Source organism: Streptococcus sp. LPB0220, assembly GCF_008727815.1.
Lineage (GTDB): Bacteria > Bacillota > Bacilli > Lactobacillales > Streptococcaceae > Streptococcus.
This window is the reverse complement of record NZ_CP044230.1, coordinates 1897641-1955311: the sequence shown is the minus strand read 5'-3', so window position 1 is coordinate 1955311 and position 57671 is coordinate 1897641. Positions and strand designations below refer to the sequence as shown.

General features: G+C 43.4%; 37 protein-coding genes and 2 pseudogenes (2 of these 39 cut by a window edge). 34 read left to right on the top strand and 5 right to left on the bottom strand.

Going from position 1 to position 57671, the window contains the following annotated elements:
• Window positions 1-419, top strand: partial view of a C69 family dipeptidase gene (locus tag LPB220_RS10955; protein ID WP_021154023.1) — the final stretch only. Its footprint begins 2128 nt before the window's first position; 419 of the gene's 2547 nt are visible here — the last part of the coding sequence; the start codon falls outside the window, past its left edge; the stop codon is at window positions 417-419.
• Window positions 420-482: 63 nt separating this feature from the next.
• Here LPB220_RS10955 and galU read toward each other — a convergent pair whose 3' ends face one another.
• The gene (galU, locus tag LPB220_RS09905; RefSeq protein ID WP_003008975.1) at window positions 483-1391 is read right to left on the bottom strand and encodes a UTP--glucose-1-phosphate uridylyltransferase GalU; all 909 of its coding nucleotides are present in this window, start codon (window positions 1389-1391) and stop codon (window positions 483-485) included.
• Window positions 1392-1436: 45 nt separating this feature from the next.
• Window positions 1437-2453 carry an NAD(P)H-dependent glycerol-3-phosphate dehydrogenase gene (locus LPB220_RS09900; protein ID WP_037608137.1) on the bottom strand — a complete coding sequence of 339 codons (1017 nt, stop codon included), beginning with the start codon at window positions 2451-2453 and terminating at the stop codon, window positions 1437-1439.
• Between the two features lie 273 nt (window positions 2454-2726).
• On the opposite strand from LPB220_RS09900, the gene LPB220_RS09895 reads away from it, so the two are divergent.
• Window positions 2727-3416, top strand: coding sequence for a gamma-glutamyl-gamma-aminobutyrate hydrolase family protein (locus tag LPB220_RS09895; protein ID WP_003002057.1), 690 nt, complete (start codon window positions 2727-2729; stop codon window positions 3414-3416).
• Window positions 3417-3561: 145 nt separating this feature from the next.
• Here the strand turns inward: LPB220_RS09895 and LPB220_RS10950 are convergent, their stop codons facing one another.
• The gene (locus LPB220_RS10950; RefSeq protein ID WP_150906646.1) at window positions 3562-6867 is read right to left on the bottom strand and encodes a SpaA isopeptide-forming pilin-related protein; all 3306 of its coding nucleotides are present in this window, start codon (window positions 6865-6867) and stop codon (window positions 3562-3564) included.
• Between the two features lie 437 nt (window positions 6868-7304).
• On the opposite strand from LPB220_RS10950, the gene LPB220_RS09885 reads away from it, so the two are divergent.
• The 7 genes and pseudogenes from LPB220_RS09885 (at window position 7305) to LPB220_RS09855 (ending at window position 11349) form a co-directional block, all read left to right on the top strand.
• Window positions 7305-7751: a dUTP diphosphatase gene (locus LPB220_RS09885; RefSeq protein WP_191904636.1), complete on the top strand. Its 447-nt coding sequence runs from the start codon at window positions 7305-7307 to the stop codon at window positions 7749-7751.
• A 1-nt stretch (window position 7752) separates the two neighbouring features.
• A complete protein-coding gene (locus LPB220_RS09880; protein ID WP_049475022.1) occupies window positions 7753-8292 on the top strand; it encodes a histidine phosphatase family protein in 540 nt (179 codons plus the stop codon).
• A 37-nt stretch (window positions 8293-8329) separates the two neighbouring features.
• Window positions 8330-8481, top strand: a pseudogene (locus tag LPB220_RS10945) (hypothetical protein); the annotation flags it as partial.
• A pseudogene (locus tag LPB220_RS09870) lies at window positions 8459-8659 on the top strand (isochorismatase family protein); the annotation flags it as partial. The pseudogenes LPB220_RS10945 and LPB220_RS09870, both read left to right, overlap by 23 nt.
• Before the next feature lie 24 nt (window positions 8660-8683).
• Window positions 8684-9199, top strand: a complete 516-nt coding sequence (locus tag LPB220_RS09865) for a histidine phosphatase family protein (protein WP_150906644.1) — start codon at window positions 8684-8686, stop codon at window positions 9197-9199.
• Window positions 9200-9209: 10 nt separating this feature from the next.
• Window positions 9210-10571, top strand: coding sequence for a DNA repair protein RadA (gene radA, locus LPB220_RS09860; protein WP_150906643.1), 1362 nt, complete (start codon window positions 9210-9212; stop codon window positions 10569-10571).
• A 283-nt stretch (window positions 10572-10854) separates the two neighbouring features.
• Window positions 10855-11349, top strand: a complete 495-nt coding sequence (locus LPB220_RS09855) for a beta-class carbonic anhydrase (RefSeq protein WP_003008959.1) — start codon at window positions 10855-10857, stop codon at window positions 11347-11349.
• Window positions 11350-11721: 372 nt separating this feature from the next.
• Here LPB220_RS09855 and LPB220_RS10880 read toward each other — a convergent pair whose 3' ends face one another.
• Window positions 11722-13518 (bottom strand): mucin-binding protein, encoded by a 1797-nt coding sequence (locus LPB220_RS10880; RefSeq protein WP_225305916.1) that lies wholly within the window; start codon window positions 13516-13518, stop codon window positions 11722-11724.
• The gene (locus LPB220_RS10875; protein WP_225305915.1) at window positions 13478-15580 is read right to left on the bottom strand and encodes a glycoside hydrolase family 66 protein; all 2103 of its coding nucleotides are present in this window, start codon (window positions 15578-15580) and stop codon (window positions 13478-13480) included. Before LPB220_RS10875 ends, LPB220_RS10880 begins: the two co-directional genes overlap by 41 nt.
• A gap of 363 nt (window positions 15581-15943) precedes the next feature.
• Here LPB220_RS10875 and LPB220_RS09845 point away from each other — a divergent pair, with 363 nt between their 5' ends.
• The 25 genes from LPB220_RS09845 to jag form a co-directional block, all read left to right on the top strand.
• Window positions 15944-16810: an ABC transporter permease gene (locus tag LPB220_RS09845; RefSeq protein ID WP_070674459.1), complete on the top strand. Its 867-nt coding sequence runs from the start codon at window positions 15944-15946 to the stop codon at window positions 16808-16810.
• On the top strand, window positions 16807-17571 hold the full coding sequence (locus LPB220_RS09840; RefSeq protein ID WP_150906641.1) for an ABC transporter ATP-binding protein: 765 nt from the start codon (window positions 16807-16809) through the stop codon (window positions 17569-17571). The genes LPB220_RS09845 and LPB220_RS09840 overlap by 4 nt, the downstream gene beginning before the upstream one ends.
• A gap of 798 nt (window positions 17572-18369) precedes the next feature.
• Complete coding sequence (locus tag LPB220_RS09830; RefSeq protein ID WP_049473337.1) at window positions 18370-18912, top strand: hypothetical protein; 543 nt, start codon at window positions 18370-18372, stop codon at window positions 18910-18912.
• A 203-nt stretch (window positions 18913-19115) separates the two neighbouring features.
• Entirely contained in the window at window positions 19116-20777 is a 1662-nt protein-coding gene (locus LPB220_RS09825) for a ribonuclease J (RefSeq protein WP_150906639.1), read from the top strand.
• A 70-nt stretch (window positions 20778-20847) separates the two neighbouring features.
• Entirely contained in the window at window positions 20848-21630 is a 783-nt protein-coding gene (locus tag LPB220_RS09820; protein WP_150906637.1) for an alpha/beta hydrolase, read from the top strand.
• Between the two features lie 321 nt (window positions 21631-21951).
• Window positions 21952-23409, top strand: coding sequence for a glutamate--tRNA ligase (gene gltX, locus LPB220_RS09810; RefSeq protein ID WP_150906635.1), 1458 nt, complete (start codon window positions 21952-21954; stop codon window positions 23407-23409).
• 678 nt (window positions 23410-24087) lie between these two features.
• Window positions 24088-28902, top strand: a complete 4815-nt coding sequence (locus tag LPB220_RS10975; RefSeq protein WP_412180393.1) for an accessory Sec-dependent serine-rich glycoprotein adhesin — start codon at window positions 24088-24090, stop codon at window positions 28900-28902.
• Window positions 28903-29082: 180 nt separating this feature from the next.
• Window positions 29083-36780 carry an accessory Sec-dependent serine-rich glycoprotein adhesin gene (locus tag LPB220_RS09780; protein WP_150906628.1) on the top strand — a complete coding sequence of 2566 codons (7698 nt, stop codon included), beginning with the start codon at window positions 29083-29085 and terminating at the stop codon, window positions 36778-36780.
• Between the two features lie 196 nt (window positions 36781-36976).
• Window positions 36977-41518 carry an accessory Sec-dependent serine-rich glycoprotein adhesin gene (locus LPB220_RS09775; protein ID WP_150906626.1) on the top strand — a complete coding sequence of 1514 codons (4542 nt, stop codon included), beginning with the start codon at window positions 36977-36979 and terminating at the stop codon, window positions 41516-41518.
• Window positions 41519-41590: 72 nt separating this feature from the next.
• Window positions 41591-41794, top strand: coding sequence for a hypothetical protein (locus tag LPB220_RS10815; RefSeq protein WP_186822865.1), 204 nt, complete (start codon window positions 41591-41593; stop codon window positions 41792-41794).
• Window positions 41706-42710 carry a sugar transferase gene (locus LPB220_RS09770; protein WP_150906624.1) on the top strand — a complete coding sequence of 335 codons (1005 nt, stop codon included), beginning with the start codon at window positions 41706-41708 and terminating at the stop codon, window positions 42708-42710. Before LPB220_RS10815 ends, LPB220_RS09770 begins: the two co-directional genes overlap by 89 nt.
• Before the next feature lie 224 nt (window positions 42711-42934).
• A complete protein-coding gene (secY2, locus tag LPB220_RS09765; protein ID WP_042760209.1) occupies window positions 42935-44152 on the top strand; it encodes an accessory Sec system protein translocase subunit SecY2 in 1218 nt (405 codons plus the stop codon).
• A gap of 8 nt (window positions 44153-44160) precedes the next feature.
• Entirely contained in the window at window positions 44161-45750 is a 1590-nt protein-coding gene (gene asp1, locus LPB220_RS09760) for an accessory Sec system protein Asp1 (RefSeq protein ID WP_150906622.1), read from the top strand.
• Entirely contained in the window at window positions 45743-47287 is a 1545-nt protein-coding gene (gene asp2 / locus LPB220_RS09755) for an accessory Sec system protein Asp2 (RefSeq protein ID WP_150906620.1), read from the top strand. The genes asp1 and asp2 overlap by 8 nt, the downstream gene beginning before the upstream one ends.
• Complete coding sequence (asp3, locus tag LPB220_RS09750) at window positions 47284-47754, top strand: accessory Sec system protein Asp3 (protein WP_150906618.1); 471 nt, start codon at window positions 47284-47286, stop codon at window positions 47752-47754. Before asp2 ends, asp3 begins: the two co-directional genes overlap by 4 nt.
• Window positions 47755-47778: 24 nt before the next feature.
• On the top strand, window positions 47779-50163 hold the full coding sequence (gene secA2, locus LPB220_RS09745; RefSeq protein WP_191904635.1) for an accessory Sec system translocase SecA2: 2385 nt from the start codon (window positions 47779-47781) through the stop codon (window positions 50161-50163).
• Window positions 50164-50174: 11 nt separating this feature from the next.
• Window positions 50175-51689 carry an accessory Sec system glycosyltransferase GtfA gene (gene gtfA, locus LPB220_RS09740; RefSeq protein WP_150906614.1) on the top strand — a complete coding sequence of 505 codons (1515 nt, stop codon included), beginning with the start codon at window positions 50175-50177 and terminating at the stop codon, window positions 51687-51689.
• Window positions 51673-53028 carry an accessory Sec system glycosylation chaperone GtfB gene (gene gtfB / locus LPB220_RS09735; protein WP_150906612.1) on the top strand — a complete coding sequence of 452 codons (1356 nt, stop codon included), beginning with the start codon at window positions 51673-51675 and terminating at the stop codon, window positions 53026-53028. Before gtfA ends, gtfB begins: the two co-directional genes overlap by 17 nt.
• Window positions 53012-53212, top strand: a complete 201-nt coding sequence (asp4, locus tag LPB220_RS09730) for an accessory Sec system protein Asp4 (protein ID WP_412180392.1) — start codon at window positions 53012-53014, stop codon at window positions 53210-53212. Before gtfB ends, asp4 begins: the two co-directional genes overlap by 17 nt.
• 1 nt (window position 53213) lies before the next feature.
• Window positions 53214-53438: an accessory Sec system protein Asp5 gene (gene asp5, locus LPB220_RS09725; protein WP_150906611.1), complete on the top strand. Its 225-nt coding sequence runs from the start codon at window positions 53214-53216 to the stop codon at window positions 53436-53438.
• Window positions 53439-53831: 393 nt separating this feature from the next.
• Window positions 53832-54725 carry a TDT family transporter gene (locus tag LPB220_RS09720; protein WP_150906609.1) on the top strand — a complete coding sequence of 298 codons (894 nt, stop codon included), beginning with the start codon at window positions 53832-53834 and terminating at the stop codon, window positions 54723-54725.
• Window positions 54726-54810: 85 nt separating this feature from the next.
• Window positions 54811-55488 carry a CPBP family intramembrane glutamic endopeptidase gene (locus LPB220_RS09715; RefSeq protein ID WP_150906607.1) on the top strand — a complete coding sequence of 226 codons (678 nt, stop codon included), beginning with the start codon at window positions 54811-54813 and terminating at the stop codon, window positions 55486-55488.
• Window positions 55489-55566: 78 nt separating this feature from the next.
• A complete protein-coding gene (rnpA, locus tag LPB220_RS09710) occupies window positions 55567-55908 on the top strand; it encodes a ribonuclease P protein component (RefSeq protein ID WP_003002960.1) in 342 nt (113 codons plus the stop codon).
• 1 nt (window position 55909) lies between these two features.
• Window positions 55910-56725, top strand: a complete 816-nt coding sequence (locus tag LPB220_RS09705; protein ID WP_003015944.1) for a YidC/Oxa1 family membrane protein insertase — start codon at window positions 55910-55912, stop codon at window positions 56723-56725.
• Between the two features lie 15 nt (window positions 56726-56740).
• On the top strand, window positions 56741-57671 hold the 5' portion of the coding sequence (gene jag, locus LPB220_RS09700) for an RNA-binding cell elongation regulator Jag/EloR (RefSeq protein WP_049483648.1). The gene runs 17 nt beyond the window's last position; only the first 931 of its 948 coding nucleotides appear in the window; the start codon lies at window positions 56741-56743; its stop codon lies beyond the right edge, outside the window.

The window sequence follows — 57671 nt, the reverse complement described above, 5'->3', positions numbered from 1 at the left end:
ATAGTCTTCTTGTTGAAGTTTTGAAAGATGTCAAAGAACTAGCTGGTAAAGATTACAAGGCATATAATATTCAATTATCGAACCAAAATAATCCTATACATCAAATTAGTCCAACGGTTGTGACCATTCCAGTCAATGGGCAAAAAGAAGTAGAAGCAGTTTATGGTATCGGTGAAAATGGTCAATTGGAATCCTTCCAATTCCAACTAAATGAAGAAAAGTCAGCCGTAACATTTACAACCTCTCATTTCTCAACTTATGGTGTAGTTTATAAATCTGCAGCAAAAATTGAAGAGAAGAAAGGTGAGAAAAAATTACCATCAACCGGACAAAGTATCTCAATCGCGACGATGGTAGGCGGAGTTCTTTTGACAGTTTTTGGATTTGGCTACTACATCGAAAAACGTAGAACCCATTAAACGATACAGTTTATAAGATACAACAAAAAAGGAAGTGAGAATGAAATCTCTCTTCCTTCTTTTTTAGTCTGCAGTTTGTTCAGATGCTTCTAATTTTTTTCCAAGGTCGATAATATATTGTTTGAGATCATCTTTGACTTGAGGGTGTTTCAAGGCATAGTCAATCGAAGTTTTCATGAAGCCGAATTTATCACCCACATCGTAGCGCTGGCCTTTAAATTCACGGGCAAAGACTCGTTGGGTCTTATTGAGGGTGTCGATCGCATCCGTCAATTGAATTTCATTGCCGGCACCTGGTTCTTGATTTGCAAGAATATCAAAGATTTCAGGAGTCAAGAGGTAGCGTCCGATAATAGCGAGATCACTTGGAGCGTCCTCTGGGTTTGGTTTTTCGACAAACGTTTCAACGCTATAAAGACCGTTAATACCTTCGCCTTGAGGTGCAATCACACCGTAAGAAGAAACCTCTTCGTGAGGGACTTCCATCACAGCGATAGTGGATGCATGGGTTTCATCGTAGTCGTTCATCAATTGTTTGGTCAATGGCAAGGCATCATCATTGGTGATGTCCATCAGGTCATCTCCCAACATGACAACAAAAGGCTCATTCCCAACAAAAGCTTTCGCCTGCAGGACAGCGTCTCCTAAACCTCGAGGGTGACTTTGACGGATGAAATGAAGATTGATCGCTGTTGTATCATTGACCAACTTGAGTAAGTCAGTCTTACCTTTTTGCTCGAGGTTGTATTCCAATTCAAAGTTAGAATCGAAATGGTCTTCGATCGAACGTTTGGCCTTCCCTGTTACGACAAGAATTTCCTCAATTCCAGATTTCAGAGCCTCTTCTACGATGAATTGGATCGTAGGTTTGTCAACGATTGGCAACATTTCCTTTGCCAAAGCTTTGGTAGCTGGGAGGAAGCGCGTCCCCAAACCAGCCGCAGGAATGACGGCTTTTCTAACTTTAGTCATATAGTTTCCTTTCTAAAAGGTAGGATTGATGTTAGGGTGGTTGACTTATTTCCACTCGTTTTCTTCTTTAAATTCATTGCTCATCATGTGGTGGATAGCTTCGCGGATATCTTTTCCTTCGTAGATGACTTGGTAAATGGCCTGTGTAATCGGCATGTAGACATCCAATTCTTGCGCCAGCTCATGGGCGACTTTGGTCGTAGAGATCCCTTCAATGATCATGCCCATGTTGGCTTCGATATCTTCCAATTTTTCGCCACGTCCAAGAGCATCCCCAGCTCGCCAGTTGCGGGAATGAACAGAAGTACCGGTAACGATCAAGTCACCAACCCCAGACAAACCGCTATAGGTCAAGGGGCTAGCTCCTAGCTTAACGCCAAGGCGCGTGATTTCAGCGAGACCGCGCGTGATGATGGCTGCTTTGGCATTGTCCCCATAACCAAGACCGTGCAGGGCTCCAGCTCCGACCGCGATGATATTTTTCAAGGCTCCAGCAGTTTCCACTCCGATAACATCTGTATTGGTATAGAGGCGGAAGTAGTGATTGCTAAAGAGTTCTTGAACATAGCGTGCAGCTTCTAAATCTTTTGAGGCTGCTGTAATGAGGGTGATGTCCCGTACGATGGTTTCTTCCGCGTGACTCGGTCCAGAAACGACCACTACCTCACTGCGAAGAGAGGCAGGGATTTCTTCTTCGAGGATTTGAGAAATCCGATCGTGTGTACCAGGTTCTAATCCTTTAGAAGCGTGCATGACTGTGACAGGGTGATCCAGTGTTTCAGCAACTTGTTTAGCGACCAAGCGGGTCACCTTTGTAGGAACGACAAAAAGGATAGCATCCACGCCGTCCAAAGCTGCTTTCAGATCGGTCGTAGCGGTAATTTGATCGCTAATAACGATGTCTTTGAAATAGCGTTGATTGGTATGAGCGGTATTGATTTCATCGATTTGTTCTTGGATATTTCCCCAGAGACGGACTTCATGGCCGTTATCATTGAGGACTTGTGAAAGGGCTGTTCCCCATGAACCAGGACCCAATACTGCAACGGTTTGTTTTTCCATTGTATCTTCCATTTCTATGTCTATTTTTTCAACAAGGCTAGGAATCTAGCGCTTGCACCTTCGAAACGGCCTAATGTGTGCCTTGAAGGACGATTCTATTTTCCTCTCTATTTTAACATAATATAGGTAAAAAAACTTGTATGATCATCAATTGTTTTGTGAGGAAGATGAGGGTGATAAATAAAATCTATCACGGTTTTAAAAAATACATATTAGACACTATCACTAATGGGTGGTAAGATAAGTAGTAGTTAAAATGAAGGAGGAATGAATATGTGCAGAACAATTGTTGGAGTATCCGCTAATCTCTGTCCGGTGGACCCGGAAGGGAAAAACCTTCATTCCTCCGTGTCTAGTCAGTTTGCGGAAGGGATCCGTCAAGCAGGTGGACTTCCAATGGTCATCCCGATGGGAGACCCTTCCTTGGTTAAGGACTATGTTGAAACGATTGACAAGTTGATCTTAAGTGGAGGTCAAAATGTCGATCCTAGTCTCTATGGCGAAGAAAAAACCATCGAAAGCGATGATTACAATATCGAACGGGATCAATTTGAGCTTGCCCTGCTGAAGGAAGCGGTTCGCCAAAACAAACCGGTTCTAGGAATCTGCCGTGGGGTTCAGTTGATCAATGTGGCTTTTGGAGGAACACTCAACCAAGAGATTGAAGGGCATTGGCAAGGTCTTCCATTTGGGACTTCCCATTCTATCGAGACTAAAAAAGGTAGTGTGGTAGAGCAACTCTTTGGTCAGGCCAGTCGAATCAATTCCGTGCACCGTCAAAGTATCAAGGATCTTGCACCAAATTTCCGTGCGACCGCCTTTGATCCGCGCGATCACACCATCGAAGCGATTGAAGCAGTAGACGGTCATCGCATTATGGGCTTGCAATGGCATCCAGAATACTTGGTCAATGAAGAAAAAGGGAATTTAGAACTCTTCCGTTATTTATTACAGGAATTATAATGAAGTTAGAGATTGGACTTGAGCCGATCTCTTTTTTGTGTCTTAGAAAGGGCGCAAAAACACCGGAAATAAGATCAGAAAACAGGACTGTCATCAATAAAAAACAGGTCCATCTAGCAATGCTAGATGGAAACCTGTTTTAGAATTATTCGTGGCGTTTTTTAGCAACGAGCATGCTTCCAGCACCTGCAAGGGCAAGCCCTGCTGCAACAAGTCCAGTACTTACTGTTTCGCCAGTAGAAGGAAGACCTTGTTTCTTACCTTCTTTTGATTGTTTACCAGAAGGCTGATTTCCTTTAGGTTTATCAGTTGAAGGCGTTGGAGGTGTTGAAGGAGTAGTTGGTGGAGTTGGAGGAGTTGGAGGAGTTGGTGGAGTATATGGCGGAATTTTATTATTCACCACATTCCCTTTATCCACGACCAAATCTTTAGCTTGGGTAAAATCATTAGCTGAAACTATGATAGGATTCGTTAACAATTGGTATCCAGTTGGAGCTGTCAATTCCTTGATGACATAATCTTTCGCTTCAAATCCAATGAAGGTTACAAGACCTTTCTCATCAGAGGTAGCAGTCGCTTGACCTTCGCCATATGGGTTAGCGACTGGGGTCGTACCATCTGCTTCATAGAGTCCAAATACCGCACCTAGAAGCCCTTGACCTTCTTCACTCACCTTATGCAATTGAATGTTGTAAAGCTTCAACTCAGGCTTATCAACAGTCGGAGGAGTTGGTGGGATAGAAGTAAATGGTTTGTTAACGACATTTCCTTTATCTACTACACTGTTTGAAGCAACCAAATCACTAGCTGCGATCTTGATGACTTCATCTGATAATTGGTAACCGTCTGGAGCTGTAAGCTCTCTCACTACATAATCTTTTGCTTCTAATCCTGTAAAGGTTACAAGACCATTCGCATCAGAAGTTGCAGTTGCTTGACCTTCTCCATAAGGATTTGCTACAGGAGTCGTACCGTCGGCTTCGAAGAGACCGAATACGGCACCAACAAGTGGTTTACCTTCATTGTTGACTTTATGTAACTGAATGCTATAAAGCTTCAATTCAGGTTTGTCAACAGTTGGAGGAGTTGGAGGAATTGAAGTGAATGGTTTGTTGACCACTGTTCCTTTGTCTACGACGAGGTTAGTCGCAGCTTTCAACTCGCTAGCAGAAACTTTAATCACATCTGTTGATAGTTGGTAACCGTCTGGAGCTGTAAGCTCTCTCACTACATAATCTTTTGCTTCCAATCCCGTAAAGGTTACAAGCCCCTTCTTACCTTCTTCATCTGATGAAGTAGCAGTTGCTTGCCCTTCTCCATAAGGATTCGCTACAGGAGTAGTACCATCGGCTTCAAAGAGACCAAATACAGCACCTGCAAGAGCATTTCCATCTGCGTTAGCTTTGTGCAATTGAATGTTGTAGAGTTTCAATTCAGGTTTGTCAACAGTCGGAGGAGTTGGTGGAATTGAAGTGGTTACCAATTTGTTAGTGAAGGATGTCTTATCACCATATGTCACAGAAGCTTTGAGTGTATTGCTTGCATCATCTTTTGTGACAGTTACAGTCACATCAATATTTCCTTCATCGTAGGTCATTCCTTTTGCTTTGCTTTCAGGAATGACTTCTTTAATCGTGTAGTGGAATGTTTTTCCTGCGTCCTCTAATGAATATGAAATGTCATCAAAGGCTACCGTACCATCTGCAGCATTTTGTTTTGTTTGAAGAACTTTTCCAGTTTCATCTAACAATTGGAAATTGAATTCGCCATTCTTCAATTCAGCACCTTCTAAAATCTTGCTCGCTGAAATTTTAGCTTTTGCTGGTTGAGGAGCCGTATAAGTATTTGAGAAGGTTTTATTTTCTGGATAAGCAACATCTGCTTTAAGGTTGTCGCCATCTTTTTTCACCTTAACAGTTACTTGTTTATCAGTCTTGTCATAGGTAATACCTGGGGTATTTCCAGCTACTTCCTTAACAGTGTAAGTATGTTCACCTTCTTCGGTGTACTCAATTGGTGCAAATGTTACTTTTCCGTTTTTGTTTGTAACAGTTTGAAGCTTAGTTGCACCCTCGTACAATTCAAAGCTGAATTCGCCATCTGTTAGATCACGACCGGTAAGAGTTTTATCAAGTTCGATGGTAGCTTTTGTTTCTTTTGGCTTATCTTTCGGATTTACAATTGTTTTCGTTACTGAATGATCAGCACCAAAATCTTCAACATTAACTACAGTATCAGCTTCTTTAATGATATGACCTGATGGGGCTTCAATTTCAGTTAAGATATATTTATCTTTTAAGAGTTTTCCAACAGCAATATTACCATTTTCGTCTGATTCAAACTCACCGATAACTTGATTATTCGCTTGACGAACAACTCTAAACTTAGCACCTTTAAGTGGTTGATTCGCATCATCTACTTTATGGATATTGATTGAGTAAACATAACCAAGACCAGCACCACCAGCAATTTGAACAGCAGCAGCATTAGTTACATTTTTGCTTTCAATACCTAGACCTTTAAGAGTTGCTTCATTTTTCAAGACTTCTCCGTCGGCAGGATCATAATTTAAACGAACTTTATAATTAATACGATACTGATCTTGATCTGTAATGTCACCTAAATCAATAACAAATGATTGACCATCTTCGCTAATTGTAATCTTATGCTGGTCTGTTACATCAACTCTATCAGAGAATACCCATTCACCAGTATCATATGAGAATTTACCTTTAATAATCTTAATGCTATCTTTTACGTAGGAAGCATTTGTAAATTGCAAGTGGTCCTCAATCGTTACACCTTTGATGTTTTGTTTTGTACGATTGACTGAAATAGTGTATTGGACCTCTCTTTTATCACCTTCATTAACCCAACTAGTCTTTGTTAAAAGATAAGGATTACCATCACCGACACCAGTAAATGTAACTTTACCGCCAAATTTTGTTTCTTTGTTAATGGTGATTTCTACTGGTATTTCACCTTTTTCTGGGTGTTTTTTGAAATCTATACGAGCGTAAAAGAAGAATGATCCACTTGTATCAGAGTGTTTTTCGACATAATCTGTATAAGTTAAAGAAATGGACTTGTTATCTACATTCACTTTGGCATGTGCGATAATCTCATTTGTATTGATATCTTTAACATCGAATGATTGTGAAGTAATCATCAAAGCGTCCGGTACAGATATAACAGTAGTATCCCCCGCTTTGACATTTTTTCCAGCTAAATCAAAATCTGCATTGATTCGGAAAGTTGCCCACTGTTTCAAGTCCCAGTCGAGAACTCCACCTTCATTATTTGATACTTTAACATTTTGGATTGTATCCACAAATTTCCCTGATACTGAAACCTCAGGAGTTTCTGCTGAAATCCGATTCCATCCTAAAGCGAAAAGCGTCGCTACTAAACAAAGGATAAATGAGAAAATTTTAATATTTCTATTCTTCATCTTATCTTCCCTTTTCATAAAAAATTAGTGCCTAGTTATCAATGCCTGATTACTCTTAAAGATAGGAATGTTCCAATCCAATCTGTTGGTAATAAGAATTGAGTGCTGAGACACGACCTCCATAAAATAATTTTATAGGGTAAAATATTTTACTTTTAAAATTATTCCCTACACAGGGAATTATAGCAAAAATAATGAGTAGCTTCAAGCTAAAATTGATGAAATGAGACAGGAATTACGAACTTTTAAGAGATTTCATCAACTTTTGTTCTCTTTTCGAAAATAACCATGAAAATACCAACCGATTTACAAAAAAGAAGGACGGAAAAGTAAGTTTTTATTGAAAGAATACGAATAGTAGAATTGAGAAGACGCTAGGGCAAAGTGATGGTATAATAGAAGAGATAGAAACATTTTAGAACGAAAGAGGAATGATGATGACAAAAATTCGTGGATTTGAACTTGTATCAAGCTATACCAATCAGGACTTGCTGCCAAAACGGGAGACGGCTCATGCGGCTGGCTATGATTTGAAGGTAGCCGAGCGCACAGTGATTGCACCAGGAGCAATCGTCCTCGTCCCAACTGGGGTCAAGGCTTATATGCAAGCGGGTGAGGTGCTCTATCTCTATGACCGTTCCTCTAACCCTCGCAAAAAAGGCCTGGTCTTGATCAACTCTGTGGGTGTTATTGATGGCGACTATTATGGCAACCCAGGAAATGAAGGCCATATCTTTGCACAGATGAAGAATATCACAGATCAAGAAGTTGTTCTTGAAGTTGGGGAACGTGTGGTTCAGGCTGTCTTTGCTCCTTTCTTAATTGCAGATGGAGATGAGGCGGATGGAGTACGGACCGGTGGATTTGGGTCAACAGGGCACTAAGATGAAGATTATCTTTGTCCGTCATGGGGAGCCAGATTATAGTATGCTTGATAAACTTGAAAATCCGCGACTCTATAGTGGTTTTGGTCGTGATTTAGCACCATTGACAGAAAAAGGTCGTAGTCTGGCAAAAGAAGTTGCTAAAACTGCATGTTTTGGAAAGGCAGAGATTATTATTTCATCGTCTGTGACGAGGGCTTTAGAAACAGCACATTATATAGCAGTTGAAACAGGATTGGACTTATTTGTGGAGCCGTTTTTTCATGAGTGGCGTCCAGACTTAGATGGTACTAACTCTGATTTAACTAGTGTATTGGTAGCTCATGAATATTATCTAAAACATCAAGGAGTTTTATCTGAAGATTCTCCTTATCGCTATGAAACTGATCTAGAGATGCGTCATCGTTTTTTAAGAGCTTTGGAAAAATATAAAGATTATAAAACTATTATCATTGTAACTCACGGAATGCTCATGCGCCAATTTGTACCAGACGAGAAGATTGATTTTTGCCAAGTGATTGAATGTGAGATAGAGATGTAGAAAGAGCTTTATTATCGCAAAGAAAAAGGCGACATTTGTGTGTCAAAATTGTGAATATAATTCCCCAAGTATATAGGGCGCTGTCCAAACTGTGGGTCTTGGTCTTCTTTTGTTGAGGAGGTTGAGGTTGCAGAGGTCAAGAATGCGCGTGTGTCCTTGACGGGGGAGAAAAGACAGAAAGAAGAAATTTGCGACCGGCTTGCTGCTTGTATCTTCTCGTATCTTTGAGAAGCGTCGGGCTTCTTGCTTTACTAATCCAGATTTAAAAGATTTTTTAGAGGAAAACGGTGCTAAAAGCATAGAGTTTATAGGGGTAGATGGCAAAGGCTGTGTTAAGGCTTCCGTTTTGTCAGCTACCAAGGAGAATTAATAGTTTTATGGGGAGCTTAATATGAAAATTATTTTTATCCGTCATGGAGAGCCAGATTACCGTGAGTTAGAGGAGCGTTCTTATACGGGATTTGGGATAGATTTGGCGCCCTTATCTGAGAAGGGAAGGAAACAGGCTCAGGACCTTTGCCAAAACCCCTTGTTCCAATCAGCTGATCTGCTAGTAGCTTCAGCAGTGACGCGAGCTTTAGAAACAGCTTCTTATCTGGCTTGTGCTACGGGCCTTCCTTTGAGGGTAGAGCCTTTATTGCACGAATGGCAGGTTTATGAAACAGGTATAGAGAACTTTGAAACAGCTAGATGTCTGTTTTTAGAAAACAAGGGGGAGTTGCTCCCAAATTCTCCTGTTCAATATGAGACAGCTATAGAGATGAAGTCTCGTTTTCTAGAATGCATGGCTAAGTATCGGGAACATCAAACTGTGGTAGTTGTAGCCCATCGCATGCTCATGCGTCAATTTGTACCGAATGAAACCATTGATTTTTGCCAAGTGATTGAGTGTGAGATAGAGATTTAGAAAGAGGTTTATCATCGCAAAGAAAAAAACGACATTTATTTGTCAAAATTGTGCCTATAATTCACCCAAATACCTAGGGCGCTGTCCTAACTGTGGATCTTGGTCTTCCTTTGTGGAGGAAGTCGAAGTTGCAGAGGTCAAGAATGCCCGGGTATCCTTGACAGGTGAAAAGACCAAACCCATGAAATTGGCGGATGTGACCTCCATCAATGTCCATCGTACCAAGACCGAGATGGAAGAATTCAACCGCGTCCTTGGTGGAGGAGTGGTCCCAGGGAGTCTCGTTCTCATCGGTGGTGATCCTGGGATTGGGAAATCAACCCTGCTCCTTCAAGTATCGACCCAACTGTCTCAAGTGGGAACGGTTCTCTATATCAGTGGAGAGGAGTCGGCCCAGCAGATCAAACTCCGTGCAGAGCGATTGGGAGATATCGATAGCGAGTTTTACCTCTATGCCGAGACCAATATGCAGAGCGTGCGAGCAGAGGTAGAGCGGATCCAACCTGACTTTCTTATCATCGACTCCATTCAGACCATTATGTCTCCTGAGATTTCAGGGGTCCAGGGATCGGTTTCTCAGGTGCGGGAAGTGACGGCAGAGCTCATGCAGTTGGCCAAAACCAATAACATCGCCATCTTCATCGTCGGGCACGTAACAAAGGAAGGAACCTTGGCAGGTCCTCGGATGCTGGAACATATGGTGGATACGGTCCTCTACTTTGAGGGCGAACGCCACCATACCTTCCGGATTCTGAGAGCGGTCAAGAACCGCTTTGGCTCGACCAATGAGATCGGTATCTTCGAAATGCAATCAGGTGGCTTGGTCGAGGTTCTCAATCCTAGTCAGGTCTTTCTGGAAGAGCGCCTGGATGGCGCGACTGGCTCGTCCATCGTGGTCACCATGGAAGGGACGCGTCCAATTCTAGCTGAAGTGCAGGCCTTGGTGACGCCAACTATGTTTGGAAATGCCAAGCGGACGACAACGGGGCTTGATTTCAATCGGGCCAGTCTCATCATGGCAGTGCTAGAAAAACGAGTGGGTTTGCTCCTTCAAAATCAGGATGCCTACCTCAAGTCTGCAGGTGGTGTCAAGTTGGATGAGCCAGCTATCGACCTAGCCGTAGCCGTAGCCATTGCCTCGAGCTACAAGGACAAGCCAACCAACCCGCAGGAATGTTTCGTTGGAGAGTTGGGCTTGACAGGAGAAGTTCGCCGGGTCAACCGGATCGAACAACGGATCAATGAAGCTGCCAAGCTCGGTTTTACCAAGATTTATGTTCCGAAAAACTCTCTGACGGGGATTTCGACACCATCAGGGATCGAAGTGGTCGGTGTGAGTACACTGTCTGAAGTCTTGAAGAAAGTATTTTAATAGTTGAAAAGAGGCTGGGAAAAAACTGTCCAGTCTTTGATGTTTGATAGTAATAACATCATGACGCAGTGGTTGATTGGCATCTTTGTTCGCTTTTCAATCTCCAAAGATGACCTAATCAACTGTGCGGGGGTGGGAAGACGAACTCTTTTTAATTAGTTGGAGTTCTTTCCCACTCCCTTTTTTCAGATGTGACAGATGACAGGAGGTATCCCCTGACAGAAAGGATCGGATGTGGTAAAATAATAGATGATTTGAATTTCAAAGGAATAAAGGAGAGACCATGTCTTATTTTGATAATTTTTTAACAGCCAACCAAGCTTATGTGGCGCTACATGGAGACCTCCGTCTTCCGATTAAGCCAAAAACACAAGTCGCCATCGTGACCTGTATGGATTCCCGTCTTCACGTGGCGCCTGCACTAGGTCTGGCTCTTGGAGATGCCCATATTTTGCGGAATGCTGGAGGGCGCGTGACCGATGACATGATCCGCTCCTTGGTCATTTCGCAGCAGCAAATGGGAACCCGTGAAATTGTGGTCTTACACCATACAGACTGTGGCGCACAGACCTTTGAAAACGAAGGTTTCCGTCAGCATCTCAAGAAAGAACTGGGTGTGGATGTAGGAGATCGCGATTTCCTTCCGTTTCAAGATATTGAGGAGAGTGTCCGCGAGGATATGGAGCTTTTAAAAGCTTCTCCTTTGATTCCAGAGGATGTGGTGATTTCAGGAGCAGTGTATGATGTGGACACCGGGTTGATCTCAGAAGTGAAATGAATTCAGTAAGGTAGACATATTAAAAAGTTCTTCGTTAGCTTGTAAAAACATGCATATATATTATGAAATGTTTCAGAAATTATTCGATTAGTCGTTTCATTCTGTTACTAGTTTCATAGAATTTCCATTGACTTGAAGTGGAGAAAACAGTATACTAGTAAAGTAATTTGATCTTTCAAACTGCCGGCAACAAGGGGAATGAATCCACTTTGAATTGGAATTACAGTAGGGTTTGGAGTGGAAGAACTTCACACCCTTATTGTCGTCGGTTACCTTCATAAAAGGAGTATAGACTCTGAATAAGTTGTATAAATATAAAAAACTTCCTTGGAACAGAATTCCATAGGAAGTTTCTTTTTGTTTGGGAACTAACTAATCATGTTTCTTTTTGAAAGCGACAAGACTGGTAAGGCCTGCTAAGATACCAAGTCCAAGTAAGGATAGGTGTGAGGTCTCTTCACCTGTTACAGGTAGGTGAGTTCCTTCTTGAGGGGTGTTAGGAACAGCTTCGGGGAGCTCCGCTGTTTGGCTTGTAGTTTCAAGAGGTTTATCCTCTTCTGTTATAGAAGTAGATGGGATTTCTTTTATTACTGCTGGTTGTGTATGAGAAGTACTAGGATGAACGATTTCTTTCATTCCTGTTTCTGGGAAGGTTTGTGGAGTAGGGATTTCTTTGACCTTGTAGGCAAAGATCAAGATGGTTGTTCCCACTTCTACGTTCCCAGTTTGTTCAGCTGCACCGATCCGTTCGTAGATGTGGCCGTCGTAGGAGATCTCATCTGGTGCGCTAGCGATGTAATGAGTTCCATTGTCCACATTCGTTGCAACAGCAAGTTCTGGTTGCAATTCAGTGCTCGTATCTTGGATGACAAATCGCGCGATGACCGTTCCCGTAGCTAACTTGTAATCATAGATGACGGTTTTCATCCCCTTAGTGACTGTGCCACTTGGATCAGCAGAATCAGCACGGTGTCCAACTAGATGGTAGATACGACCATCTTTTGTGATTTCTGTTGGGGCCTCACTGGTGTACTTGGTACCGAAATCTACCTCTGTAGCGAGGTCTTGCGCCTCTTGCAGATCAGTGTCGCCTCCCTCAGTGAGGAATCGTACTCTGACAGATCCTTTGCTGATGACATAGGAAATAGCAGTATCAGCTGTTGGAGAATCAGGGCTTGGAAGAAGATAGCCTTTGGTCTCGTCAAGAGGATCCACAAGGTTTAAGACTTGTCCACGAGCATCTTTTGGCTCTAATCCCTCCACGTACGAAAGAATGGTAGTAGGAGTCGCGATGGCGGTTGGATTTGTGAGATCATTTAGATAAGGGATCTCTTTTTGAGCATTGGCTGGTTCTTTACCAGTAGCATAGCTGATCCTATAGGCACCGACTGGGCGATAGATGACCGTATCTGTGATGTCTGCTGCATCAGCATGAATGCCAGTATGTTCTCCTGCTTTTGTAAGATCAGAAGAGACGGCATCAGTCGATTCTTCTGCTACGACAACATAGCCTTTTTTGACGGGATTTTCAAGAGCTGCAAAGCTTGTGCCATCTTGAGCTGTCCAGTCTTCAAGACTTGTCTCGCCTGTCACCAAATTGATGGTTCCCTTGCGAGTGAAATGAAGGCTGTCAGTTTGATCGGCCATTCCTGCAGGCTGGCGGTTAGATCCATCCTGATCCTCTGTTACATAGGTCACTGTACGGATCACTGTTTCAGATAAATGATTCAGATCAGCCGTTGTTTGACCAGCTGGAGCTAGAGGAGTTGGATAGACACGCCCCTCGCTATCTCCTGGAACAACTTTACCTGCTTGGATGGGCTGTGTTGCAGAAAATTCTACAATTTTTGGTGCCAAGCGGACAATAAACTCTTGAACGCCATCTTCATTGGTGTTGGTAGCGTCGCGGTCAAAGTTTGGTTGTCCGTCTGCATCGAAGCCATTCTCTATTAGTTCATAGCCTTTCTTCAAATAGTTGGCAATGGTTTCTTTTGTAGAGTAGTTGATCTTTTCACCTGTATGACCAACCAAGTCACTGGAACGCTCGAGCTCAACTCCGTTTTCGTCTTGATAAAGAACATGAGCGGCTTCATTGAGTTTGACGTAGAGCATATCCCATACATCTAGACTAGGAACATCGATAGCAAGCCCCTCCGTCATAATAAACATTTGCGCTTGTTTCTCGGAGGTTGATGTTGTATTTTCCTTCAACAGCATCGGGTGTTGCCCAGTAAATGCTGGCGTGTTCAGCCTGGTCTTTTGTGATTTTTCCGAGTGGAACAAAAGCTTGAATATTGGTCAATTTTTCGGTTGTATTCACAGCGCTGTTCCATTTGTTTTCAGTGATGCCGACCAAATTGATCAAGTGAGCAATCCGATCACCCGTCTTGGTTTCTTTTGTAATGGTATAAACGGTTCCAGGTTGAACTCCATCAGCATTATCCAGGTTGGATCCGATGAAGTTGCCGTTCACCAGTACATTGGTATTGTCTACAATCCGACGAGTATCATGCGCCAAGGTTTCGCGCCCGCGGAGAAGCTCTTGGTAAGCAACGATGAATTCTTGGTAGTTGAATTCTGTATTGGCAAAGTCAGCATTGACTGGTAGGTTTTGATTGAGATACCATTCTGCTTGGATCACCCCAAAACCTTTAGCATCTTGAGAAGTATTGAGGGCAGCAGTTGTCATATGGTAACCACCGCTCGCTGCGATAATAGCATCTGTCAGCAATTCGTTGTCTTTGCTGAGGGCTGATGCATTTTTACCACGATGGGTATAAGCTGCGATGATAGGAGATTTCCCCTTGTATAAATCACGCATCCGTTCGGTAAGGCGCGTCAAGGCTTGGTAGGTAGAGTCATAGGCAATGCTATCTCCCCAAACTTCCGCATAAGGTGCAGAGACATTGGTCTTACCTAGTCGATTAGCATCTCCAGTAGAGATATCGTTGATCATGAAGTCATAGCCTTCTTTTTTGAGGGCCTCTGTTGCAGCTGTGGCTAGTTCTGGATAGTGTTCGCTCAAAGAGAAGCCTTTTCCAGGTTCACTGACTTTTTCCACCCAGTTAGAGCCCATGGTATCCCCTTGCCATCCATCAAAATTCCCTTCTTTCATGGCTTTGGTCATGACTTCAATGATAAATTTTTGCCAATTTGGATCACCCGGATCGAGAAATTGTTGGATATCAGTCGCTGTGACATCACCCTTTTTACCAAAGTTGAAATGGTCTTGTAGATTGCGAACAATGGCACTTTTCACTTCATTTGGGACCCCTTCTTCGAGGGAAACCGCGTAAATCATGTTATACAGCATGGCTTTGGCACCAGTTGAATGGACATGAGCCACTAGCTCTTTGACTGCTTCTGTATCGATGACAGGTAAGTAGGACTTGCGCTTGTCAGGATCTGTTTCGCTATTTGGAATCAAGAAAGTTGCCCAGTCTTGAGTGAAACGTTCAACATTTGCTGGGAATGGGTTGGCAGGTGTATTGTAAACGTCGTAGAAGAAGTAGTTGTTGATGTGCATATTGGCCAATTGGTCAATACTATTCTTGTAGCCTTCTACCTGATCATTGGTAATGGAGTTGTGATTGTCTTTTGAGCCGGCAACCACCCCATAACGTGGGTAGATCGTCCAGTCATCTTCAACAGCAAGCCCCGCTGCCTTATGAAAGGCTTGGGAGCCATCTGCTTTCTTACCAAGGACATCAACGATAAATCCAGCATTAGGTGAAAAGACCGTACTTGGAATTGTCAGCTCGCTACCTTCAACGTTTTTCTTTTCATAAATGACCTGATTTAAATGAGAGACAGTGACATCAGAAGAAACTACTTCAGAGTTGTTGATGGAAATGCGGATGTCTTCCCCACTTTTATAAGTCGCTTTATCAAAGGTGACGTCGTTGGTGATTTTTGGAGTATTATAAGTAGTTGCTGGAGCTGCACTGACCGGTTGAGTGGCAGTAACAGTTGGTGTTGATTCCGATGGCGAAGACGTTGCTTCCGTCGTAGCACCTTCCTCACTAGTAGTGGTAGGAGTACTGGTGTTGGTTGCTGCTGGTTGAGCGGTTGCTGGGATCTCAGAAGTCGGATTGGTGTTGACCTCGTCAGCCAGGGCAACAGAGCTTACCATCAAGGCTCCAAAAAGGGTAATCATAGAGACCAATGTCTTGTTGCGTTTGCGGAAATAGCCGTGCCCTTTTTCAGAGACACTATTTTTTTCTTGTTTCATTTTTTTCTCCCACATACAGTCTAAATAAGTAAATCAACGTTTCTGTGTTATTTGTTCATTTTATACCAAATAAGTATACGATTTTTCACTAGATAGTGTCAATTTTGGAAAGAAAGTGAATTTGATGTTTTCATGAAAGTGCCAGAAAATAGCTTTAAATGTGAGTTTTTAAATATTGATATTTATATCCAAAAAAATATTTACAAAAAAATGAACCGCAAAAATAGTTTAGTTCGTTTTTTTGACATAAAATTAAACAAAACACAAAGGTAAAAAATAAATGCAAGAAGAAGCATCAATTTCCTATAGGTTCTCCTTCCTATTTATGTTACAATTAAACTACTATTATCGAAGGGAGAAACTATGATTAATTCAATTGTTTCACAAGGTTTGATTTGGGCCATTTTAGGGTTAGGAATCTTTATGACGTTCCGAATTCTAGATTTTCCAGATATGACGACAGAAGGCTCCTTCCCGCTTGGAGGAGCGGTGGCGGTGACCTTGATTACTAAAGGGGTCAACCCGCTCCTTGCGACGCTGGCTGCTATTGGTGCAGGGTGTTTGGCGGGACTTGCGACGGGTCTTCTCTACACAAAAGGAAGAATCCCGACACTCTTGTCAGGGATCCTCGTGATGACATCTTGTAACTCGGTCATTCTATTTGTCATGCAGCGGGCTAATTTGGGACTTTTGGGCTATAAAAAATTACAGGAATTTCTTCCTTTTGCCAGTGGGTTCAATGAGATTCTGATTGGTTTGATTTTCGTAACGCTTGTGATCCTTGGTTTGATCTTCTTCTTGGATACACGCTTGGGTCAAGCCTATATTGCGACAGGGGACAATCCAGATATGGCCAAGAGCTTTGGGATCAACACCGACCGGATGGAATTGATGGGCTTGGTCATTTCAAATGGGATTATTGCTCTTTCTGGTGCACTGATGGCCCAGCAAGAAGGCTATGCGGATGCTTCACGTGGGATTGGTGTCATCGTTATTGGGCTTGCCAGCCTTATTATTGGAGAGGTGCTCTTTTCAAATGTCACTTTGACAGAGCGCTTGCTCAGTATTGCGATCGGATCGATCGCCTACCAATTTTTGATTTGGGCCGTGATTGCGCTTGGCATCAATACCAGCTATATTCGAATCTTCAGTGCCTTGATCTTGGCTATCTGCCTGATGATTCCAACCTTTAAGGGAAAAATCATGAAAGGAGCGAAACTCAGTAAATGACAGCAATTGTAGAATTAAAAAATGTAACCAAAGCCGTGAGCAATGGGATGAACGAAGAAAAAGTCATTCTGGATGATGTTTCCTTGGAAATTCGAGAGCATGATTTTATCACGATTTTGGGGGGCAATGGAGCTGGAAAATCAACCCTCTTTAATACCATTGCTGGGACGCTTCCGGTGAGCAGTGGGAAGATTTATATTCTAGGGGAAGATGTAACCAACTATTCTCCTGAAAAGAGAGCCAAATACCTATCACGGGTCTTTCAAGATCCTAAAATGGGAACGGCACCTCGCATGACAGTAGCGGAAAACCTCTTGGTAGCGAAGTTTCGCGGAGAAAAACGTGGCTTGATTCCGCGTCACTTGGCAAGCTATAAAGAAGAGTTTCAAACAGTTCTTGCTAAGATCGGCAATGGCTTGGAAAATCATATCGATACAGCAGTTGAGTTTCTATCAGGTGGGCAACGTCAAGCTTTGAGCTTGTTGATGGCGACACTAAAACGTCCAGAACTTTTGCTATTAGATGAACACACTGCAGCCTTGGATCCGAAAACCAGCCAGGCTCTGATGACCTTGACCGATGAGTTTGTGAAACAAGATGCCCTCACTGCCCTTATGATCACCCACCATATGGAAGATGCTTTGAAATATGGAAATCGCTTGATTGTGATGAAAGACGGGCACATCGTCCAAGACCTCAGTCAAGAAGAAAAAGCCCAAATGACCATCGCAGACTACTATGAATTGTTTGAGAAAGAATAAGATACAAAGCCCGTAAAATGGGAGTAGGACAGAAGCGACATCACTTAGGCTATTTGATGTAGAAATAGTTTGTCTGCATGCTAGAGAGTGGGACAGAAATCGGTAATTCGTTAGAATTCGATTTCGTCGTCCCACCTCCGCACAGTTGAGTAGGGCTGTAAAAGCTGATGAAATCAGCGTAGTAGAGCCCACTCAACCACTGCGTCTTGCTCGACAATCTAAAAATAATTGAGAGGCTAGGACTTTTGTCCCAGCCTCTTTTCTTTTCCTTAAATCATCTATAAAACCGCATAAAAATTGGAACTAGTTTCAGCTGGAATCGCTTGCAATTGCTTAGGCGGCTGAGTATAATATAGTTAGAAAGATGAAGAAGGGATTGATACCAATGCCTTATCGAGTTAAAATTTAGGTTACTTCGTTTTAGGCCTGTTTTGCTGATATCTGTTCATGCTCTTATCGTAAAAGAGCAGTCATGTCGTGTGTGTCGGATCGGTTGGACGGTCGGGCAAACCTGCTTAGTTTGTCCGGAGACATAAGAAAACGTGGAAATAGTAGGTAGAAGCTTTTTGTAAAGGTTTTCAAACTTCGATGCGTCCAGTCGAAAACTAATCATTTGGATTTAGGATAGCAAAGAAAACCTCTGGTATTTTACACAAATACTATTAAATGAAATCAACATCATAAACATTGTTTTGTTAGCCAAAAGGTTAATTGCACCAAGTCAGTGAAGCAGACCAGGCCTCTAGTCCCGTAAGACTGGAGGCCATTTTTATAAAATACTCAGGAGGAGGTGAGAGTATGGGATTGTCGTATGCGCAAGAATATAGTTGTCGGGACCATTTTCGGCAAAGAGCTTTTGAGCGCTTTGGCGTAGATGATCAGCACTTGAATAAGTGGATCAACCAACACCTCTCCTCCCTCTCTCCTTATGATAGTAATGTGGTTCAACCCGCCAACACAGAAGCCTATGTAGCCAGTGATGGCGTTATCTTTGTTTGCAATATCAAAAGTCGGGAGTTCATCACTTGCTTTAAGGCGGTTAATTACCAAGAATCTAAGGAAGAAGAGGAAGCCTATACGGACATTCACGAAAACAATGTCGCTTCCTTCAAAAAAGATGTGAACCACCTAGTCAATCGCTACCGACTCAAGGAAGCCAAAGAGCTGTTTGAAAACATTGGGGAGGACTTGGATGATTTTTATCGCCTGTCCCAAGCGGTCAAGAACGGCCAATTGAGCGAGCGAAATAGTAAGCGCCTAGAGGAATTGTTAGGCAAGTTTCATGTGATCAAGGCAGCTATGCGGATCATTGAAAATAAACGGGGAGATTACCATCTTTAGGGTCTTTTCCCCCTAAAAATAGGCGCCTAGAAGCCCTCTCATCTACTTCAGATGAGAGGACTTTTTTGCTGTGGAAAGCTTTTTGAAAAAAAGAGAAAAAAATTGTATAATAGAGTAGATATGCAAGTATTTGCAAAGCTGTAATTCGACTTGGGCGACCAAGGACCGTAAGTATTAAAATAATCACACTAAAGGAGACAACAGTGAGTAGTATTAAATTAGTCACTCTTGGCGGTGTTCGAGAAAATGGGAAAAATCTCTACGTTGCCGAAGTGAACGATTCAATTTTTGTCTTGGATGCAGGTTTGAAGTATCCAGAAAATGAGCAACTTGGGGTGGATGTCGTTATCCCAAACATGGATTATCTATTTGAAAACAAGGACCGCATTGCGGGTGTTTTCTTGACCCATGGTCACGCGGATGCCATTGGGGCCTTGCCTTATCTTTTGGCCGAAGCCAAAGTTCCTGTATTCGGGACAGAGTTGACCATTGAGTTGGCTAAACTCTTTGTCAAAAGCAATGACAGTGTGAAGAAATTTAACGACTTCCATGTCATCGATCAGAATTCTGAGATTGATTTTGGTGATGCCGTCGTCTCTTTCTTTCAAACAACCCACTCCATCCCTGAAAGTATCGGGATTGTGATTGGCACTCCTGAGGGCAATATCGTCTACACAGGAGACTTTAAATTTGACCAAACTGCCAGCGAGTCTTATGCGACGGACTTTGCTCGCCTAGCTGAGATTGGACGCGAAGGTGTGCTTGCCCTCTTGAGTGATTCAGCCAATGCGGATAGCAAGATTCAAGTTGCCAGTGAGCAAGAAGTGGGCGATGCTATCTTAGATACGATTGCAGACTGGGATGGTCGTGTGATCGTGGCGGCGGTAGCCAGCAACCTTTCTCGGATCCAGCAGGTCTTTGACGCTGCAGCTGAGACTGGCCGTCGGGTGGTCTTGACAGGGTTCGATGTGGAAAACATCGTCCGCACAGCCATTCGCTTGAACAAATTGTCTCTTGCTAATGAAAAACTCTTGATCAAGCCAAAAGAAATGAGCCGTTTCGAGGATCATGAATTGATCATTTTGGAAACAGGCCGAATGGGTGAGCCGATCAATGGTTTGCGCAAGATGTCGATTGGTCGTCACCGCTATGTGGAAATCAAAGATGGAGACTTGGTCTACATCGTTACAACGCCATCGATTGCCAAAGAAGCAGTGGTAGCTCGTGTAGAAAACATGATCTACCAAGCAGGTGGAGTTGTCAAATTGATCACGTCCAGCTTACGCGTATCTGGTCACGGAAACGCACGGGACTTGCAGTTGATGATCAACCTTCTTCGTCCTAAATATCTCTTCCCGATCCAAGGGGAATACCGTGAATTGGATGCTCATGCGCGGGTGGCGATGGAAGTCGGTATCTTGCCTGAAAACATCTTTATTCCAAAACGCGGAACGGTAATGGAGTATGAAAAGGGTGACTTCGTTCCTGCCGGTAGCGTCTCAGCGGGAGATGTCATGATCGATGGGAATGCCATTGGTGATGTGGGCAATATTGTCCTTCGTGACCGCAAGGTCTTGTCAGAAGACGGGATCTTTATCGTGGCGATCACAGTGAATCGCAAAGAGAAGAAAATTATTTCCAAAGCGCGCGTGCACACTCGTGGTTTTGTCTATGTCAAGAAAAGTCGGGATATTCTTCGTGAAAGTTGCGAATTGGTCAACCAAAGCGTCGAAGATTATTTGAATCAAGATAGCTTTGACTGGGGTGAGTTAAAAGGTTTGGTGCGCGACAACTTGTCTAAGTTCTTATTTGAACAAACCAAACGTCGTCCAGCCATCCTACCAGTCGTGATGGAAGTAAAATAATGGAAGAAATGGAAACGCTTGGCAGCCGAAGGCTTGCCGAGTGTTTTTAACAGTAGAAAGAGGGAAGCAAATGGCAGTTATGCAGATTGAGTATTATTCAGAAGCCTTGAAGATGGAGTGGGGGGTGTCCGTTCTTTATCCCGATGCATCGCGCGTGGAAGATCCGGCAGATACGGATATTCCGGTTCTCTATCTCTTACACGGGATGAATGGCAATCACCACTCTTGGTTGAAGCGGACCAATGTGGAGCGCATCCTGCGCAATACCAATCTGATCGTGGTCCTACCTAACACCAATAATGGCTTTTACACCGATACCCAGTATGGCTACAACTACTACACGGCCATTGCGAAAGAATTGCCAGAGACTCTTTCTCGCTTCTTCCCGAATATGACTAAGAAACGGGAGAAAACCTTTATTGCGGGTCTATCCATGGGCGGCTATGGATCAATGCTCTTGGCCCTCAAGACAAATCGTTTCTCTCGAGCTGCGAGTTTCTCTGGAGCACTTAGTTTTCACGATCGGGATTTTGAAAACAATGACTTGGAACAACCAGCTTTTTGGAAGGGAATTTTTGGAGAGATTGAGGATTGGACGACCAGTCCCTATTCGCTAGAGACTGCTGCCAAGAAGTTTTCAGATAAGAAGACAAAACTCTGGATCTGGTGTGGGGAGCAGGATTTCCTTTATGAGGCCAATAATTTTGAAGTCAAGGAACTAGAAAAGTTAGGTTTGGATGTCACTTATACCCACAGTCCAGGCAAGCACGAATGGTTCTACTGGGAACGTGAGTTGGAGCACTTTTTACAAACCCTACCAATCGACTTTGAATTGGAAGAACGGTTAAAATAAGATACCAATAGATTGGATATGAGGCTGGGACAAAAGTCCTAGCCTCTCAATTGTTTTTGGATTGTCGAGCAAGACGCAGTGGTTGAGTGGGCTCTACTACGCTGATTTCATCAGCTTTTACAGCCCTACTCAACTGTGCGGAGGTGGGACGACGAAATCGAATTCTAACGAATTACCGATTTCAGTCCCACTCTCTTTTCATACATATAGGAAGAAAGACTAGAAAGGTCACTTATTCATTTCAGTCCTGCTTTCTTTGTGGTATAATAGGAACGATTGAAAATGAGCTAGAAATAGCGAACAAGATAAGAGGAGAGAAATATGGCAAAAGATATTCGTGTGCGTTATGCACCAAGTCCAACAGGGCTACTACACATCGGAAATGCTCGTACAGCATTGTTTAACTACTTGTATGCGCGTCACCATGGTGGAACCTTTATCATCCGTATCGAGGATACAGACCGCAAACGTCACGTCGAAGACGGAGAACGTTCACAGCTTGAAAACCTGCGTTGGTTGGGCATGGACTGGGATGAAAGTCCTGAGACGCATGAAAACTACCGCCAGTCTGAACGTTTGGAACTCTATCAAACATACATCGACCAACTCTTGGCGGAAGGAAAAGCTTACAAATCTTACGTCACTGAAGAAGAGTTGGCAGCTGAACGTGAACGCCAAGAAGCAGCAGGTGAAACACCTCGCTACATCAACGAATACCTTGGCATGAGCGAGGAAGAAAAAGCTGCTTACGTTGCAGAACGTGAAGCAGCGGGTGTGATTCCAACGGTTCGTTTGGCAGTGAATGAGTCTGGTATCTACAAGTGGCATGATATGGTCAAAGGCGATATCGAGTTTGAAGGTGGTAATATCGGTGGGGATTGGGTCATCCAGAAGAAAGATGGCTACCCAACTTACAACTTTGCCGTTGTGATCGATGACCACGACATGCAAATCTCTCACGTCATCCGTGGAGACGACCACATTGCCAACACCCCAAAACAGCTCATGGTCTATGAAGCTCTTGGATGGGAAGCACCTGAGTTTGGACACATGACTTTGATCATCAACTCTGAAACAGGTAAGAAGTTGTCTAAACGGGACACCAACACCCTTCAATTTATCGAAGATTACCGTAAGAAGGGCTACCTTCCAGAAGCAGTCTTTAACTTCATCGCTCTTCTTGGTTGGAACCCTGGTGGGGAAGACGAAATCTTCTCTCGCGAAGAACTCATCAAGCTCTTTGATGAACATCGTCTCAGCAAGTCTCCAGCTGCTTTCGACCAGAAGAAAATGGACTGGATGAGCAATGAGTATATCAAGAATGCGGATCTTGCGACTATCTTTGAAATGGCCAAGCCATTCCTCGAAGAAGCAGGTCGTTTGACAGACAAGGCTGAGAAGTTTGTAGAACTCTACAAGCCACAAATGAAGTCAGTGGACGAAATCGTTCCATTGACAGACCTTTTCTTCTCAGACTTCCCAGAATTGACAGACGCTGAGCGAGAAGTCATGGCTGGTGAAACGGTTCCGACTGTACTTGAAGCCTTTAAGGCCAAACTCGAAGCCATGTCAGACGATGAGTTTGTGGTAGAAAATATCTTCCCACAAATCAAAGCGGTCCAAAAGGAAACTGGTATCAAAGGAAAGAATCTCTTTATGCCAATCCGTATTGCCGTTTCAGGTGAAATGCATGGTCCTGAATTGCCAGATACCATCTACTTGCTTGGACGCGAAAAATCCATCCAACACATTGAAAGCATGTTGGAAAAAATCAGATAACCGTGAAAACCTCATTTACATGAGGTTTTCAGATTGAAGATAAAATCATCTTAAAAACTTTCCTTAGGTGAGTACGGACGTCAGCGAACTTCTTTGAAGTTCCATGACTAAATCAAGATACTAAGGGCGTCTGCGGATAAAGTCAAAATAGGAAGTTTGACGCAGAATCTTTCGATTCTAGGAGAACTTATCTTTTTGACACAATCCGCAGCCCGTGTTCAATTCATATTGAGCCCCTTCGCTCTTTAATTTCTGGGCTCAGGCTAAAACAGTTTCCCAAACTGTTTTACTCTCAATAATTCCAAGTGCCTGAAACGTTATTGTTTCAGGCACTTTTCTCACAGCGGAAAGTTTCAGTATTTTATTTAATCGATTTAACTATTGGAACTCAATTTTGTTTTTTGCAGAATCACTTAACTTATTTTACTTTAAAATAGTTTGTCTACATTCTAAAAGCCTCATTTAAATGGGGTTTTTGTTTTTGATATCAAAGTTTTATTTTAGAAAAAGATTTTTAAAAAAATGCCCCAGTTCAACAAAAAAACATATGAAAACGGATTTCTTTATATAAAGAAAAAAATTTTTAAAAAAATAGTAATAATTGAGAATAATTGCTTGAAATATTTGAAAAGTAGTCTATAATATAAAGGAAATAAAAAATGTATTAAGGAGACAGAAATGTTTTTTAAGCGTTCGAACGGTGAATTCCGTGAAACGGATCGTGTGACTCGTTTTAAATTGATCAAGTCGGGTAAGAACTGGTTGCGTGCAGCAACTTCTAACTTTGGTCTTTTGAAAGTCATCCGCGGTCAGGTCGAAGAAACTGTAGTAGCTGAAGTTCGTGAAGATGAAGTATCAGCAACAGAAATGACAAGCCGAGGCTTGCTCAAAGGGATCGTGGCAGCAGGGGCTGTTCTTGGTGCAGCTACAGTAGCGAATACTGCTAAAGCTGATGAAAATGGTTCAGACGTTGCAACAGCATCTGAGCTTTCAAGCCAAGCTCTTGTAGAACGAGGAAGTACTGTACTTGGTACAACTTCAACTACTCAATCAACTACTGAATCTACAACAGAATCAGCAAGTGCATCAACATCAGCAAGCACTTCAACATCTGTAAGTGTCTCTGTATCTGAGTCAGCTTCATTGAGCGAACAAGGATCTGCAGAACTTTCAGCTGCTCTTAGTGAATCAGCTGTAGCAACAGAATCTGAAGCAGCTTCAGAAGCATCTACAACAGCTACTAAATCTGAAGATAAAGTTGTCCTAGAACAAAACACTTCAGAAGCAGCCTTGTTGAACAAGATCGCAGGAGACTACTCAGCTACTGTTTCAGCTCCAGAAAAGAAAGCAGCACTTGATGCAGCAATCGCTAAAGTTCAAACAGAATTGACAGCAAGCAACAGCTTGATCAACGCTAATGCTTCAGCTCAATCATACGCTGAGCAACGCGAACGTTTGAGCAAGTCAGTAGATGACATGATGGTAACCTTGACTGCAGCAGGATTTACTGGTAACACAACAGTAAATGGTGCTCCAGCAGTTTACGCACAATTGGATGCTATTGCTACTTCAAGCACAAATCCATCTGGTGTTAGTGTAACGCCAGGAATGTCAGATCCAAACGGTGCGACCCTTACAGATCGTCCCCAAACTATCCCATCAGGATACGCAGCTGACCCAACTTCAGGTCGTTTGACATTTGGTATTTGGAATCTTTCTTCATACAACCAACTTTACAACAAAAACTATTACATCACATTGTCTGTAGACAAGACAAATAGTGCATCAAATCCAAATGTATTTGTTCGTTTGGTTGATAAAACAACTGGTAGTGAAGTTGCGAATACAACATTAAGTAATGCTGTTGCTGCCAAAGAAATCAATCTTGGTGACCTTTCAAGTCAGAAGTACTATCCATACCTTGTTTATAATGCTTCTACTGATGGAAATCCGTCTAGTGTCGATATCATTATCAAGCACAATGAAGATTTGAACCCTAGTGGTTTTGATTACAAGACAGAGCAAGTCTATGACTACCTTACACCTGCTAACCAAGGTGAAAAGAAACCGAACGTTGAAATTGCTGTACCATCAACCAAGATGAATCAAACAACTCACTATAAAGTGGTTGATACAGCTTCATCAACTTTTGATGCATCACGTTCTAAAGCAGATACAACAACTCAAAGTTACAAACCGACTGGTAATGAAACAGAACTTGCTTCATATACTCAAACAGGTATCCAAGGTCAAGACTACACTGCATCAAATCCTCGTACATTTGATGGTTATGTTTTGTATCAACAGGCTGATTCTTCAACTATGTCTGGTGAATTAGGTAACACTGTAGGTACTAAATATGCCGAACTCAAGGGTAGCCGTCAACATTACTACGTAAAACGTATTCGTGAAATTGTTGACAACGATGGTTCAACAGTTACTAAGATTTATGTATTGGATCCATCTGCTGTTTCTACTTATAATGAATCAGTAATGGCAGATAACACTGATACAACTGGATATACACTTGTTTACACTACTCCAGTGATTAAACCAGGTGACAAGTATATTCCTGCAGCAACAAACATGGAAGCTGATAAACGTCTCGTTTCAAGCAAGAACGGTGACTACCAATTGTCTGTTTCTCCATGGCACAATCCAGATAAACCAAATGAAGGTTTAGTATATATTACAGGTTGGTTTACAGCTGGTCATTACAACGATGCAAATTATATGTTCGTTGATGAACCTAAGGGAACTGCAAGTGCTGTGCCTGGTGGTAATACGCAAAATGTTATCGGTGGACGTACGAAATATGCTATCGATAAAGCAACAGGTAAGATTGTCACTGATTCTTTCGGTAATCCAAAGAAGACTACTGGTGGATTTGGTAACCAATACTCAATTCCAGATGCAAGTGAAAAACCATCTGGTGATACCGTACACTACTACCGTAAGATGAATGATTCTGAGTCAGCATCACAATCACAATCGCAATCTAACTCACAATCATTATCTGAATCAGAAGTTGTTTCTAAGTCACAATCTGTTTCACAATCACAATCAACATCTGAAAAGACTTCTAAATCAATTTCTGAATCTGCATCAGCATCGTTGAGCGAATCGACACGTGAATCAGCATCAACATCAACAAGTCAATCAGTATCATTGAGCACATCGGCTTCAACAAGTGCATCAACCTCAGCAAGTCAATCAGCATCATTGAGTACATCGGCTTCAACAAGTGCATCAACATCAGCAAGCCAATCAGTATCATTGAGCACATCGGCTTCAACAAGTGCATCAACCTCAGCAAGCCAATCAGCATCATTGAGCACATCGGCTTCAACAAGTGCATCAACGTCAGCAAGTCAATCAGCATCATTGAGCACATCGGCTTCAACAAGTGCATCAACATCAGCAAGCCAATCAGCATCATTGAGCACGTCAGCTTCAGTAAGTGCATCAACAACTCAAAGCAACTCTGAATCAAATACTGAATCAGCGTCACAATCTATTTCAGAATCACGTTCTGAGTCAGCATCAATTTCATTATCTGAATCAGTGTCATTGTCTGAATCATTGTCTGAATCAGCTTCAATCTCAGCATCTGAATCAGCATCATTGTCTGAATCATTGTCTGAATCAGCATCAACATCAGCATCTGAATCAGCATCAACATCAGCAAGCCAATCAGCATCATTGAGTGCATCGGCTTCAACAAGTGCATCAACATCAGCAAGCCAATCAGCGTCATTGAGCACATCGGCTTCAGTAAGTGCATCAACATCAGCAAGCCAATCAGCATCATTGAGCACATCGGCTTCAGTAAGTGCATCAACATCAGCAAGCCAATCAGCATCATTGAGCACATCGGCTTCAGTAAGTGCATCAACATCAGCAAGCCAATCAGCATCATTGAGCACATCGGCTTCAGTAAGTGCATCAACGTCAGCAAGCCAATCAGCATCATTGAGCACATCGGCTTCAGTAAGTGCTTCAACATCAGCAAGTCAATCAGCATCATTGAGCACTTCAGCATCAGCATCTGAGTCAGCTTCACAATCTATTTCAGAATCACAATCTGAGTCAGCATCAGTATCATTGAGCGAATCAGTATCAGTATCTGAATCATTGTCTGAATCAGCTTCAACGTCAGCGTCTGAATCAGCTTCAACATCACTAAGCCAATCAGCATCATTGAGCGAATCAGCGTCTGCATCTGAGTCAGCATCACAATCTATTTCAGAATCACAATCTGAGTCAGCATCAGTATCATTGAGCGAATCAGTATCAGTATCTGAATCATTGTCTGAATCAGCATCAACGTCAGCGTCTGAATCAGCATCAACGTCAGCAAGCCAATCAGCATCATTGAGCACATCGGCTTCAACAAGTGCATCAACGTCAGCAAGCCAATCAGCATCATTGAGTACATCAGCGTCTGAATCAGCTTCAACATCAGCAAGCCAATCAGCATCATTGAGTACATCAGCATCTGAATCAGCTTCAACATCAGCAAGCCAATCAGCATCATTGAGTACATCAGCATCTGAATCAGCTTCAACATCAGCAAGCCAATCAGCATCATTGAGTACATCAGCATCTGAATCAGCTTCAACATCAGCAAGCCAATCAGCATCATTGAGTACATCAGCATCTGAATCAGCTTCAACGTCAGCAAGCCAATCAGCATCATTGAGTACATCAGCATCTGAATCAGCTTCAACATCAGCAAGCCAATCAGCATCATTGAGTACATCAGCATCTGAATCAGCTTCAACATCAGTAAGTCAATCAGTATCTGCGTCTGAATCAACTTCAACATCAGTAAGTCAATCAGTATCAGCATCTGAATCAGCTTCAACATCAGTAAGTCAATCAGTATCTGCGTCTGAATCAACTTCAACATCAGTAAGTCAATCAGTATCAGCATCTGAATCAACTTCAACATCAGTAAGTCAATCAGTATCAGCATCTGAATCAACTTCAACATCAGTAAGTCAATCAGTGTCTGCATCTGAATCAACTTCAACATCAGTAAGTCAATCAGTGTCTGCATCTGAATCAACTTCAACATCAGTAAGTCAATCAGTATCTGCGTCTGAATCAACTTCAACATCAGTAAGTACTTCAGTTTCAGTTAGCCAATCACAATCACACTCAGGATCAACATCTGGTAGCGGTTCATACTCTAACTCAATGAGCCAATCAGGATCAACATCTGCTAGTGGTTCATACTCTAACTCAATGAGTCAATCAGGATCTACTTCTGCTAGTGGTTCATACTCTAACTCAATGAGTCAATCAGCTTCTGGTTCAGAGTCATTGTCTACATCAGAATCAGCAAATGGATCACAAAAACACAGCGAATCTGTAGCACTTCCAAATACTGGTGAAACAACATCTGTAACATCAGCTCTTCTTGGAGCGGTTGCAGGACTTGCTGGAGCGGCTGTTCTTGGTCGTCGCAAAAAAGAAGATGAAAAATAATCTTCTATCCTAATTTGATTCGATCATTTCAGGTATGTGGTCAATGAAAAAGGATCCAAAAAGAGAACCTCCGGGTTCTCTTTTTGTGTATTGTTTTCGTATCAGAAAATGGTCTTAATTAGTTACATTAGGGAAAAAATAATGTATAATAACTTGATATCTAAAATTTAAGGAGCGGACATGTTTTTTAAACGTTCGAAGGGTGATTTTCGCGAAACGGAGCGAATCACACGTTATAAATTAATCAAATCAGGAAAGAATTGGGTACGGGCATCTGTTTCTCGGTTAGGCCTATTTCGTGTCATGCGAGGTGGTGTAGATGAAAAGATCGTGGTTCAATACGAAGCCTCATCACACTCGATGCCTGCAGATCTGGTCAAAGGGCTGGTTGTGCTAGGAGCTCTGGCTGGGGCGACCACGGTTGCCAATCCAGTATTTGCTGAGGAAAATGAGATGAATGCGACTGTTGGGTCTGAAATCAGCCCATCGACTGGTGTAGCGGGTTCGGATAGTCTTGTTTTGGGGACGACGTCTACCACAGACTCTGTGTCAGCGAGTCAGTCTGCTAGCGAATCTGAATCACTCTCGAAGTCAGGCAGTCAGTTGCTTTCAGAAAGCAGTTCACTTTCTCAGTCGGTTTCTTTGAGTGAATCTCATGTTGTTAGTCATTCAGCGAGTCAGTCCACATCAGAAACTGCTAGTAGCACTCTCTCAGAGAATAACGCTATTCATGTAGCTACTTCTGAAACGAGTGAGAAAGTAGCAGAGGCACAAAACACTCGCTCAGAAGATCAGGTGAAGCGTCTGCAAGTTTTGGCTTTGGATTTATACACCTATCGTGCGCAGGCTTTGGAAATTCCTGGGACAGAATCTGCTATTGAAAGTGGAGATCTGGCTTTAGAAGCAATTCGTACTGGTTTGTCCAATCCCGCAATCCAAATGGATGCTGTAGAAAGTCAAGCCAAGAGTGCTCGGAATCGCTTGGTCAATGCGGTGCTTCGTGCGACATCTGGTCAACGGGATCCGCGTAACGGGAATCGTATAGATGCTGATACCAGTCTCCGTGCGCCTCAGTATAATTTAGGTCTGGCTAACAATGCCTTGATTTCTGTGTATAACTCTGATTACATTAATCAGGCTTATAATGTTGTGGAAACCAATCCTACACGAAATAGTATTAAAAGCATTGGCTACGCTTCTGGTAGTGACCGTGTGAATGGCATTAATGTTCCGCAAACATCGGCCTTGAAAAATAGTGCAGTGGCCTTTAATATCATGGGAACTGTTGGGCAGACAGAGGTCGCAACGCCTGGGAAAATTTATAATGTTTCTTTTGTAGTGACTAATACGGCTAAGCAGTCAGTGACACGCACGCTACGCATTCAGGTCTTGCCGCAAAATGATGGTATTCGTAATCCGATTACGGCGGTGACAACGAGTACTTTTGTTAATGACACAAGTAGTCTAGCTCAGGCTGAAAAAGAGAAGGTTTGGGAGGCCTTTAAGACTGCTAACCCAAATATTGCCACTTCAAAGGATTTTAAATCTTATTCCGTTTCATCATCTGGTGTGGTAACCATTACTTATAAAGATAACACCACTAATGATGTGACGGCTCCAATGAAGCGACTAGCAGCACCAACTGTTGAAACGAGATTATTGGATAAGGCTTACACACAGACGCCTGTAACGGTGACGGGAGCTGAGCCAGGTTCTACAGTCGTTCTATACAATAATGACGACGAAGTGGGAACAGCTGTGGCAGATGCTTCGGGTCAAGCGATTGTGACGCCGACTGTTAAGTTACAAACGGGTGGTGTAACAGCCAAAGCTCGCATCATGTATGGTGATTATGCGGTGTATTCAGATGCCAGTAATTCCGTGGCTGTAACTGACGGAACGCGTCCTGAAGTGACGGCCAAGTTGACTGTCGATGGTGTGGAACCTAAGTTTACGCCTCTCGAAGGTGGTGGGAAGAATTATACTATTTACGCTGGTGATGATGCGGTTGTGACCTTTACAGCTACTGATGACAGTGGCAAGTTGAAAGAAATGAAAGTCGTTGCACGAGCGGATCTGAACGACAATGCCTTGAACGGGAATTTCTTTGGTGGCAGCCAGTATGGAACAGGTGATATTGCTCCTATCACGGGCGATATTACGGCTACCAGTGCGAACCCTGCAACCATCACAACGACCATTCATTTGAAGGATGACCTTTACCATACCTACCGAAATACATGGCAACGCAACGTCGCGGCTATTGACAATGCCTCCAATATGAACCGTCCAAACGGTTTGGGTGAGATTCGGATTACCCAAGGGCGTCTCGCTGATCGTACGCCAGGTGTGGCGCCGACAAGCACTATTCAGGTGACGAGTCTAACTGCATTGACAGATACAGATAAGAGCAAGGTGATTGCTGCTGTGTCGGCTGTTAATCCAGAGGTAGCCAACCGGATTAAGTCCTATACGGTTAATAGTGATGGTACAGTCACCATTACTTATAAAGATAGTACGACCAATGTCGTAGCGGTGAAACTGTCAGATAGCGATCACAGTCAGTCTGTATCAAACAGTCAGAGTGCGTCTACGAAGACTTCGCAATCGATCAGTCAGTCTTTAAGTGCGAAGCAATCACAGAGCGTATCGACACAGCAGAGCATTTCATTAAGCCAGTCTCTGAGTTCAGTCCGTTCGCAAAGTTTGTCGGCTTCATTGAGTCAATCAGCATCGGCAAGTGTCTCAGCTCAAGCTAGTTTATCTCGCAGTCAATCGTTGAGCAAGGAGGTTTCTCAATCTCAATCCGCTTCAACGAGTCAATCTGTATCGGTAAGAAAATCTGAATCTGTGAAGGTTTCAGAGTCAGCTTCTGCAAGTGTCAGTGACTTGCAGTCTGCTTCAGTATCGGCGAGTGTATCCAAGGTGGTTAGCCAGTCTATCTCAAGTTCGACATCCGCTTCAACGAGCGCCTCTGTTTCAGTGAGTCAGTCAGCTTCAGCATCGCTATCACAGTTGGCATCAGAGTCACTAAGTCAATCTACTCGCGAGTCGGCTTCAAAATCAGTGAGTCAATCGCAGTCGGAGTCTGCATCAGTATCTTTGAGTGAGTCCGCTAGAAAATCAGCATCGTTGAGCACTTCCGTATTAGAGAGTCAATCAGCCTCTACTTCGGTGTCGGTTTCAACATCTGAGTCGGTGTCGACTTCCGAATCAGTATCTGCATCTGAGTCAGTATCGACTTCCGAGTCAGTATCTGCATCTGAGTCAGTCTCAACATCTGAATCAGTGTCAACATCTGAATCAGTTTCAACGTCCGAATCAGTGTCAGCGTCTGAGTCGGTATCAGCGTCTGAGTCGGTATCAACATCCGAATCAGTATCAACATCCGAATCAGTCTCTACGTCTGAATCATTGTCAGCGTCTGAATCAGTTTCAACGTCCGAATCAGCATCTGCTTCTGAATCACTCTCGACATCCGAGTCAGTATCAGCGTCAGAATCAGTATATACATCAGAATCGGTTTCAACCTCTGAGTCAGTTTCAACCTCAGAATCAGTATCGACTTCAGAGTCTGAATCAACATCTGAGTCTGTATCGACATCCGAGTCAGTTTCAGCGTCGGAATCTGTATCAACGTCGGAATCTGTATCAGCATCGGAGTCAGCATCAGCTTCTGAATCGGTCTCAGCGTCCGAGTCAGCATCTACATCAGAATCGGCCTCAACATCAGAGTCAGTCTCAGCGTCTGAGTCAGTATCTACGTCAGAATCGGCATCAGAATCAGCCTCAGCGTCAGAATCAGTATCGACATCTGAGTCAGTTTCAGTCTCTGAATCGGTATCGACGTCAGAATCGGTTTCTGTATCAGAATCAGTGTCTACTTCTGAATCTGTTTCGACTTCCGAATCATTGTCAACATCAGAATCAGTTTCGACATCAGAGTCTGAATCAACATCCGAATCAGTGTCAACGTCTGAGTCAGCCTCTGCTTCTGAATCAGTTTCAACGTCTGAGTCGGTATCAGCGTCTGAATCAGTTTCAACGTCCGAGTCAGTGTCAGCGTCTGAATCAGTGTCAACGTCTGAATCAGTGTCGACATCCGAGTCATTGTCCGCGTCAGAGTCAGTCTCAACGTCCGAATCAGTATCTACGTCTGAATCAGTCTCGACGTCAGAGTCGGTATCTATATCAGAGTCAGTGTCAACATCCGAGTCAGTCTCTACCTCTGAGTCAGCCTCTGCTTCTGAATCAGTGTCTACTTCAGAATCAGCCTCTGCATCCGAATCAGTCTCAACGTCTGAGTCAGTTTCAGCATCTGCATCCGAGTCCGTTTCGACTTCTGAATCGGTGTCGACTTCCAAGTCTGTTTCTGTATCGGAATCAGTATCGGCATCCGAGTCAGCATCTACATCAGAATCTGTATCAACGTCTGATTCAGTATCAACGTCCGAATCAGTTTCAGCGTCTGAATCGGTTTCTGTATCAGAATCAGTGTCTACTTCTGAATCTGTTTCGACTTCCGAATCATTGTCAACATCAGAATCAGTTTTGACATCAGAGTCTGAATCAACATCCGAATCAGCATCTGCTTCTGAATCAGCCTCAGTGTCCGAATCAGTCTCGACATCCGAGTCAGTTTCTGTATCTGAATCAGTTTTAACGTCTGAATCAGTCTCGGCATCTGAGTCAGTTTCAACATCAGAATCAGTATCGACTTCTGAGTCAGTTTCAACATCAGAATCAGTCTCGACATCCGAGTCAGTTTCTGTATCTGAATCAGTCTCAACATCTGAGTCGGTCTCAACCTCTGAATCAGTATCGACATCCGAGTCATTGTCCGCGTCCGAGTCAGTTTCAACTTCTGAATCGGTGTCAACCTCAGTCTCTGAATCAGCCTCTGCGTCCGAGTCAGCGTCAACATCCGAATCAGTGTCTACGTCTGAATCGGTGTCAACATCAGAATCAGTGTCAACCTCAGAATCGGCATCTGTATCCGAATCGGTTTCTACGTCAGAATCGGTATCTGTATCCGAATCGGTTTCTACGTCAGAATCAGCGTCAATATCAGAATCGGTTTCGGCGTCTGAGTCAGCGTCAACATCTGAATCAGTGTCAACGTCAGAATCAGTATCAGTGTCCGAATCAGCTTCAACCTCAGTAAGCCAATCAGTGTCAGCATCTGAATCAGCTTCAACCTCAGTAAGCCAATCAGTGTCAGCATCTGAATCAGCTTCAACCTCAGTAAGTAAATCGGTTTCTACGTCTGAATCGGTGTCTACATCCGAATCAGTATCAGCGTCTGATTCAGAATCAGCGTCCGAATCAGTATCGACATCTGAGTCAGTGTCAACGTCCGAATCAGTATCGACATCTGAGTCAGTGTCAACGTCCGAATCGGTTTCTGTATCTGAATCAGCGTCCACCTCAGAATCAGTTTCTGCATCCGAGTCAGCGTCTGAGTCAGAATCTGCGTCCGAATCAGTATCGACATCTGAGTCAGTGTCAACGTCCGAATCGGTTTCTGTATCTGAATCAGTGTCAACGTCCGAATCGGTTTCTGTATCTGAATCAGTGTCCACCTCAGAATCAGTTTCTGCATCCGAGTCAGCGTCTGAATCGGCATCTGCATCCGAATCAGTGTCTACTTCTGAATCGGCATCAACATCGGAGTCAGTCTCAGCGTCAGAATCATTGTCTGCATCTGAGTCAGCATCAACCTCTGAATCAGTCTCGGCGTCTGAGTCGGTATCCGAGTCAGTATCAACGTCTGAATCAATCTCGACATCTGAATCATTGTCAGCCTCTGAGTCAGTGTCTACATCCGAATCGGTTTCTACCTCTGAATCAGTATCAGTGTCCGAATCAGCTTCAACTTCAGTAAGCCAATCAGTCTCAGCATCTGAATCAGTGTCGACATCAGAATCAGTTTCAGCCTCTGCGTCGGTATCAATATCGGAGTCAGTTTCTGCGTCTGAATCAATCTCGACATCGGAGTCAGTTTCTGCGTCTGAATCAGTTTCAGCATCCGAGTCGGTTTCTACCTCTGAATCAGTATCGACCTCAGAGTCCGTTTCTGTATCAGAATCGGTTTCTACGTCAGAATCAGCATCAGCCTCTGAGTCAGTTTCTGCGTCTGAATCAGTGTCAACATCAGAATCAGTATCAACATCTGAATCTGTGTCAACATCCGAATCGGCATCTGTGTCCGAGTCATTGTCAGCGTCTGAGTCAGTTTCAGCGTCTGAGTCAGTTTCAACATCAGAATCTGTGTCAACGTCTGAATCGGTGTCTACATCAGAATCAGTATTAACGTCCGAATCAGTATCGACATCTGAGTCAGTGTCAACGTCCGAATCGGTTTCTGTATCTGAATCAGCGTCCACCTCAGAATCAGTTTCTGCATCCGAGTCAGCGTCTGAGTCAGAATCTGCGTCCGAATCAGTATCGACATCTGAGTCAGTGTCAACGTCCGAATCGGTTTCTGTATCTGAGTCAGTGTCAACGTCCGAATCGGTTTCTGTATCTGAATCAGTGTCAACGTCCGAATCGGTTTCTGTATCTGAATCAGTGTCCACCTCAGAATCAGTTTCTGCATCCGAGTCAGCGTCTGAATCGGCATCTGCATCCGAATCAGTGTCTACTTCTGAATCGGCATCAACATCGGAGTCAGTCTCAGCGTCAGAATCATTGTCTGCATCTGAGTCAGCATCAACCTCTGAATCAGTCTCGGCGTCTGAGTCGGTATCCGAGTCAGTATCAACGTCTGAATCAATCTCGACATCTGAATCATTGTCAGCCTCTGAGTCAGTGTCTACATCCGAATCGGTTTCTACCTCTGAATCAGTATCAGTGTCCGAATCAGCTTCAACTTCAGTAAGCCAATCAGTCTCAGCATCTGAATCAGTGTCGACATCAGAATCAGTTTCAGCCTCTGCGTCGGTATCAACATCGGAGTCAGTTTCTGCGTCTGAATCAATCTCGACATCGGAGTCAGTTTCTGCGTCTGAATCAGTTTCAGCATCCGAGTCGGTTTCTACCTCTGAATCAGTATCGACCTCAGAGTCCGTTTCTGTATCAGAATCGGTTTCTACGTCAGAATCAGCATCAGCCTCTGAGTCAGTTTCTGCGTCTGAATCAGTGTCAACATCAGAATCAGTATCAACGTCTGAATCTGTGTCAACATCCGAATCGGCATCTGTGTCCGAGTCATTGTCAGCGTCTGAGTCAGTTTCAGCGTCTGAGTCAGTTTCAACATCAGAATCTGTGTCAACGTCTGAATCGGTGTCTACATCAGAATCAGTATTAACGTCTGAATCAGTTTCTGTATCTGAGTCAGCATCAGCCTCTGAGTCGGCCTCTACCTCAGAATCAGTCTCAACCTCTGAATCAGTCTCAATGTCCGAATCGATTTCTGTATCTGAATCAGTTTCAGCGTCCTTGTCAGCGTCTACGTCTGAATCAATCTCGACATCCGAATCAATGTCAGCATCGTTGAGCAGTTCAGTATCAGAAAGCCAGTCAGTCTCTACTTCGCTTTCGGTTTCGACATCAGTATCTGCATCAGAGTCAGCATCATTGAGTACCTCTGCACCTGAATTAACTTCAACATCAGTAAGTACTTCAGTTTCAGTGAGTCAATTACAATCAGGATCAACATCTGGTAGCGGTTCATACTCTAACTCAATGAGCCAATCAATTTCTCGTTCAGAGTCATTGTCTGTATCAGAAACAGCAAGTGGATCACAAAAACACAGCCAGTCTGTGGCCCTTCCGAATACTGGCGAAACAGGATCTGTAACATCAGCTCTTCTCGGAGTAGTTACAGGGTTAGCTGGAATTGCTGGACTTACCCGACGTAAAAAGAAAGGGAACTGATCTAGTAGGAAAAATCATTTTTTCGAGTGAATCTCATAGGAGATTCACTTTTTTTCTAGTAGAATGAGGTGTTTTTAATGTGTTACAAAAAAATTTGAAAATTAAACAATAATATAGAAGTTTTTTGTAGCAAATTACTTGAATCTACGTAGTATTCCTGTATAATTAATAATGACTACAATGTAAGGGGAATATCATGCAATTTAAGCGTTCAAAAGGAAACTTTCGTGAAACAGATCGTGTCGTACGCTTCAAATTAATTAAATCAGGAAAAAATTGGCTTCGGGCATCAACGGCTGCTCTAGGCCTCTTTCGCGTGGTGCGTGGGCAAGTGGAGGAGACCATCATTGCCAACGTACAGCAAGATCAAATAGAAAGTCAAAAGCATAACCAAGCCTTCTTAAAAGGTTTGATTACGGTAGGGACTGTTTTTGGTGGTGCTGTGATTGCTACGACTGCTAAGGCGGAGGATGCAACATCACTTGCACCAACGGTTTCTGAGACAAAAGAGGAAACCTTGGCAGAAGCAGATAGTGTGGTCTTAGCGAAAACCTCAAGCCAGCCTTCAGAATCCAGCTCTGTTTCAGAATCAACTAGTTTTTCTACATCTGAGAGTGCGTCTGCTTCGATCAGTGAATCCACGTCTTTGTCTTTGAGCGAAGTTGGATCAACTGCATTATCAACGGCACTTAGCGAGTCTGCTCAAGCTCTAGAGTCAGAAGCAGGTATTGAAGAGCCGACTAGTTTAGAAGAAGCCACTGTTTTAGAACAAAATACCTCAGAAGCTGAATTGCTACAGGAAATTGCAGGCAATTACGCATCTAAAATGACAGACACCGATCGCCGAGCAGTGGTCGAAGCGGTCATTAACAAAGTGCAGGCTGAAGTGACTGCAAGCAATAACTTGATCCAGACCAATGCCAGTGCTCAAGCTTATGCTGACCAGCGCGATCGTTTGGAGAAAGCTGTCGATGAGATGATGACGACCTTGACAGCTGCAGGTTTTGTGGGAAATACAAATGTAGATGGGAAACCTGCGATCTCTGCTCAGTTGGCTCCTCTAGCTGAGGAAACATACTTGGCTGATGATGTATTGGATATGACCCCGAACCCAGAAGATCCCAATGGTGCGAGTGTAGAAGATCCTACACTGGACACACCAGGATATGCTAAGGATCCTCATCTAGATAAAGATCTCTTAAGATTTTCGCCTGAAGAGTTGAAAAATTTTTTAGGTGAACCCTACACCAATCGTTATACATTTGGTATTTGGGACTTTGTGAATAAACAAGGAGAGTCACTTGGTTACTATGCGACCATGTCGATTGATATCAGTGAGATAGACCCGGAAAAGCATAAGGCAATGGATGTTTATTTCCGCATTGTTCGGCAATCAGATGGGGTTGAGATTTTTTCACAAACTGTATCTCCAGAAGGATATGGCCAAGATATTCAATTACCAAAAGAAGTACTGATTGGTCAGGCTCCCTTTGGGAACAAGGTTTTTAATTCGAAACCTACTACAGGTAATGGGACTTTTGGAATGCTGACGAATTTTATTCCGGAACAGGCTTTCTTATTCCGGAGTATTTATGATGTCATGACGCCTGAGAATCAAGGGCAAGTGATTAGGACCTATCCTAGTATCAAAATTCCATCTATGATGGGACAACAATCGACCTTCTATAGAGAAGTGGACCCGAATGGTAGATGGTTTAATGGGGAATATGAACCAACGGGGAAAGAAAGATCCTTACTAGAGTATAGAATCTACGGATTGGAAGGTCAGCATTATACAGCTTCCAATCCACGCGAATTTCCTGGTTATGTACAGGTCCCAGCGCACACCGTGTTCCCGAATCGTAAAAGTGGGGTGTTCGATAATAGTAAGAATGGGAAATCAAGAGTTGAACTATTAGGGGATGCGCGTGAGCATTTCATTAAAAGTGAAATTGTCACCCTTAATCAAAATGGTGATTATTCTCTTCGCTACTATGTTTTAGATCCTTCTAAAATCCATGATGTTAGTAGTGGTGACGTAGGCAATACTCAGGTAACCGATGTATATACACTTGTTTATGAAAAAGAATTTAAACAGGATAGTACGGATAAGCTTTCAGATTTAGGTGGAACTCGTAAAGTTGAAAGTAAAAACAAGGACTATTTCCTAAATGTCACACCAAGACGAATAGATTACCAACATTTCGAATTGGATATAACAGGTTGGTTCTCTAGTAAGGAGACAGTTACTTACACTGATGAGAAAACAGGAATAGAATATACTGTTCCAAAACCATTCACGGAACTTCCAAAATCAGCATACCTCTATAAAAATACGACCATGGTCGTTGGAGAAGATGCAACACCTCAAGGAGCAGATGGTTTTTCCAACTTCAAACAAACGATCAAAAAAATAGTAGATTCATACCCATTAACGAGTGTGAATTATTACTATCGGAAGATGACACCGTCAGAATCTGCTTCACAATCTCAAAACTTCTCGATTTCAACTTCAGAGTCACTAGTTTCAGAATCCATTTCATCTTCTCAATCTGTTTCGGTCAGTGAGTCCGTTTCCTTGTCACAAGCATCTAGCTCCGCCAGTCAATCAGATTCACAGGTTTCAACCTCGATTTCCTTGTCACAATCTGTCTCGACAAGTGAATCCAACTCGTTGGTTCAAGAATCGATTTCAGCAAGTCAGTCGGAATCCTTGGTTCAAGCCTCGGTCTCTGCTAGCCAGTCCGATTCGTTGATTCGAGAATCCGTTTCTGCGAGTCAATCGGATTCGTTAGTTCAGGCCTCAGTCTCTGCTAGCCAGTCCGAGTCGTTAGTACAAGAATCCGTTTCTGCGAGTCAATCGGAGGCTCTAGTCCAAGCGTCCGTATCTGCCAGTCAGTCCGATTCGCTTGTTAAAGAATCTGTATCCGCCAGTCAGTCAGACTCCTTGGTTCAAGCATCCGTATCTGTCAGTCAGTCAGACTCGCTGATTCAAGCATCAGTTTCCGCGAGTCAATCCGATTCGCTAGTTCAAGAGTCAGTTTCCGCCAGTCAATCTGAGTCCTTGATTCAAGCATCAGTTTCCGAAAGTCAATCGCAATCTACTTCTGATATCGAATCTAAGTCTCAAATTACAGAATCTATGTCCTTTTCTCGTTCTGATTCAATGAGTCAGTCGGAATCGCAAGTATCGACTGATTTGCAATCAACATCATTGAGTCAATCAGAATCGTTGGTGCGAGAGTCAGTTTCTGCGAGTGAATCGGAATCCTTGGTTCAAGAATCGGTATCGGCCAGTCAGTCAGACTCGCTGATACAAGAATCAGTTTCCGCTAGTCAGTCCGAGTCGTTGGTTCAAGAGTCCGTTTCGGCTAGTCAGTCCGAGTCGTTGACCCAGGCATCCGTTTCCGCTAGTCAGTCAGAATCACTGGTCCAAGAGTCAGTTTCTGCGAGTGAATCGGAATTATTGGTTCAGGAGTCTGTATCGGCCAGTCAATCAGAGTCGTTGATTCAAGAGTCCGTTTCGGCTAGCCAATCCGAGTCATTGGTTCAGGAATCTGTATCTGCCAGTCAATCAGAGTCTTCAGTTCAAGCATCCGTTTCAGCAAGTGAATCAGAATCGCTAATCCAAGAGTCGATCTCAACTAGTCGATCCGAATCTTTGGTTCAAGCGTCGGTATCGGCCAGCCAGTCTGATTTGTTGGTTCAGGCATCTGTATCTACCAGTCAATCAGAATCGCTAGTCCAAGAGTCGATCTCAACTAGTCGATCCGAATCTTTGGCCCAAGCATCCGTTTCAGCAAGTCAATCTGAATCCTTGGTTCAAGAATCAGTCTCAGCGAGTCAATCAGAATCGCTGGCTCAAGAATCAGTTTCGGCGAGTGAGTCCGATTCCTTGGTACAAGCCTCAGTTTCAGTCAGCCAATCAGAATCTCAGGTTCAAACATCAGTTTCAGCTAGTCAATCAGAGTCGCTGGTTCAGGCATCTGTATCTGCCAGTCAATCAGATTCCATGGCCCAAGCATCCGTTTCAGCAAGTGAATCGAATTTATTGTCTCAAGAATCGATCTCAGCAAGCCAATTCGACTCGCTAGTCCAAGAGTCGATCTCAACTAGTCGATCCGAATCTTTGGTTCAAACGTCGGTATCAGCCAGTCAGTCCGATTCACTGGTTCAAGCTTCTGCCTTAACAAGCGAATCAGCTTCAACTTCTATTGTCGTAGCTGCATCGCAGGTTTCAGAGTTTGGATCGTTCTCTCGATCCGTTTCTGAGAGTCTATCTGCTTCACAATGGACATCCTATTCAGAATCTCTAGCGTCAACATCTGTTTCAAAATCTGACTCCTATAGCCAATCAGCTTCACTCCTTTCTTCAAGCGAATCGGCTTCAACGTCCATGCCTGTATCTGAATTTCCTTTGACGAGTGTTTCAGATTCTATAAGCGCATCATCGACAGAGAGTCAATCCTTATCGCAGGAAATTTCTGAATGGATCAGTGTGTCTTATGCGTCAAGTTTCTCTGCTGTGACAAGTTCTTCGGAGTCTGTCGTGTCTTCGTTTGGCACCTCTTACTCAGAATCTCCATCAGATGCAAGCTCACTAACTGCGACGCACTCTTCCGGACCTGCTCTTCCAGAGACAGGTGCCCATCCTTCATCTAATATTCTTGCTACAGGAGCTTCCATTCTTCTGTCTGGATTAGCCCTTTTAGGAATTCGGAAAAAAGATGGCAAATAAAACCTTAAAAGACCGGAATGAACCGGTCTTTTATTGATCTAGAATGTCTAAGAAGTTGGGAAATATGTTATAATGAATGAGGAAGTTTTCGTTGAGGGATATGAAAAAGGTTACTTTGTGAAAAGCTCTGTTTGCCCTCATATCTTCAGAAAATATGGGATTAAAAAAGAAGAGTCAGAGGAAAGAGATGAAAATCCATTTTACAAATTTATTTGGGCAATCTTCGAAAAGTGTTGCCCTGATGGCACAAAACGATATTATGAATGTGGTTCGTGAACTTGGGGTTAATGAACTAGGGATCTACTTTTATGATCATAGCAATGAACCAGCTAGCGAATTGAACTCGCGAATGGATGGGATTTTAGCAGGCGTTGCTTTTGGGGATATCGTCTTCGTTCAATCTCCTTCTTGGAATGGAATTGAGTGGGACCGCCGTTTGGTTGATAAGTTAAAACTCCTTCAAACCAAGCTGGTCATGTTTATCCATGATGTTCCACCACTCATGTTTGAGAGCAATTATTACCTAATGCCTAACTATATCGACATGTACAATCAGAGTGATCTGGTCGTTGTTCCGTCAGAGCAAATGTACCATCGTCTAGTATCAGAAGGGCTCACAGTGAAAAAATATGTGGTCCAAAAGTTGTGGGATTTGACCCACAGTTTGGATCTTTACACTCCGCAATTTGAGAAAAAACTGATCTTCTCAGGAAATCCTTCACGTTTCCCACATATCATCGATTGGAAATATGAGACACCCCTTCATGTCTATACCGAACCAGTTGAAGGAGTCGATTATTCTAAGATCCATATGGAAGGCTGGCGGACTAAGCAAGAGTTGCTTCTCGAGCTTTCCAAGGGTGGTTTTGGGCTTGTCTGGGGAAATTCTGAGAATCCTGAGGATGAGCGGGATTACTACAAAGAAAATATTTCCTACAAACTATCGACTTATCTATCTGCAGGTCTTCCGGTAGTAGTGCCAGACTATTTGTCAAATGCAGACTATATTCGAGAAAAAGGGCTCGGCTTTGTAGCTTCCAGTCTTGAAGAAGCCAATCGTTTGGTCCAAAACTGTACAGAAGAAGAGTACGCCCAAATGGTCCGAAAGGCTCAATATACTTCTTATTTGATCCGCAATGGCTATTTTACAAAGAAATTATTTGTCGATACCATCATGGCTTTGGGGGAATAACAGCCAATCAAACAAGATTCTTCAGACAAAGATCTGAAGGATTTTTTGTTGAATACGGTACCAAATGGGGAATTTGAAATATTATCAAATATTAGTGACAAATGAGTTTGGAAAAGTCGCAAATTATGGTAAAATAAGTTGAGATAAGATGCTCTAAAGGCACATATTTAAAGGCTGTTTCCCTGGTGGAAGAGTCAAAATGAGTAAGAGAAAGTTTAAAAGAAATGTTAAAACGATCTGAAGTAGGAAAGAGATTTTGTTGGACGATATTTTTCGTCTTTATTTATGTTTTGGGAAGTAAAATTTCCCTGCCTTTTGTTGACTTATCAAAGGCCTTGAGACTCAATGAGGGAACGACAACGGGCTTGCAGCTCTCAAGCGCTGTGATGGGGGGAAACCTCCGCGGGATGTCGATCTTTTCGATCGGTCTATCCCCATGGATGTCTTCCATGATTTTGTGGCGGATGTTTACCGTTTCAAAACGCTTTAACCTCGAAAAAACCAGCACGGAGATTGTGGAACGGCGAAAGATGTACGTAACCTTGGTGCTCGCCATCGTCCAGTCTTTGGCAGTGGCCATGTATCTCCCTTTGAAGACAGGGTTGAACTCTGGACTTGTCATTGCGGTCAATACCATGATTATGGTAGCTGGAGCCTTCTTTTTAGTTTGGCTCTCCGATCTAAATGCCGCTTTGGGGCTTGGAAGCTCTGTGGTCATCATGATGGCTGGGATGGTTATGTACCTGCCAGAAGACGTGATGCAGACCCTTTCAAATGTCAATAATATACCAGAAATCGCTTATGTTCTGGGCGTGATTTTCATCTTGATTTTTGTCTATGTGGCAGTCTTAGTGGAATATTCCAAGTACCAGATTCCTGTCAATAAATTAGGGATCCACAACAACTTGAAAAGTTATACTTTTTTGGATATCAAGATCAACCCAGCAGGAGGGATGCCCTTTATGTACGCCATGACCTTGGTGTCCATTCCTCAGTATGCCATGCTCTTGATCTTGTCTATGGATTCCAATGCCAAGTGGGCTGCTCATTTAGCCAAACACTTGGTGATGGGAGATCCGATTTGGATCCTTCTTTACATTCTGATGATCGCCCTTCTCTCTTTTGCTTTCGCCTTTGTCAATGTGAACGGAGAAGAAATTGCAGATAAGATGATGAAGGCTTCTGAGTATATCGATCATGTCTATCCTGGAGCAGATACACGTCGCTATATCAATAAAATTGTGCTACGCTTGACTGTTTTTGGGACCTTGTATCTGATCCTCTTCACAGCGCTTCCTTTTTCTCTCTTGTTATGGGATAAGGATCTCTTGCGCTTGACCATGATTCCAGGAACCTTTCTCATGTTTGTCGGGATGATTTACAATATCCGAGAAGAAATTCGTGCCCTTCGAGTGAATCAACGTTATACAAGAATATTCTAGGAGTAACCATGTATTATTTTGTACCAGCTTGGTATGGAACGGACCGCATCTGGCAGCAAACAGCTACCCCTTGGTACTGGATGCGAGAGTCCATTGAATTTGACGATACCATTAATCAAGTTCGTATTTTTCAAGAAGCAGAAATGGATCGGATCTTATTGTTGCCTCAATATAGTCCACAACTGCGCTATTTTTTACACCGCCAAGATTTGTTAGAGACAGATGTTCTTTCGATTTTTGATAAAATCCAACAGGTTCCGTCTGATTTGACTATGCGCCCAGTCCAGCTTCAGGACATCGAATGGCCAAGTGAGACCACTTTTTTCTACACTCCCTTTTTGGTAATGGCATTTCGAAAGGGCCACCACCTAGCGAAAATTGATATGGGAGTGGATGGAAATATCCTTACCCTAACCCGTTATAAAGAGGATGAAATCCTATATGTCGAATATTTAGATGACCGTGGGTTTATTTCTAGTAGGGTATACTATAAAGATGGCAAACCTTATTTCCAAGAGTATCTGAGTTTTGATGGACAATGGGTTTTGAGAGAGATGTTGATCGAAGAGAACCGCTCCGTCATGGTCAATGAAGCTTTCTTTCATGCCTTCAAAAAAGAAAGCTACTCTGATATAGGAGAAGTTGTAGCTGAAAAAATGAAGGAACATTTACTGACTCTGGTTCCAGGACGAGATCAGTTGGTTCTGGCAGCTCATCCAGCAAATTTGGCTTTTTTACAAGATACAGCAAGTAGCGTCAAGAAAGTCTTGTCTTTCTATGGGGATCGTCAGCCCTTGTCTGCTGAAAATTTTGCCCTCTATTTTGATATGATTGATGCCCAGCTCTTGATTACAGATAGTGAAAAAACCAAAGAAGCGATTGGAGTCTTTTCTCCTAGTTTGGCTCAAAAGACACACCGGATCACCTCTTTTGACTCCCGACTCCGTTTGGGTTCTAGTCAGGAGCGCAAGGAATCGAAGATTTACTTTTATGTCAATGAAGCCGAGCTCCCAAGTAAGAGCCAGCTCAAGAAGGTCTTAGAAGTGTTGTCTCACCATCCTTTATTTGAAGTTGTTTTTGCATTTTACAATGGCTCGCCGGAGCGTGTTAAGGAATTAGAAGGGCAACTCGAGGAATTGATTGCTAGCGAGCAGGACTTGCATCTGGTTCAATCACCAGCCCAAATGGAAGGGCTTGGGGAAAACCAGATTATCGATGAAGAGTCCGTACAAGACGCACCGGACTATCGCTTTGTAGTTAAGAATTTTTCAAATGAAAATGACATTATTCAAGAGTTGGAAAAAACCCGCTTGATCGTAGATTTAAGCGAGGAACCCAACCTCTATACTCAGATTGCAGGGATCTCTGCTGGGATTCCTCAGGTCAACCGCGTCCAGACAGAATATGTTGATCATTTGAAAAATGGCTATGTCTTATCAAAGGGAGACAAGGAATTAGAGAAGGCGATTACTCACTTTTTATTGGAATTGAAGCCTTGGAACGAAGCCTTGGTCTACTCGATCGAAAAAATTCAAGAATACACCGGTCAACGCTTGATCGAGAAATGGGAAGGATGGATGAAAGAACGTCATGGATAAAAAACAACAAATACCCCATATTCTCCAAATCGGCTCAAGTAGCTGGCAGGATCAAATGGAACTTCCTGCTGGACTTGGCTGGCACTTTTTTCAAGCCACCGCTCTTCCATCGCTCAAAGACTATATGGAAGAAGAGGAAATCTCTAAATTTAAAGCCTTGATTTTAGAGAAGCCAGAAGATTTATTAGCTTTAGGAGAAGACCTGGCTTATTTCCAGCCGTATACCGTTTTTTATGATAAAAGCCATGAACTAGAGGTGCCTTCTGAAGAATTGACCCACCTCTTAAGACTCAAGCAAGCAAGACCCTGGGATTTCTCAAACAAGCATCAATTTCTCTATGTCTTGGAGCGCTTTTTATACGACAATCAATATGGAGATGCCTTTACGGTTCGTGACCTGCGAGTGAGACCTGATTTTACAGGTCAGCAAACGGTGTTGGGGCAACATTTTCTGAAGCTCGAAGGTTCATACGGCGAGGACTATACACCGATTGCTCAGTGGGTCTACAACTATGTGTACGATGCTAGCCGTCCCATCAATTTTTGGTTGGAATATGAAAAAGATCCAAGCTGTCAGCTGCAATTGCGGATTCAATTTTACCGCTTTGGTGCTCTGGGAGAGTGGGTCAAAGATGCAGTCTTTTCAGAAGAAGAGATGCAGCAACCACTAGAATTGGATGGAGCAGAGCCTTATTACCTAGCCTTTTCGCTGGAAGCAAAAGGAGAAGGGACGCTTACGATCGGAGCCTTGCATAAGCGCTTGTCACATGGTCCTTTAGGAGAAATGACCGTAGGAGCTAAGACGCTACGGGACCACAAACGCCAAGAAATTTTTGCTTATTTCCATCCTGGCGATATGAAACCACCTTTAAACATTTACTTTTCTGGGTATCGTCCGGCCGAAGGATTTGAAGGGTTTGGGATGATGCGTGCGATGGGGAGTCCCTTTATTCTCTTTTCTGACCCAAGACTGGAAGGTGGATCCTTCTATATGGGCTCAGAAGAATTAGAAAATCAAATCACAGCCTTTATTGATCAGCACTTGGACTTGCTCGGCTTTGAGCCCAAAGAGATGAATTTCTCAGGCTTGTCCATGGGGACCTTTGGTGCCCTTTACTATGGTGCTCTTTATTCTCCTCATGCGATCTTGGTTGGAAAACCCATTGTCAACCTGGGGGATGTCGCTGCCAATCTGAAATTTAAACGTCCAGATGAGTTTGGAACGTCTCTAGACATGATGCAGTTGATCATTGGGCAAGTGTCACAAGAAGGGATCGGCCAGCTCAATCAACGTTTCTGGGACCGGTTTGAAAAAGCGGACTTTAAGAATACCATTCTAGCCCTTGCCTATATGCGGGATGATGACTACGACCAGCAGGCCTATCCAGATATTTTAGAAGCCTTGTATGAATTACCGGTTCGTATTATCAGTACCAGCCGCGCTGGTCGACACAATGATGCGAGTGGTCCGATCATTGAGTGGTTTGTGACCCAGTACAAAGAAATCATGGAAAGAGACTTTGGAAGAAACCAATGATAAAAATAAAAGAAAATGAAAGCAGACGAATCTACTGGGGCGATACCGTTCTTGCAGATTATCTTTGGGGGTCAACGATTCAAGCAACTGCCCAAGGAAGCGTTCAATTTCAGAACCCCCTCATGCCATCTGGTCAAGTACTGAAAACCTGGCATTCGCAGACAAATTTTGGGGCAACTCGTCAAATTCCTAGTCTGCCCCTGCTCAAACGAGAGCAAGATTATGAATTGGTTATCACGATGGAAGCGACTCCCACTCATACCGTTATGGTAGAAATTATCTTTAGAGATCGCTTTGGAGAGCTTGTTGGCCGTCGAGTAACCGCAGAAGGTCGCTTGCCGTTTACCTATCCAGATCAAGCTTACGCCTACGAAGTACGCTTGCTCAGTGCAGGTTTGCAAGAGTTTACCATCCACTATTTCACTATTCAACCAATATCGTCTGAGGGAGCAGAAGTTCTCGAATAGACGAACATCACTGCAAAAAAGAGGATCACATTGGATTACGTTAAATTAAGAAACATCAAAAAAATCTTAAAAGAAGTCAATAGCTGGAAGGATGACATGGCCCGTTTGACGGATCGTCAGCTGCAGGAGAAGACTGCAGAATTTCGGGAACGTCTAGCAGAGGGTGAGACCTTGGATGATCTCTTGCCAGAAGCATTTGCGGTTGCGCGGGAAGCGGATAAACGGGTATTAGGTATGTTTCCTTATGACGTGCAAGTCATGGGAGGGATCGTCCTACACCAGGGGAATGTCGCTGAAATGAATACCGGTGAAGGAAAAACCTTAACGGCGACCATGCCGGTTTATCTCAATGCCCTAGAGGGCAAAGGGGTTATGGTCATTACGACCAATACCTATCTGGCAACTCGGGATGCAGAAGAGATGGGACAGGTCTATCGCTTTTTAGGTTTGACCGTTGGCGTTCCTTTGAAACAGTCAGAGGACGAAGAATTAGATCCAGAAGTCAAACGCGAAATTTACCAATCAGACGTCATCTATACGACCAATACCAGTCTGGGCTTTGACTATCTAACAGAGAACTTGACGGCTTCAGCAGATGGCCAATTTTTGGCAGACTTCAATTACGCTATTGTCGATGAGATTGATTCGGTGCTTCTAGATAGTGCGCAGACCCCCTTGATTATTTCTGGTTCTCCTCGGGTTCAGTCCAACCTTTATGGGATTATTGACACCTTGATCCAAACCTTCAAAGAGGGGGAAGACTTCAAGTTTGACGAAGAAAAGAAACGCGTTTGGTTGACTCGAAAGGGAGCTCATGCAGCAGAAGCTTTTCTTGCCATTCCCAATCTCTATGATCCCCAATACCGTGATTTAGTCCGCCATATCAGCTTAGCTCTACAAGCCAATAAAAACTTTATTAAGGACAAGGACTATGTCATCCATCCCAATGTCGAAGGACAACCTGAGATTGTCTTGCTAGACCAGGCAACAGGACGTTTGATGGAAATGACCCGCTTGCAAGGAGGACTCCACCAGGCGATTGAAGCCAAAGAAGGCCTCAAGCTAACCCAAGAAACACGGGCCATGGCTTCTATTACCTACCAAAATCTCTTTAAGATGTTTCGGAAGTTAGGAGGCATGACAGGGACTGGGAAGGTCGCTGAGGCAGAGTTTCTTGATACCTATGCCATGTCAGTGATCAAGATTCCAACCAATCGCAAGAAGATCCGCAAAGATTTGCCGGATGAAATCTATCAAACCTTGCCGGAAAAAATCGTGGCTTCTTTGGACTATGTGAAGAAAATCCACGAAAAAGGTAATCCGATTCTGGTCTTTGCCGGATCGGTTGAAATGTCGATTCTTTATTCGAATCTTCTCTTGCGTGAAGGGATTCCACACAATCTTCTTAATGCCAACAATGCTCCCCGAGAGGCCCAGATCATTAAAGAATCAGGTCGAAAAGGAGCGGTGACAGTTGCGACCTCAATGGCCGGTCGGGGAACCGATATCAAGTTGGGACCAGGGGTCGCTGAGTTAGGTGGTTTAGTAGTTGTAGGGACTGAGCGGATGATGAACCAGCGGATTGACCTTCAAATTCGTGGGCGTTCAGGTCGTCAAGGAGATCCCGGTTTGACCAAGTTCTTTGTCTCTTTAGAAGACGATTTGATGAAAAACTGGGGACCAGACTGGATTCAGGATACCTATCAAGACTATGATGTGGATGAGCGGATTGGTTCAGCCAAAGCTCTGACTAAGCGCAAGTATAGAAACTTGGTGGAACGAGCTCAAAATGCTAGTGAAAGTTCTGGTCAGGCTAGTCGTCGAATGACGCTAGAATTTGCGGAGAGTATGAACATTCAGCGTGCCATCGTCTACGAAGAGCGTGACCGCTTGATTAAGCAAGAAGGACGCTTGGACGACATCGTAGAAAAAGCGCTCCGTTCTGTCTTTTCAAGCATTGTTCATAAAAAAGAATACAAGGAACCTGTAGCTTTTTATCGCTATATTTTAGACAATGTTAGCTACCAAGTGGATCCGGAAAAGGCCCACCAAACCTTCCGTAGCAAAAAAACCAAAGAGAATTTCTTATGGGAGATTGCTAAAAGTGAGTTAGAGGCTAAGTATGAAGTCCTAGGCACCGATGAGGTGATCGCCCAATTCCAGCGCATGGCCATTCTAAAAGCTATCGATGAAAACTGGGTCGAGCAGGTCGACTATCTGCAACAATTGCGGATGGCTCTGTCTGGCCAATACACCAGTCAGAAAAACCCTTTGGTAGAATTTTTCCAAGAAGCCTACCAATCCTTTGATCGAATGAAAGGGGCGGCCAAAGAACAAATGGTCCGCAATCTTTTACTGAGTCGAATAGAAATCAATAAAAAAGGGGAAATTGTCTTGCATTTCCCATAAAAGAGGACATTATGACAGTATACAATATCAACCTTGGAATCGGTTGGGCCAGCAGTGGTGTTGAGTACGCTCAGGCCTACCGAGCCCAGTTGTTACGCAATATCCATCAACCAGCTAAATTTGTTTTTATGGATATGATTCTAGCCGATAATATCCAGCATTTGACAGAAAATATCGGTTTTAAAAATGATGAAATCATCTGGCTCTATAGCCATTTTACAGATATAAAAATTGCACCAACGACCTATACCATTGATCAGGTCTTAGCAGGATTTGCTGGAAAACCGACTCGTGAAGAAGTCGATGGCAAGATCAAGCGCTTCTTTTATGAGGACCAGGACAACTTTTTGACCTGCTACCTGCGCGAAGAAAACAGTCCCTATGTCGAACGTTGCGAGTACGTGTCTAGAGGGATTTTGGTGAGAAAGGATTATTTCTCCTATGCCCGCTATTGTACGGAGTACTTCATTCCCAAGAACAACCAAGCCAACTTGATTGAGCGCCGGTTTTACAATGAGGACGGGACGGTTGCCTACAGCATGCAGATGGCGGATGGCCGCGAAATCTATCGTTTCCCAGATCGTTATCTGGTTGGTCGCCAAGAATTGATCCGCTACTTCATGCAGACCCTTCAATTGACCAAACAAGATTTGGTGATTTTGGATCGGGAAACCAATATCGGGCAGCCTATCTTTGAAGAAGCGCAAAAAGCCCGTCTAGGTGTGGTCGTTCATGCAGAGCACTTCAGTGCCAATAATGTTGACGATCAGTATATCCTGTGGAACAACTACTACGAGTACCAATTTACCAATGCAGACAAGGTGGACTTCTTTATTGTTGCGACCGACCGCCAAAAAGAAATCTTGGCCGAGCAGTTTGCCCAATACACCAACCATCAGCCGGCCATCTATACCATTCCAGTTGGGAGTCTTGCCAGCTTGCCACAAAACGAAAATCGCACGCCATTTTCTATGATTACCGCCTCTCGTTTGGCGACTGAAAAGCATATTGACTGGTTGGTGCGTGCAGTGGTTCGGGCCAAAAAAGAATTACCAGAATTGTCCTTTGACATCTATGGAAAAGGTGGAGAAGAAGGCAAATTGCGTTCTCTGATTGATGAATTGGGGGCGGCAGACTATATCCACCTCAAAGGGCATGCCAATCTAGAGGAAATTTATAAGAATTATGAAGTATACCTGTCAGCGTCAACCAGCGAAGGCTTTGGTTTGACCTTGATGGAGGCGATTGGTTCGGGTCTTCCCATTATCGGTTTTGACGTTCCTTATGGCAATCAAACCTTTGTCACAGAAGGTAAAAATGGCTATCTCATTCCACCTTCAGCAGATCAAGTGGTAGATCATATCGCTGCTGCCTTTGCTGAAAAAATCATCCAGCTTTACAAAAAAGACGATCTAGCCAGCATGCGTCAAGCATCTTATGCGCGTGCAGAAGACTTTTTGATCAGCCGAGTAGAAGAAGCTTGGACACAATTGATAGAAGAGGTGACACATGCTGAACGTATTTGATAGCTATTCTCGTGAAAGCCAAGACCTACTCCACTCCATGAAAGAGTCTGGCTTTGACCATCCGACAGTTGTTTTGGAGCCAAACGGTTTCTTGCCCGATGGTGTTGAGTCTCCATTCATCTATTTCTTGGGTCAACCAAAAGGGAAGAAGCGCGGACGCTACTTTAATGAAGTTCCGGTTCCCGATTTTTGGGAAGTTTCTGGGGATAACAGTTCGGGAAAAGTCACCTACTATGGTCAGGAAAAGGCTCGGATTGCTTACCATACTGCTTCCTATAAACGCATCGTTGAGCGCCTGGAGTGGCTGGATGACAAGGGGCAAGTGGTTATGATTGAGCACTATGATCAATACGGTCGTAAGATAGCCGTAACGACTTGTGGTGATCAAGGCCAGCATTTGGTGACCACTTATTTTGAAGGGGACATCGAGCGCTTGACAGAGAATCACCAAACAGGGGATTTGATCTTGACCTTGGACCACCAGCCGATGCGAATTTTCAAGAATCGCTTAGAATATTTTGTCTTTTATCTAGAGCATCGTGGGTTTGATTTGGATGGCTTGGTCTACAATACCCTTGCCACCTCCTTTAGCATTAGTCTTCAGTTGGGCAATAAAGGGATCAAAGGACGCGACGTCTTGGTTTGGCAAGAACCTCTTCATGACAGCCTTCCAGGCAATATGCAGTTGATTCTAAAGAGCCCAGAAATCCGGACCAAGAAGATCTTGATTCCACAAAATGCGACCTATCACCGTGCTCTCCAGTTGACCTCGCAAGACCAGCATAGCTATTTTGGTCCTCTTGGCTACCTGTATGATTTCAAGGTGAAAGACGATATCCGTAAAGACGCCTTTGTCTTGACCAATTCGGATCAGATCGAAGCCCTGACTTACTTAGTAGAGAGTTTGCCGGATGTGACCTTCCGTGTAGCGGCTTTGACAGAGATGTCTGCTAGTCTTCTATCTATGGTTCGCTATCCAAATGTGGTCTTGTATCAAAATATCAGCCAAGAGCGGATCAAAGAGTTGCTTAAGGTCTCTAGTATTTATCTGGACATTAACCACTATGCAGAGGTACAAGGCATTGTTCGCAAGGCCTTCGAACACCAGCAAGTCATTCTTGCCTTTAGCCACACCCTGCATGACCGCCACTTCCTCGCACAAACCAATGTCTTTGACCAAGGAAAAGAAGCGGATATGGTGGCCCGTATCCAGGAAATCTACCAATCTGTGGATAGCTACAGAGAAGCAGTCGCGCAACAAATTGCTCAATCAAGTAGCGTTGATCCAGCAGTTTTCAAAGCTCGCTTGCAAGAAGGGATCGGTGGACAAGGTGAGTGATCGTAAGAAAGATTTATTTTACAAAGAAGTAGAAGGGCGGATGGAGTCTCTCAAACGCCGTCCTTCTGAAAAAGAAAAAGCGACGCGTTCCGAAAAGATCAATGTTACCTTTAATGTGATCATTGGTTTGGTGATTCTGCTGGGTGTTATTTTTACCCTCTTGAGAGTATTAGGAGGATCCTAATATGGAAATGGTATTTGCAATCTTCATCTCGATTTTTTCCCTTGCTCTGGTGGTTCTCATTACTCTGCAACCTCGCCAGCAACAATCGCTCTCAACAGATGCAACCAGTAACTTAGGGAAGCCAAGCTATTGGCGCTCCCACCGCGGGCTCAAGCTAGCAACCCTTGCCGTTAGTATCGTCTTTCTCCTATCTTTATTTCTTTATATGATGGTCGTACAGGCCTAGTGTCTAATAGAATGGATAAAAAGAAGTTGGTATTCTCCAACTTCTTTTAAATTGTAGATAGAGTCATCTTAGAAACTTTCCTTAGGTGAGTACGGACGTCAGCGAACTTCGAGGAAGTTCCATGACTAATTATTGAGCCTAAGGTCTCAATAATCCCGAGTGCCTGAAACATAATTATTTCAGGCACTTATCTCACGGCGGAAAGTTTCAGTAGATGTCTAAGTGAGCCTAATAGTTGATATCTTTTTAATTTTTTAAGTATCATTTAGGATGTATTATGTAAGAAACAGGTGGATTACATTCTAAAAGAAGTTGGTTCTCCAACTTCTTTTTTGATGATGCTTCCTTCTCTTTTGTGGTATACTGAAAGCGACAACATGATTGGAGCTTCCGATGAAAAAGATCCCCTTAGTATTTTCAGGCTGTCTGTTAGGACTGGTTGGCGCTGGAAACCTTCTTGCAGACTCGCTACCCTTCCTTGCTCACGCCTTTAGTCTGACAGGTTTGTTCTTCTGGTTTTTCTTTGTCGTTTATCATGCGATTCGCTGGCAAGAAACCAAGATAGAATTCCAACAACCAGCCCTTTTATCTGGGATGGCGACTTTTCCCATGGCAGGGATGATTCTATCCACCTATCTTTTGCGCCTCTTTCCAGCCTTTGGGGGTCTATCACAGTTGGTCTGGTGGTCTGCCTTTCTCTTGGATCTGGGCTTAATTCTCTATTTTACCAAGACACATGTCCTAGCGCGACCAAGAGCCAATGCCACTCCCAGTTGGACCGTTCTCTATGTAGGCATTGCAGTAGCAGCTTTGACTTATCCAGTTGTAGGAATCAGAGAGATTGCTTATCTCGCTTTAGTGATTGGTTTTGGTTTGACCTTTCTTCTTTATCCCCTTATCTATCATGATTTGAAGCAGTCCCCCTTACCCAGTCATCTGTTGGGCCAAGAAGGCATCTATTGTGCTCCCTTTTCTCTTCTTTTAGCAGCCCTGGTTCGTGTGGGTGGAGCGAGCTTGCCCACCTGGTTCTTACTGATCATGGTGGTGGCCTCGCAAGGTTTTTATTTCTTTGTTTTGACGCGCCTACCGAAAATGATCAAAGAAGGTTTTCAACCTGCTTTTTCAGCCCTGACCTTTCCAACAGTCATCACAGCGACCTCTTTGAAAATGGCCCAAGGCTTGTTGCAACTGCCTTTCTTGACAGCTCTTGTATGGCTGGAAACTCTTCTTTGTCTCTTGATTTTAGTCGCTGTCTTAGGAGGTTATGTGGCTTATCTCAGGGAGTAGGAAGTCATCCTTTTTCATTGAAACCTTGTCACGATTATGGTAAGATGCACTATACGATTTGTCATACTTTATAGGAAAGGTATCTATGAAATTCATCAAAGGAAAGCTCTCACTGCTGTATCCCCTCTTTCTGCTCTTGTTTTATTTTTATGTTCGGCCCCAATTTCGCCCTTTGGCCCAGTATGTCTCCAATAGTGTAGCAAGCGCCAATAGCTATTATTGGACCTTATTTGGCCTAGAAGGCCTCTATGCAGTATTTACAGGATTTTTGGTCTATCGTTTTTCTAAAAAAGCGCAGTTTAAGCTGGGGAAGAATCCTCTTCAAGCTCTGATAGAAGCCGTTTTTGCGGCCTGTTTGGTTTACTGGTTGGACTACTTCATCAGTGGTTTTGTTCAAGGACGGGCAGCCGTTTTGAGTCTGTTTCCACGGGAAATTAGCCCCACAGGGGTGCTTATCCTAGTGATCGCAATGGTTATCATCCGGCCAGTGACAGAAGAGCTGATCTTTCGTGGAGCCTTGGTGAATGCCTACTTTAAAGACTGGAAACTCTATGCTGAGATTTGGCTTCCAGCCCTCATCTACAGTGGCTTACATTTTCTCCACACTCCCTTTTCGCTAGGAGCTTCTATCATCTATCTCCTGCCGAGTGTGATTTTTGGGATCCTGTATTATCGGAGTAAAACGCTCCTTTCTCCTATTTTGGCTCATATCTTGCTCAATCTCTACTACACCTTGCCTTTACTTTTATCTGTATTTAAGTAGCAACCGATTTCCTGAGTGAGATTGGTTTTTTTTGAAAATATGGTATAATAGAATAAATTTAATAGAGGGAGTTGAGGTTTGAAAAAAAGCTACCGCGTCAAACGTGACAAAGATTTTAATGCTATTTTTAAAAGTGGTCAAAATGTTGCCAATCGGAAATTCGTTGTTTACCGCTTGCGCAAAGACCAACCGCATTTTCGAGTCGGCCTGTCTGTTAGTAAGAAACTGGGAAATGCTGTGACCAGAAATCGCATCAAACGTTTGATTCGCCATGTTTTGATCAAACACCAAGCCTTCCTTACGACCGATGATTTTGTTGTCATTGCTCGTAAAGGAGTGGAGGAGCTCGACTTTCATCAAGTAGAGAAAAATCTTGTACATGTCTTAAAATTAGCGCATGTCTACCAAGAAAGGGAATAATGTGAAAAAGAAACTGAAGTTAACTGGATTATTAGGAGCGGCCTTATTGGTCTTGACAGCTTGTGGAACTTCTCAAGTGACAGCTCAGTCGACAGGTGGTTGGGAACGCTTCGTCTACTTCTTTGCAGAAGCCATCCGCTTCTTGTCCTTTGGCGGAAGTATCGGTGTAGGGATTATCGTCTTTACCATTGTCATACGGACTGTCCTCTTGCCTCTCTTCCAATATCAAATGAATTCAACCCGCAAAATGCAGGAAATTCAACCCCTCCTCAAGGAATTGCAAGCTAAGTATCCTGGGAAGGATCTCGATAGCCGGACTAAGCTTTCTGAAGAGATGCGGGCCCTTTACAAGGAAAAAGGCGTCAAAACGTCTTCAGCCTTCCTTCCTCTCTTGATCCAGATGCCGGTCTTGATGGCCTTGTTCCAAGCGCTGAGCCGTGTCGAATTTCTTAAAGTCGGTCACTTTCTCTGGTTGGACCTTGGTGCGATCGACCCGACTTATATCTTGCCGGTTCTTGCAGCACTCTTCACATTTTTCAGCAGTTGGTTGACCAATAAAGCCATGCCAGAGCGTAATGGTAGTGCGACAACCATGATGTATGTGATGCCTGTGATGATCTTCTTCTTTGCCTTGTTCTCAGCCAGCGGGGTCGCACTATACTGGGTGACTTCCAATGCTTACCAAGTCGGGCAAACCTATCTCTTGAACAACCCCTTCAAGATTATTGCAGAGCGTGAAGCAAAAGAACAAGCTTCGCGCGACATGGAAAAACAAAAACGCCGTGCCCTAAACAAAGCACAGAAAAAGAAAAAATAAGAAAGAGGTGGACATATGGTCCTATATACTGGAGCAACTGTTGAAGAAGCGATTCAAAAAGGTCTGAACGATTTAGATATTCCTCGTATGAAGGCACATATTACGGTTGTAGCGCGTGAAAAGAAAGGTTTTCTTGGCTTGTTTGGGAAAAAACCAGCCCAAGTAGAGATTGAGCCCATTGCAGAAACAACTGTTGTGAAAGCTAATCAAAAAGCTGTCAAAGGTGTCCCAGATGAGATCAATGCACAAAACGAACCGGTTAAGACGGTGAGCGAAGCAACGGTCGATCTCGGACGCGTCGTTGCAGCGATCAAAAAGGTCGAAGAAGAAGGAGAAGTTGTCTCTGAAGAAATCAAGACCGAAATCCTGAAACATGACAAAGAAGCAGATACCGTTCTTGAAGAAAAAGGACATGAACATATCCTTGAAAAAGTTAAAGAACCAGCGGCAAAAGAATCAAGCGAATCTGATTTCTCAAACCTTGGTATCGAGGTAGAGGAAAACTACAACATCGAAGAAGTCGTAGATGATGTGACAGCCTATGTTCAAACAGTGGTCGATGAAATGGATGTGGATGCGACCATCTCAAGTAGTCACAACCGCCGTACAGTCAATATGCAAATTGATACCAATGAACCAGGACGTGTCATTGGTTACCACGGAAAAGTCTTGAAGGCTCTTCAACTTTTGGCGCAAAATTACCTCTATAACCGCTACTCAAAGAATTTTTACATTACCATTAATGTGAATGACTATGTAGAACACCGGGCAGAAGTTCTTCAAAGCTATGCTCAGAAGTTGGCAACACGTGCCCTCGAAGATGGGCAAGCCCAACAGACAGATCCGATGTCAAACAGTGAACGCAAAATCATTCACCGGATCGTCTCTAAGATGGAAGGAGTCACTAGCTACTCTGAAGGGGAAGAACCAAACCGTTACGTGGTGG

Bases quoted from the DNA above. Each gene is read 5' to 3' on its own strand.
- galU (WP_003008975.1), bottom strand. From the start codon at position 1,391: ATGACTAAAGTTAGAAAAGCCGTCATTCCTGCGGCTGGTTTGGGGACG.
- LPB220_RS09900 (WP_037608137.1), bottom strand. From the start codon at position 2,453: ATGGAAAAACAAACCGTTGCAGTATTGGGTCCTGGTTCATGGGGAACA.
- LPB220_RS09895 (WP_003002057.1), top strand. From the start codon at position 2,727: ATGTGCAGAACAATTGTTGGAGTATCCGCTAATCTCTGTCCGGTGGAC.
- LPB220_RS10950 (WP_150906646.1), bottom strand. From the start codon at position 6,867: ATGAAGAATAGAAATATTAAAATTTTCTCATTTATCCTTTGTTTAGTA.
- LPB220_RS09885 (WP_191904636.1), top strand. From the start codon at position 7,305: ATGACAAAAATTCGTGGATTTGAACTTGTATCAAGCTATACCAATCAG.
- LPB220_RS09880 (WP_049475022.1), top strand. From the start codon at position 7,753: ATGAAGATTATCTTTGTCCGTCATGGGGAGCCAGATTATAGTATGCTT.
- LPB220_RS09865 (WP_150906644.1), top strand. From the start codon at position 8,684: ATGAAAATTATTTTTATCCGTCATGGAGAGCCAGATTACCGTGAGTTA.
- LPB220_RS09855 (WP_003008959.1), top strand. From the start codon at position 10,855: ATGTCTTATTTTGATAATTTTTTAACAGCCAACCAAGCTTATGTGGCG.
- LPB220_RS10880 (WP_225305916.1), bottom strand. From the start codon at position 13,518: ATGTTTATTATGACGGAGGGGCTTGCTATCGATGTTCCTAGTCTAGAT.
- LPB220_RS10875 (WP_225305915.1), bottom strand. From the start codon at position 15,580: ATGAAACAAGAAAAAAATAGTGTCTCTGAAAAAGGGCACGGCTATTTC.
- LPB220_RS09845 (WP_070674459.1), top strand. From the start codon at position 15,944: ATGATTAATTCAATTGTTTCACAAGGTTTGATTTGGGCCATTTTAGGG.
- LPB220_RS09840 (WP_150906641.1), top strand. From the start codon at position 16,807: ATGACAGCAATTGTAGAATTAAAAAATGTAACCAAAGCCGTGAGCAAT.
- LPB220_RS09830 (WP_049473337.1), top strand. From the start codon at position 18,370: ATGGGATTGTCGTATGCGCAAGAATATAGTTGTCGGGACCATTTTCGG.
- LPB220_RS09820 (WP_150906637.1), top strand. From the start codon at position 20,848: ATGGCAGTTATGCAGATTGAGTATTATTCAGAAGCCTTGAAGATGGAG.
- gltX (WP_150906635.1), top strand. From the start codon at position 21,952: ATGGCAAAAGATATTCGTGTGCGTTATGCACCAAGTCCAACAGGGCTA.
- LPB220_RS10975 (WP_412180393.1), top strand. From the start codon at position 24,088: ATGTTTTTTAAGCGTTCGAACGGTGAATTCCGTGAAACGGATCGTGTG.
- LPB220_RS09780 (WP_150906628.1), top strand. From the start codon at position 29,083: ATGTTTTTTAAACGTTCGAAGGGTGATTTTCGCGAAACGGAGCGAATC.
- LPB220_RS09775 (WP_150906626.1), top strand. From the start codon at position 36,977: ATGCAATTTAAGCGTTCAAAAGGAAACTTTCGTGAAACAGATCGTGTC.
- LPB220_RS10815 (WP_186822865.1), top strand. From the start codon at position 41,591: ATGAATGAGGAAGTTTTCGTTGAGGGATATGAAAAAGGTTACTTTGTG.
- LPB220_RS09770 (WP_150906624.1), top strand. From the start codon at position 41,706: ATGAAAATCCATTTTACAAATTTATTTGGGCAATCTTCGAAAAGTGTT.
- secY2 (WP_042760209.1), top strand. From the start codon at position 42,935: ATGTTAAAACGATCTGAAGTAGGAAAGAGATTTTGTTGGACGATATTT.
- asp1 (WP_150906622.1), top strand. From the start codon at position 44,161: ATGTATTATTTTGTACCAGCTTGGTATGGAACGGACCGCATCTGGCAG.
- asp2 (WP_150906620.1), top strand. From the start codon at position 45,743: ATGGATAAAAAACAACAAATACCCCATATTCTCCAAATCGGCTCAAGT.
- asp3 (WP_150906618.1), top strand. From the start codon at position 47,284: ATGATAAAAATAAAAGAAAATGAAAGCAGACGAATCTACTGGGGCGAT.
- gtfA (WP_150906614.1), top strand. From the start codon at position 50,175: ATGACAGTATACAATATCAACCTTGGAATCGGTTGGGCCAGCAGTGGT.
- gtfB (WP_150906612.1), top strand. From the start codon at position 51,673: ATGCTGAACGTATTTGATAGCTATTCTCGTGAAAGCCAAGACCTACTC.
- asp5 (WP_150906611.1), top strand. From the start codon at position 53,214: ATGGAAATGGTATTTGCAATCTTCATCTCGATTTTTTCCCTTGCTCTG.
- LPB220_RS09720 (WP_150906609.1), top strand. From the start codon at position 53,832: ATGAAAAAGATCCCCTTAGTATTTTCAGGCTGTCTGTTAGGACTGGTT.
- LPB220_RS09715 (WP_150906607.1), top strand. From the start codon at position 54,811: ATGAAATTCATCAAAGGAAAGCTCTCACTGCTGTATCCCCTCTTTCTG.